55 protein-coding genes and 1 pseudogene (2 of these 56 cut by a window edge) are annotated in these 55427 nt (G+C 71.2%); 27 read left to right on the forward strand and 29 right to left on the reverse strand.

The window, feature by feature from the left end; all coding sequences use genetic code 11:
* Positions 1–276: the 5' portion of an SMI1/KNR4 family protein gene (locus ACZ52R_RS22420; protein ID WP_465624143.1), read on the reverse strand. It extends 210 nt beyond the left edge of the window; 276 of the gene's 486 nt are visible here — the first part of the coding sequence; it begins with the start codon at positions 274–276; its stop codon lies off the left edge, out of view.
* 715 nt (positions 277–991) lie between these two features.
* Between ACZ52R_RS22420 and ACZ52R_RS22425 the strand changes: the two genes are divergently transcribed.
* Entirely contained in the window at positions 992–1363 is a 372-nt protein-coding gene (locus ACZ52R_RS22425) for a hypothetical protein (RefSeq protein WP_465662998.1), read from the forward strand.
* Positions 1364–1424: 61 nt separating this feature from the next.
* Here ACZ52R_RS22425 and ACZ52R_RS22430 read toward each other — a convergent pair whose 3' ends face one another.
* The 7 genes from ACZ52R_RS22430 to ACZ52R_RS22460 form a co-directional block, all read right to left on the reverse strand.
* Positions 1425–1829 (reverse strand): DUF6009 family protein, encoded by a 405-nt coding sequence (locus tag ACZ52R_RS22430; protein WP_030240262.1) that lies wholly within the window; start codon positions 1827–1829, stop codon positions 1425–1427.
* Positions 1826–3268 carry a DNA primase family protein gene (locus tag ACZ52R_RS22435; RefSeq protein ID WP_465624218.1) on the reverse strand — a complete coding sequence of 481 codons (1443 nt, stop codon included), beginning with the start codon at positions 3266–3268 and terminating at the stop codon, positions 1826–1828. The genes ACZ52R_RS22430 and ACZ52R_RS22435 overlap by 4 nt, the downstream gene beginning before the upstream one ends.
* Positions 3269–3528: 260 nt before the next feature.
* The gene (locus tag ACZ52R_RS22440; protein ID WP_360503766.1) at positions 3529–4635 is read right to left on the reverse strand and encodes a bifunctional DNA primase/polymerase; all 1107 of its coding nucleotides are present in this window, start codon (positions 4633–4635) and stop codon (positions 3529–3531) included.
* Positions 4636–6667: 2032 nt separating this feature from the next.
* Positions 6668–7141: a GNAT family N-acetyltransferase gene (locus tag ACZ52R_RS22445; RefSeq protein WP_465663111.1), complete on the reverse strand. Its 474-nt coding sequence runs from the start codon at positions 7139–7141 to the stop codon at positions 6668–6670.
* A gap of 29 nt (positions 7142–7170) precedes the next feature.
* Positions 7171–7590, reverse strand: coding sequence for an arsenate reductase ArsC (locus tag ACZ52R_RS22450; RefSeq protein ID WP_360503769.1), 420 nt, complete (start codon positions 7588–7590; stop codon positions 7171–7173).
* 82 nt (positions 7591–7672) lie between these two features.
* Positions 7673–8419: an aquaporin gene (locus tag ACZ52R_RS22455; protein WP_465624139.1), complete on the reverse strand. Its 747-nt coding sequence runs from the start codon at positions 8417–8419 to the stop codon at positions 7673–7675.
* Positions 8416–8784, reverse strand: coding sequence for an ArsR/SmtB family transcription factor (locus ACZ52R_RS22460; RefSeq protein WP_360503774.1), 369 nt, complete (start codon positions 8782–8784; stop codon positions 8416–8418). The genes ACZ52R_RS22455 and ACZ52R_RS22460 overlap by 4 nt, the downstream gene beginning before the upstream one ends.
* A gap of 90 nt (positions 8785–8874) precedes the next feature.
* Between ACZ52R_RS22460 and ACZ52R_RS22465 the strand changes: the two genes are divergently transcribed.
* From ACZ52R_RS22465 to ACZ52R_RS22480, 4 genes are all read left to right on the forward strand, one after another.
* On the forward strand, positions 8875–9378 hold the full coding sequence (locus ACZ52R_RS22465; protein ID WP_465662996.1) for an ArsI/CadI family heavy metal resistance metalloenzyme: 504 nt from the start codon (positions 8875–8877) through the stop codon (positions 9376–9378).
* A 272-nt stretch (positions 9379–9650) separates the two neighbouring features.
* A complete protein-coding gene (locus ACZ52R_RS22470; protein ID WP_465662994.1) occupies positions 9651–10673 on the forward strand; it encodes a hypothetical protein in 1023 nt (340 codons plus the stop codon).
* Between the two features lie 248 nt (positions 10674–10921).
* Positions 10922–11314, forward strand: coding sequence for a nuclear transport factor 2 family protein (locus ACZ52R_RS22475; protein ID WP_465624134.1), 393 nt, complete (start codon positions 10922–10924; stop codon positions 11312–11314).
* 361 nt (positions 11315–11675) lie between these two features.
* On the forward strand, positions 11676–12140 hold the full coding sequence (locus ACZ52R_RS22480) for a S24/S26 family peptidase (protein WP_465624132.1): 465 nt from the start codon (positions 11676–11678) through the stop codon (positions 12138–12140).
* A gap of 129 nt (positions 12141–12269) precedes the next feature.
* Here ACZ52R_RS22480 and ACZ52R_RS22485 read toward each other — a convergent pair whose 3' ends face one another.
* The 3 genes from ACZ52R_RS22485 to ACZ52R_RS22495 form a co-directional block, all read right to left on the reverse strand.
* Positions 12270–12770 carry a GNAT family N-acetyltransferase gene (locus tag ACZ52R_RS22485; protein ID WP_465624130.1) on the reverse strand — a complete coding sequence of 167 codons (501 nt, stop codon included), beginning with the start codon at positions 12768–12770 and terminating at the stop codon, positions 12270–12272.
* Between the two features lie 60 nt (positions 12771–12830).
* Positions 12831–13025: a hypothetical protein gene (locus ACZ52R_RS22490; RefSeq protein WP_465753963.1), complete on the reverse strand. Its 195-nt coding sequence runs from the start codon at positions 13023–13025 to the stop codon at positions 12831–12833.
* A 66-nt stretch (positions 13026–13091) separates the two neighbouring features.
* Complete coding sequence (locus ACZ52R_RS22495) at positions 13092–13583, reverse strand: hypothetical protein (RefSeq protein WP_465753964.1); 492 nt, start codon at positions 13581–13583, stop codon at positions 13092–13094.
* Positions 13584–14323: 740 nt separating this feature from the next.
* Between ACZ52R_RS22495 and ACZ52R_RS22500 the strand changes: the two genes are divergently transcribed.
* Both ACZ52R_RS22500 and ACZ52R_RS22505 read left to right on the forward strand, forming a co-directional pair.
* Positions 14324–14449 (forward strand): hypothetical protein, encoded by a 126-nt coding sequence (locus tag ACZ52R_RS22500; protein WP_465624126.1) that lies wholly within the window; start codon positions 14324–14326, stop codon positions 14447–14449.
* A gap of 320 nt (positions 14450–14769) precedes the next feature.
* A complete protein-coding gene (locus tag ACZ52R_RS22505; protein WP_465753965.1) occupies positions 14770–17889 on the forward strand; it encodes an ATP-binding protein in 3120 nt (1039 codons plus the stop codon).
* Between the two features lie 182 nt (positions 17890–18071).
* On the opposite strand, the gene ACZ52R_RS22510 is transcribed toward ACZ52R_RS22505, so the two are convergent.
* Positions 18072–18743, reverse strand: coding sequence for a class I SAM-dependent methyltransferase (locus ACZ52R_RS22510; RefSeq protein ID WP_465624123.1), 672 nt, complete (start codon positions 18741–18743; stop codon positions 18072–18074).
* On the reverse strand, positions 18740–19327 hold the full coding sequence (locus ACZ52R_RS22515) for a hypothetical protein (protein WP_465624121.1): 588 nt from the start codon (positions 19325–19327) through the stop codon (positions 18740–18742). The genes ACZ52R_RS22510 and ACZ52R_RS22515 overlap by 4 nt, the downstream gene beginning before the upstream one ends.
* A 416-nt stretch (positions 19328–19743) precedes the next feature.
* Between ACZ52R_RS22515 and ACZ52R_RS22520 the strand changes: the two genes are divergently transcribed.
* The gene (locus ACZ52R_RS22520) at positions 19744–20958 is read left to right on the forward strand and encodes a sensor histidine kinase (protein WP_465753966.1); all 1215 of its coding nucleotides are present in this window, start codon (positions 19744–19746) and stop codon (positions 20956–20958) included.
* Positions 20955–21641, forward strand: a complete 687-nt coding sequence (locus tag ACZ52R_RS22525) for a response regulator (RefSeq protein WP_465624117.1) — start codon at positions 20955–20957, stop codon at positions 21639–21641. Before ACZ52R_RS22520 ends, ACZ52R_RS22525 begins: the two co-directional genes overlap by 4 nt.
* 266 nt (positions 21642–21907) lie before the next feature.
* On the opposite strand, the gene ACZ52R_RS22530 is transcribed toward ACZ52R_RS22525, so the two are convergent.
* Positions 21908–22687: a class I SAM-dependent methyltransferase gene (locus tag ACZ52R_RS22530; RefSeq protein ID WP_465753967.1), complete on the reverse strand. Its 780-nt coding sequence runs from the start codon at positions 22685–22687 to the stop codon at positions 21908–21910.
* A gap of 553 nt (positions 22688–23240) precedes the next feature.
* On the opposite strand from ACZ52R_RS22530, the gene ACZ52R_RS22535 reads away from it, so the two are divergent.
* The 6 genes and pseudogenes from ACZ52R_RS22535 to ACZ52R_RS22560 all read left to right on the forward strand — a co-directional run bounded on the left by ACZ52R_RS22535 (position 23241) and on the right by ACZ52R_RS22560 (position 27627).
* The gene (locus ACZ52R_RS22535) at positions 23241–23543 is read left to right on the forward strand and encodes a hypothetical protein (protein ID WP_465753968.1); all 303 of its coding nucleotides are present in this window, start codon (positions 23241–23243) and stop codon (positions 23541–23543) included.
* A gap of 176 nt (positions 23544–23719) precedes the next feature.
* Positions 23720–24157: a hypothetical protein gene (locus tag ACZ52R_RS22540; RefSeq protein WP_465753969.1), complete on the forward strand. Its 438-nt coding sequence runs from the start codon at positions 23720–23722 to the stop codon at positions 24155–24157.
* Positions 24147–24371: pseudogene (locus ACZ52R_RS22545) on the forward strand (IS630 family transposase); the annotation flags it as partial. The gene ACZ52R_RS22540 and the pseudogene ACZ52R_RS22545, both read left to right, overlap by 11 nt.
* Positions 24372–24644: 273 nt before the next feature.
* A complete protein-coding gene (locus ACZ52R_RS22550) occupies positions 24645–25469 on the forward strand; it encodes a polysaccharide deacetylase family protein (RefSeq protein WP_465753970.1) in 825 nt (274 codons plus the stop codon).
* A gap of 101 nt (positions 25470–25570) precedes the next feature.
* Positions 25571–26299: a hypothetical protein gene (locus tag ACZ52R_RS22555; RefSeq protein WP_465753971.1), complete on the forward strand. Its 729-nt coding sequence runs from the start codon at positions 25571–25573 to the stop codon at positions 26297–26299.
* Positions 26296–27627 (forward strand): nucleotidyl transferase AbiEii/AbiGii toxin family protein, encoded by a 1332-nt coding sequence (locus tag ACZ52R_RS22560; RefSeq protein ID WP_465753972.1) that lies wholly within the window; start codon positions 26296–26298, stop codon positions 27625–27627. Before ACZ52R_RS22555 ends, ACZ52R_RS22560 begins: the two co-directional genes overlap by 4 nt.
* Before the next feature lie 337 nt (positions 27628–27964).
* On the opposite strand, the gene ACZ52R_RS22565 is transcribed toward ACZ52R_RS22560, so the two are convergent.
* Together ACZ52R_RS22565 and ACZ52R_RS22570 are read right to left on the reverse strand one after the other, a co-directional pair.
* On the reverse strand, positions 27965–28669 hold the full coding sequence (locus ACZ52R_RS22565) for a DUF4232 domain-containing protein (RefSeq protein ID WP_465753973.1): 705 nt from the start codon (positions 28667–28669) through the stop codon (positions 27965–27967).
* A gap of 221 nt (positions 28670–28890) precedes the next feature.
* A complete protein-coding gene (locus ACZ52R_RS22570; RefSeq protein ID WP_465753974.1) occupies positions 28891–30054 on the reverse strand; it encodes a serine hydrolase domain-containing protein in 1164 nt (387 codons plus the stop codon).
* Here ACZ52R_RS22570 and ACZ52R_RS22575 point away from each other — a divergent pair.
* Positions 29965–30702 (forward strand): GbsR/MarR family transcriptional regulator, encoded by a 738-nt coding sequence (locus ACZ52R_RS22575; RefSeq protein ID WP_465624106.1) that lies wholly within the window; start codon positions 29965–29967, stop codon positions 30700–30702. The two genes, ACZ52R_RS22570 and ACZ52R_RS22575, sit on opposite strands and share 90 nt — an antisense overlap.
* A 156-nt stretch (positions 30703–30858) precedes the next feature.
* Here ACZ52R_RS22575 and ACZ52R_RS22580 read toward each other — a convergent pair whose 3' ends face one another.
* The gene (locus tag ACZ52R_RS22580) at positions 30859–31812 is read right to left on the reverse strand and encodes an NADP-dependent oxidoreductase (protein WP_465624104.1); all 954 of its coding nucleotides are present in this window, start codon (positions 31810–31812) and stop codon (positions 30859–30861) included.
* 215 nt (positions 31813–32027) lie between these two features.
* On the opposite strand from ACZ52R_RS22580, the gene ACZ52R_RS22585 reads away from it, so the two are divergent.
* Positions 32028–33002 carry a GlxA family transcriptional regulator gene (locus ACZ52R_RS22585; RefSeq protein ID WP_465753975.1) on the forward strand — a complete coding sequence of 325 codons (975 nt, stop codon included), beginning with the start codon at positions 32028–32030 and terminating at the stop codon, positions 33000–33002.
* A gap of 90 nt (positions 33003–33092) precedes the next feature.
* Here the strand turns inward: ACZ52R_RS22585 and ACZ52R_RS22590 are convergent, their stop codons facing one another.
* A complete protein-coding gene (locus tag ACZ52R_RS22590; RefSeq protein WP_465753976.1) occupies positions 33093–33287 on the reverse strand; it encodes a hypothetical protein in 195 nt (64 codons plus the stop codon).
* Positions 33288–33729: 442 nt separating this feature from the next.
* Here ACZ52R_RS22590 and ACZ52R_RS22595 point away from each other — a divergent pair, with 442 nt between their 5' ends.
* Positions 33730–34482: a phosphotransferase family protein gene (locus ACZ52R_RS22595; RefSeq protein WP_465753977.1), complete on the forward strand. Its 753-nt coding sequence runs from the start codon at positions 33730–33732 to the stop codon at positions 34480–34482.
* A gap of 387 nt (positions 34483–34869) precedes the next feature.
* On the opposite strand, the gene ACZ52R_RS22600 is transcribed toward ACZ52R_RS22595, so the two are convergent.
* Positions 34870–35742 carry an NmrA family NAD(P)-binding protein gene (locus ACZ52R_RS22600; RefSeq protein ID WP_465662962.1) on the reverse strand — a complete coding sequence of 291 codons (873 nt, stop codon included), beginning with the start codon at positions 35740–35742 and terminating at the stop codon, positions 34870–34872.
* Between the two features lie 203 nt (positions 35743–35945).
* Here ACZ52R_RS22600 and ACZ52R_RS22605 point away from each other — a divergent pair, with 203 nt between their 5' ends.
* Positions 35946–36632, forward strand: coding sequence for a TetR/AcrR family transcriptional regulator (locus tag ACZ52R_RS22605; RefSeq protein WP_465624094.1), 687 nt, complete (start codon positions 35946–35948; stop codon positions 36630–36632).
* Positions 36633–36809: 177 nt separating this feature from the next.
* Entirely contained in the window at positions 36810–37580 is a 771-nt protein-coding gene (locus ACZ52R_RS22610; RefSeq protein ID WP_465624093.1) for a hypothetical protein, read from the forward strand.
* A gap of 67 nt (positions 37581–37647) precedes the next feature.
* Here the strand turns inward: ACZ52R_RS22610 and ACZ52R_RS22615 are convergent, their stop codons facing one another.
* From ACZ52R_RS22615 to ACZ52R_RS22645, 7 genes are all read right to left on the reverse strand, one after another.
* Positions 37648–38013, reverse strand: a complete 366-nt coding sequence (locus ACZ52R_RS22615; protein WP_465624091.1) for a hypothetical protein — start codon at positions 38011–38013, stop codon at positions 37648–37650.
* Between the two features lie 148 nt (positions 38014–38161).
* A complete protein-coding gene (locus ACZ52R_RS22620) occupies positions 38162–38917 on the reverse strand; it encodes a YcnI family protein (protein ID WP_465624090.1) in 756 nt (251 codons plus the stop codon).
* A 145-nt stretch (positions 38918–39062) separates the two neighbouring features.
* Positions 39063–39770, reverse strand: coding sequence for a hypothetical protein (locus tag ACZ52R_RS22625; RefSeq protein WP_465753978.1), 708 nt, complete (start codon positions 39768–39770; stop codon positions 39063–39065).
* A gap of 458 nt (positions 39771–40228) precedes the next feature.
* Positions 40229–40846 carry a hypothetical protein gene (locus ACZ52R_RS22630; protein WP_465624086.1) on the reverse strand — a complete coding sequence of 206 codons (618 nt, stop codon included), beginning with the start codon at positions 40844–40846 and terminating at the stop codon, positions 40229–40231.
* A gap of 346 nt (positions 40847–41192) precedes the next feature.
* Complete coding sequence (locus tag ACZ52R_RS22635) at positions 41193–43229, reverse strand: S8 family serine peptidase (protein ID WP_465624084.1); 2037 nt, start codon at positions 43227–43229, stop codon at positions 41193–41195.
* Positions 43230–43497: 268 nt separating this feature from the next.
* Positions 43498–43701: a hypothetical protein gene (locus tag ACZ52R_RS22640; protein ID WP_360509708.1), complete on the reverse strand. Its 204-nt coding sequence runs from the start codon at positions 43699–43701 to the stop codon at positions 43498–43500.
* Positions 43698–44114: a carboxymuconolactone decarboxylase family protein gene (locus ACZ52R_RS22645; protein ID WP_465753979.1), complete on the reverse strand. Its 417-nt coding sequence runs from the start codon at positions 44112–44114 to the stop codon at positions 43698–43700. Before ACZ52R_RS22645 ends, ACZ52R_RS22640 begins: the two co-directional genes overlap by 4 nt.
* A gap of 56 nt (positions 44115–44170) precedes the next feature.
* Between ACZ52R_RS22645 and ACZ52R_RS22650 the strand changes: the two genes are divergently transcribed.
* The 5 genes from ACZ52R_RS22650 to ACZ52R_RS22670 all read left to right on the forward strand — a co-directional run bounded on the left by ACZ52R_RS22650 (position 44171) and on the right by ACZ52R_RS22670 (position 49256).
* The gene (locus ACZ52R_RS22650) at positions 44171–44803 is read left to right on the forward strand and encodes an RNA polymerase sigma factor (protein WP_465663109.1); all 633 of its coding nucleotides are present in this window, start codon (positions 44171–44173) and stop codon (positions 44801–44803) included.
* Entirely contained in the window at positions 44800–45603 is an 804-nt protein-coding gene (locus ACZ52R_RS22655; protein WP_465624080.1) for a hypothetical protein, read from the forward strand. Before ACZ52R_RS22650 ends, ACZ52R_RS22655 begins: the two co-directional genes overlap by 4 nt.
* A 343-nt stretch (positions 45604–45946) precedes the next feature.
* Positions 45947–47113, forward strand: a complete 1167-nt coding sequence (locus ACZ52R_RS22660) for an alpha/beta hydrolase (protein ID WP_465662952.1) — start codon at positions 45947–45949, stop codon at positions 47111–47113.
* A gap of 304 nt (positions 47114–47417) precedes the next feature.
* Complete coding sequence (locus ACZ52R_RS22665; protein ID WP_465662950.1) at positions 47418–48458, forward strand: alpha/beta hydrolase; 1041 nt, start codon at positions 47418–47420, stop codon at positions 48456–48458.
* A 315-nt stretch (positions 48459–48773) separates the two neighbouring features.
* The gene (locus ACZ52R_RS22670; protein WP_465624075.1) at positions 48774–49256 is read left to right on the forward strand and encodes a nitroreductase family deazaflavin-dependent oxidoreductase; all 483 of its coding nucleotides are present in this window, start codon (positions 48774–48776) and stop codon (positions 49254–49256) included.
* A gap of 109 nt (positions 49257–49365) precedes the next feature.
* On the opposite strand, the gene ACZ52R_RS22675 is transcribed toward ACZ52R_RS22670, so the two are convergent.
* A complete protein-coding gene (locus tag ACZ52R_RS22675; RefSeq protein WP_465624073.1) occupies positions 49366–50622 on the reverse strand; it encodes an alpha/beta hydrolase fold domain-containing protein in 1257 nt (418 codons plus the stop codon).
* A 144-nt stretch (positions 50623–50766) separates the two neighbouring features.
* Between ACZ52R_RS22675 and ACZ52R_RS22680 the strand changes: the two genes are divergently transcribed.
* Positions 50767–51804: an SMP-30/gluconolactonase/LRE family protein gene (locus ACZ52R_RS22680; protein WP_465624072.1), complete on the forward strand. Its 1038-nt coding sequence runs from the start codon at positions 50767–50769 to the stop codon at positions 51802–51804.
* 113 nt (positions 51805–51917) lie between these two features.
* Positions 51918–52973 carry an aldo/keto reductase gene (locus ACZ52R_RS22685; RefSeq protein WP_465624070.1) on the forward strand — a complete coding sequence of 352 codons (1056 nt, stop codon included), beginning with the start codon at positions 51918–51920 and terminating at the stop codon, positions 52971–52973.
* Positions 52974–53102: 129 nt separating this feature from the next.
* On the opposite strand, the gene ACZ52R_RS22690 is transcribed toward ACZ52R_RS22685, so the two are convergent.
* A complete protein-coding gene (locus ACZ52R_RS22690) occupies positions 53103–54695 on the reverse strand; it encodes an alpha/beta fold hydrolase (RefSeq protein WP_465624938.1) in 1593 nt (530 codons plus the stop codon).
* A protein-coding gene (locus ACZ52R_RS22695) for an alpha/beta fold hydrolase (RefSeq protein WP_465624940.1) crosses the window boundary here: on the reverse strand, positions 54692–55427 show its 3' portion. Its footprint extends 623 nt past the window's final position; 736 of the gene's 1359 nt are visible here — the last part of the coding sequence; its start codon lies off the right edge, out of view — the gene reads right to left on this strand; the stop codon is at positions 54692–54694. Before ACZ52R_RS22695 ends, ACZ52R_RS22690 begins: the two co-directional genes overlap by 4 nt.

A 55427-nucleotide genomic window follows, 5' to 3' on the forward strand; every position in this document is an offset into this window, starting at 1 on the left:
CACCACTCCGGCAGGCACTCCACCGGTGGGGTCCGGTCCGTGCTCATAGGACTCCGCAATGTGCTCGTCCCGCTGCCCCACGTCGACCGGCAGTACCCCGTCCAGGGGGCCGAAGCCGCCGTTGGACACCTCGGTGTACAGGCGCCGCAGAAGCGGGGGACAGACGAATCCGATGACACGTTCCGCCTCGGCAACCGCCTCGTGCGGGGCGGGCGGGGGAGCCTGCCGGTCTCGTGCGATCCTCCGGCAGGCTTCGACGATCTCGTCATCGGTCACCGGGGGATCGTAGTGGCCGGATCGGACAGCCGGGGCCCGTCACTCCGCGACGGAATCCCGGGGGCAGGGTTGGCCGCCGCGCTGTCGCAGATGCCCAGCAACGGAACCTCGGTGCCGGCCCTTCACAGGCTCTGCTTCTCCCACCTGACCGGCAACCTGATTCAGCCACCGCAGGCCCTCCGAGGCGGTAGTCCCAGCGCATCGACGAGGGTGACGTCTGTTGCTTCCAGCGATGCACGTCGAGTCGCTTGAAGCCTGGGTCGTCGAGCTGAGCAAGGCGCTCCCAGCCCCGCGTCGTGGGCCGGGACGGGGCACGAGGGCGCCGTCATGCGGGGGGTGGTCGTGGTCGTCGCCGTCGCGCACGACCCGGACGTGGAGAAGCCGCCGTACGTCTTGGTTGGCCCGGACCAGGGGCGCCGGTCTCGCCGATGTGGCGGTTCGTCGCGCGTGGCGCCGAGCAGGTGGACGCCCTCGGGCGCGGGCAGTCCCCCGGCTAGGCTAAAGCCGCACGTCAATGGCCGTGAGCGGCGGCCGGGGGAGGTTATGGGCAGTGGAGACGATGGGCGAGCTGGAGGAGCTGCGGGCGCGGGTGGCGGCGCTGGAGGCGGAGGTCGGGCGTCTGCGCGAGGAGTCTGCGGCAACGCACACGAAGACGAGGCCTGCGAAGACGAGGCGCGCGACGACGACAACGTCGCCGGCAGAGACAGCGACGACAGTGACGACCGCGACACCAACGGCGACAGCGGCGCCCGGCCAGGACGGTACGGAGGCCCGCTCCACTGCGGCTGACGGCTCCTCCGCGAACGACCGCACCCGGGTGCCGGACGTCGTCTCCACGGACCGGATCGAGCCGCGCCAGTCGATGACCTGCCTCGCCGACGCCGTCGGCGTCATGGTCTCCGACCAGGCCGAGCAGACCCGCGAGCAAAAACCCGAGCAAGACCCCGAGCAGACCCGGGTGCTGCGGGCCCACGCCCGGACTCCGGAAAGCCGGAGCAGCACGCTCGTCCAGCACAGCCGGTTCCTGGAGAGCCTCCTGGCAGGCCAGGCGGTCCTCCAGGAGGAACGGCGCCCGGAGGGCCGCTGAGCACTACGGCGGTGGGGGCTACCCGAAAACACGGGCAGCCCCCACCGCCGCTCGGCAGGACTCAGGCCTTCGGAAGCGTTATCCCCAACTCGAGCATCGCCGGGGAGGCCGGGCCGCCCTCGGAGCGCTCGGTCTTGTAGCCCTTGACGCCCGGGGCGACGGTACGCGGGTCGACGGCCTCGGAGGGGGCGCCGGTGGAGTACAGGCCGTCCGGGTCCTGGTCGCGGTCGTGGGGGAGGAGCCAGAAGACGCGCCGGCGGAAGGTGCCGGAGGCGCGGGAGGACTTCGCGTCGGGGCCGAGGATGGCGTAGCCGACCATGCGGCCGTCGCGGTGGTACGCGGGGCGGCCGCGGCGGGTCGTGAGGCGGTCCAGCGACTGACGGACGTAGTCGAGGTCGGAGGTGTCCTCCAGCCAGACGAGGTCGGTTTCGTGGGCGAGCTCGGCCGGGTCGATCAGCGCGCTCACGCGTTCTGCTCCTCTGTGTCGTCGGTGATCAGGCCGATGCCCGGGTAGTACTTGCGGCTGTTGGACAGGACCATCTCCTTGGGAGAGGTCATACCCAGTGTCTCGCGGACTCGTGCGGCGAAGGCACGCCCGGATACGGGATTGGCGCCCTCGAACCCGCACCAACGGGTGTAGGCGCCGAAGAGCTGGGATTGTTCGGCGCGCATGCCCTCGCCGGTGACGCACGCCTCCTTGAGGAAGCGGCCGACGTGGTCCTCGGTCTCCGCGTAGGCGGTGGTGGCGACCTGGACGCGTTGGGGGCCGGCGAGGTCCTTCTCACCGGCGAAGTAGCGGCGGGCGCCGTCGATGAGCCAGGCGAGGATGCCGGGGCCCTCCTCGGCGACGAGGACGTGCGCCAGGTTGTCGATCTTGCGTTCCTCGGGGACGACCCGTTCGAACGGGATCAGGCGCATGCGCCGCCAGAAGGCGAAGCCGCCGGTACCGACCTCGGGGCGGTGGTTGCCGAGCAGCCAGAGCTTGTGGGTGGGCTCGAAGGAGAAGAAGTCCTGGCGCATCCGGCGGGCCTTGATCTTGTCGCCGCCGGTGAGGAGCTTGACCCGGGCCTCGTCGAAGCGGTCGCCGGGCTTGAGCTCGGAGCAGACGATGATGCGGCGGCCGTGGAGCTCGGCAAGGTCGGTGGGGTGGCCGTCGAAGGTCTTGGCCATGAGGAAGCCGGGCGGGGCCGCGTCCGCGTAGTCGCCGAGGAGCTGGATCATGACGTCGAGGAGGACGGACTTGCCGTTCTTGCCCTGGCCGTAGAGGAAGGGCATGACCTGGGCGCCGACGTCGCCGCTGATGGAGTAGCCGAGCAGCAGGTGGAGGAAGTCGCGGGTCTGGCGGCCTTCCTGGTCGTCACCGAAGGTGTCGGTGAGGAAGCGGTTCCAGCGCGGGGTGGGCATCCGGGCGGGGGCGAGGGTGGTGGAGCGGGAGTGGTGGTGGACCTGCGGGTCGGGCGGCGCGATGGCACCGGTGCGCAGGTCGACCACGCCGCCGGGGGTGCACAGGGCGTAGGCGTCGGCGTCGAGGAGGGCGGCGTTGAGGACCATGCCGGGGGCGGACTTGGCCTGGGCGAGCATGGCGTTCATGCCGGAGGTGGACAGGGCGCGGCGGCGGTGCCGGCGCAGGTCGGTGTTGGTGTAGACGCCGCGCGGGTCGTGGGTCGCGACGCTCTCCGCCATCTCGCCGGCGGCCCACAGGACGGTGTCGTCCTCGTCGAGCTGCCAGCGGTGGGTGGACCAGCGGTACCAGCCGATGCCGGGGACGTGACGGTAGTCGCGCCCGTAGAGGTGGACGAAGAGCTTGGCGTTGCCGCGGTCGGAAAGCGAGTCGGGCAGCAGGCCGTGGGCACTCGCCTGCGGTCCCGCATGGGGGCCCGTCTGGGAGCCCGCTTGGGGGCCCATGAGGGCCTCGGCGGGCTGGACGGGCTGGACGGGCTGGGCTACCGCTGCGCTCTGTGTGGTGTGTGTGGTGTGTGTGGTGTGGAAGGGCTGGGTCGGCTGGGCGGGCGCCTGGGAGGCCTCGGCGGGGGCGTCCAGGAGGCTTTCCTGGACGGCGGCGCCGTGCCAGGGGGCCTGCGAGGGGCCGGGGACCGGCGGGTATTCCAGGATCTGCTGGGCTGCGGCCACGGGGTCGAAGACCGTCCTCTTGCGGGTGCTGTCGGTCATCCGCGGGCCTTCCCGATGTGCAGGGGCTGCCGGGCGCCGGCGGCGAGGCCGGAACGGATGACGGCGGAGCTTTGCCGGTCCTGGGTGGGACGGGCGGTGCGGGCGGCGTCGAGGAGGAGCCGCTCGGCGGTGGTGTGCGTCAGGTGCCCGGCGGAGACGAGGCCTCCGACGGTGTAGGCGGCGCGGTTGAGCTTGCCGGTGAAGCCTGCGCCCTCGGGGGTGGTGGCGCAGTCGGTGACGTCCTGCAGAACGGTGTCGAGGACGCGTTCGGCTCCGCGCTTACCGCCGCCGGCGGCCACGACGGCCTGGCGGGCACGGTCGGGTACGGGGGCCGGGACGGCCGCCGGCTTGGGCTCCTGCTTGTCCTTGAGGTGCCCGGTGCGGACTAGTTCCTCGCCGAGCCACCGGGGGAGCGGGGCGGGGGTTCTGGCTCCGGGCAGGACCGTGTAGGTGCCGGCGCTCGTCGTGGTGCCGGGAGCGACGATGTAGCCGCCGTGGGCACGGACGTCGACCTGCCAGGCCAGGGCCCGCCCGGTGGAGGAGCCGGTTGAGCAGGTGAAGCGGTGGTTGGCGTCATCCAGGTACCAGATGTGCAGGCCGCCGGAGGGCGTGCGCACACGCAGCGTGGACGTGTCCTCGGCGGGGGCGGGGGAGCGACGGAGGGCCGCGAGCAGCGCGAGCGTGTGGTAGCCGTTCTCCAGGCCCTCCAGGTCGACGTGCTCGTGGATCGGGATCCCCGGCAGGATCCGGTCCCGGGCAGGCACGGCACCGGGGTGACTGTCGACGTCGATGACGACCAGGCCCGCAGGGCCACAGGCGACACCGATGCCGAAGTCGGGGTTGGTCTGCCACCAGGCGGTGATGACGTCCTGGTCGAGGGTGGCGGCATGGAAGCCGTGGCACCAGCGACCGAACCGGGAACAGGCGCACTCGGCGGGAGAGTGCGGGGATTCCTGGCACGGCTGACAGTTGGCGGGCGGCGTTTTGCGCCCCGGAGCCAGCGGATGGACCGGCCAGCCCTGGGAAGCGCACCACCGGGCAACGGCCAGCGCATCCGGCTGGCGGCCCGTTCGGTCGCTCCCCACGGCCTGCGGCGCCGTCACGCTGGTCCCTCCCCCTTGGTTCAGTAGCTGCTTCAGCTGCTTCAGTCGCTCGGTAGCTGCCCGACTTTCGGTCGCTCGTTCAGTAGCTGAGGGCAAAAAGCCAGGTCAGGGCACTGGCAAACGCCGGATCAGCGACTGAAGCGACCGAAGTCCAGAAGATAGCTCACACAGACTATCGGAGCGAGGACGTACGCACCCGGAGTGGCGGACCTTACGCGGAAACTCAGCGACCGAACCCTGGGGCAGCGACCGAGTCGCTTTGGTCGCTGTTTTCGGTCCGCCGACGTTTTCGCAGGTCAAAACCGGTTTTCAAGCCAAACAGCGACTGAAGCGACTGTAGCTCGGGTCTATAACGCGCACACGCACACGGGAATGTCTTCATATACCCAACCTTGAGTCGCTTCAGTCGCTTCTTGGGTGGGTACAACGCCTCTGACCTGGGATTTTGTCCAGCGACTGAAGCCCAGCGACCGTAGCTACCGAGTCTCTCGCGCCCGGTCGCTCGGCGTGTCGCGCGTGTCAGGACTGTCTGAAGGTCCGGAGTTCGGTCGCTTGAGTCGCTTCGGTAGCTCCCGGTCAATGGGGGAGTGGCGGAGCCCTGTCGTGGAGTCCTCTCGACCCTCCCGCGCTTGCTGCGCGGAGAAGTCCCTTCCTTGAGTCGCTTGAGTCGCTTCGGTAGCTCCCCCCAAGCCGGGCGGGGAGATCGGCTGGAACGCGCGTGGCGCCAGGCTTCCACCGTCTCGGCGCCGGGCACCTGACGCCGGCAGCGACCGAAGCGACTCTGCCCCGGGGTTGGACTGCTGCCCCACTGCAGGAGCGCTTTTGCCCTGCAGGGGGACAGGCCGCGTAGCGGCCCTAGGCGTCTGACCCGGGGAAACGTGCCCCTCACCGTGCCGAGGAAAGAAGCGACCGAACTCAGTGAGCCCGGATCCGTTGCCCTTCGGTCGCTCTTGGTCGCTCTCGGTCGCTCTCGGTCGCTGGCATCCGGAGAGCGACCGAAGCCCGCCCCAGGACAGGCGTGACCTTTCCGTTCCACAGTCGTTGTTCACGCGGATCTGCTGGGCATGGATCGTCTCCCCGACCGACCGGGGCGACGGCAAACGCTTTCCTCGGTGGTAAGGGCTTTGCGGATGGGCGTCATGCTGGGCGTGGTGGTGCTGACGACGGGCGATCGAAAACGGGAGCTGTCCCGCGCTCCTGGACTCGGTGACCCCCGGGAGAGCGATGCTGTGACGGCTTACTGCCCCGCACCGACATCTTCCGTTTGGTCCGGGAAGCCTGCGAGCAGGGTCCCGCCTCGGTGTGGTCGGCTTCCGGGGCGGCGCCGAGGACGACACACTCGGCGCCGGTACGTCCCACGTCTGGGCACGAGCGCCCCACTAAAGCCCGGGGAGGTCACCACCTGCCTTGGTGGCCACGACCAGCCAGAGCTGCATTACCCGGCCCAGGGCTGAACGCCTACTACATCCACGCGACCCGGCCCTACCTTGTGTCCCCGCTGCCCGGCTCCTGATCAGAGCTGGGCACCACAGCCGGGCGGTACCGACAGCGGGCTGACAGACCGGGGGAGTGGCGACCGCAGGCGGATGCCCGAATCCTGTAAGCCCACTCTCTGTCTCGGGGAGGCGCTCGGATTTTCCGCCGAAAATCCGGTGCACGGGCGGCGACACCGGCGGCCTCACCCGGCCGTTCCGGCACCCCAAAGGCAGCCCGTGCGGGCTGCGGCTTCGCCCGGTGCGGGCCGGGCGAAGCGGTCGAACGGTGGCAGCGTGCGAGACACCATGGGACGTCGCTCTACTCCTGACGTCTGTCCGGCACCGTCGACGCCCTCGAAGCCGCCGCACCCACACCCTGACCCACACCCTGACCCACGGTCGGCCCCTGGCTGGCAGCCGGCTGGCACCCGGTCGACGCCCGTTTGCCAGGCCCCGTTGGCGACGCGCACCTCGCGCACCCGCGTATCCCGCGCGCATCCCGCTTGCGCCGCCAACATCGGCCCCGACCCGGTCGGCTCGTGGTCGGACTGCAGCGATCAGCGCACGATCGGGCTGCGGCGCTCGACGAGGACGACGTCGCGCCAGAGGCCGTGGTGTCGGCCGAGTCGCTCGCGGGTCCCGATGACCCGGAACCCGGCCTTGGCGTGCAGGACGAGGCTGGCGGTGTTCTCCGGGAAGATCCCGGATTGGAGGGTCCAGATCCCCGCCTGCTCGGTCGAGGCGATCAGTGCCTGAAGGAGGGCGGCGCCGACGCCTCGGCCGCGGGCGTCGGGATGGACATAGACGGAGTGCTCGACCACGCCGGCATACGCGCATCGGTCGGAGACCGGCGCGACCGCCGCCCAACCCAGTACCCCGCCGTCCTGGTCGAGGGCGACCAGGCGGTGGTCGGGCAGGCGGGCGCTGTCGAACGTCTCCCAGGTGGGGGCGGTGGTCTCGAACGTCGCGTCGCCGCCGTCGATGCCGAGCTGGTAGATCGCCAGGACCTGGTCGGCGTGCTCGGGCAGCATGCCGGTGATCCGCACCGGCCCGGCGGCCGTCACGGCTGGGCCTGGATGCCGAGGTCGCTGAGCAGGCCGCGGATGCGGCGCTCGATCTCGTCGCGGATCGGGCGGACGGCCTCGACGCCCTGGCCGGCCGGATCCTCCAGCTTCCAGTCCAGGTACTTCTTGCCGGGGAAGTACGGGCAGGCGTCGCCGCAGCCCATGGTGATCACCACGTCGGAGGCCTGCACCGCCTCGGTGGTGAGGATCTTCGGGGTCTCGGCGGAGATGTCGATGCCGACCTCGCGCAGGGCCTCGACCACGGCCGGGTTCACGGTTCCGGCGGGGGCGGAGCCGGCCGAGCGGACCTCGACCCGCTCGCCGCCGAGGCGGGTGAGGAAGGCGGCGGCCATCTGGGAGCGGCCGGCGTTGTGCACGCAGACGAACAACACGGAGGGGACGGCGGGATCACTCACAGGATGTCCTTGATCGGGAACGTCGGGAACAGCGGGAACAGCGGGGATGTCGGAACGACGGGAACGTCGGGGCGGGCAGTGCTCAGCGGCCGGAGGCGGCCGGGTGATGGTCGCCATGCGGGACGACGACGTCCTCGGCGGCCGGGGTCGGGCGGCCGAACAGCAGCGCGACCAGTGTGATGCCGGCCACCAGGCCGACCAGCTGGGCGGCGATGAACGGCAGCACCGAGGCGGGGGCGATCCCGGCGAAGGTGTCGGTGAAGGCCCGGCCGATCGTCACCGCCGGGTTGGCGAAGCTGGTCGAGGACGTGAACCAGTACGCCGAGCCGATGAACGCGGCGACCGCGACCGGGGCGAAGTGCGCGCGACCGGCCCGGGCCAGGCCGAAGATCAGCAGGACCAGACCGGCGGTCGCCACGACCTCGCCCAGCCACAGGTGCGGTGCCCACCGGGCATGGGTCGACCAGTGCACGAGCGGCTCGGCGAACATCGCGTCCGCGAGCACCGCCCCGCCGATCGCGCCGGAGACCTGGGCCAGGGCGTAGGCCGCGACCTCGCGCAGGCCGGGCCCTTCCCCGCTGCGGCGGCCGGTCCACCAGGCGGCCAGGGTGACCACAGGGTTGAAGTGGGCGCCGGAGACCGGGCCGAGCAGGGCGATCAGTACGCCGAGGCCGAACACGGTCGCGAGGGAGTTGGCCAGCAGCTGCACGCCGACGTCCTGGGACAGTTTGGTGGCCTGGATGCCGGAGCCGACCACGATCGCGACCAGCGCGCCGGTCCCGACGAACTCGACGGCCGTCCGGCGGCCCAGCGGGGCGAGCTCGGTCATCTCGCGCCTGCCGGAGCCTCGAGGAGCGAGGAGAGACGGGCCAGGGCTGCGGGCAGCACCCAGTAGTAGACCCAGGTCCCCCGGCGCTCGGAACCGACCAGCCCGGCTTCACGCAGCACCTTCAGGTGGTGGGAGATCGTCGGCTGGGACACGTCGAACGGGCCGGTCAGGTCGCAGACGCAGGCCTCGCCGCCCTCGTGCGAGGCGATCAGTGACAGCAGCCGCAGCCGCACCGGGTCGGAGAGGGCCTTGAACATCCTGGCCAGATCAACAGCGGCTTCCTCGCCCAGCGGCTCGCGGACCATCGGCGAGCAGCACGCGGCCGCGTCGTCCTGGCCGAGCACCGGCAGTTCCAGATTCGACATGTGTCTATGTTGACAGTCATCTAATCCAGTGGCAACGTCATCCATATCGATAACCGTCGAATCAAGGACCCGGATCGGGGAGAACCGCCCATGTCCCGCGTTCAGCTCGCCCTGCGCGTCGCCGACCTCGAAGGCTCCATCGCCTTCTACTCCAAACTGTTCGGCACCGAGCCGGCCAAGCGCCGCCCCGGCTACGCCAACTTCGCCATCACCGAGCCCCCGCTCAAGCTCGTCCTCATCGAGGGCGAGGCCGGCGAGGACACCCGCCTGGACCACCTCGGCATCGAGGTCGAGAACACCGAGCAGGTCACCGCCGCCACCGCCCGACTGCAGGACGCCGGCCTGGCCACCTTCGAGGAGAACGACACGTCCTGCTGCTACGCCCTCCAGGACAAGACCTGGGTGCACGGCCCCGGCAAGGAGCCCTGGGAGGTCTACGTCGTTAAAGCCGACGCCGGCACCCTCGGCAAGAGCGCCACCACCGGCGGCCACGCCTGCTGCACCAGCAGCGGGCAGGATGCCGAGCCGGCCGCCGCCGCGGTGGCCGCCGCCGAGTCGGCCACTGCCGCGGCAGCATGCGCCTGCGGCAGCTGAGCAGGCGTCAGATCGCCGGCGGGAATCCCGCGAACCCGTTGGTCCCTGGCCCCATACGGTCACCAGAGACCGGCGGATTCGTGCTGTCAGCCCTCCCGGACTCCGTGAACGGATCGCCGAGCTTCAGGCGCTCATGCTGGAACAGCAGCCGCCTGCATCCGTCCGCCATCTCCGCCCTCTTCAGGGGGCCACTCCGTCGTAGCGAAGGCTCCTGAGGAGGCTGTCAGTGCCCTGTGCTTGGATACGGCACCGGCGTCGGAAAAGGGGAAGACATGACGCGTACGACACCGCCGCGGCCGCTGGATGTCGAGATGGCGTTTCCGGAGCTGGCCAGCCTGGCAAAGACGGCCACCCGTCTGCACCCAAGCCCGGGTGCACCAACCGTCCATGACAGTTCGGTGGGCGGGCCGCTGCTGTGGCCGGCGGACGAGCCCTGGCCGGAGTACGGGTCGGAGTACCCGCCCTACCGGCCGATGACGACGCTTGCGGATGTTCGCGCGCTGCGGGCCCTGCTCACCCAGGCATGGTCCCGACCTCGGGGGCCCCGGGAGAACCTCCTGGCTGCGCAGGAGAAGGAAGCGGTGGACCGGATCCATGCCAAGCATGCCCCGGAGATGCTGCCTCCGGGGCCGCTGCCGCTGATTCCGCTCGTGCAGCTCTACGCCCGGGACGTGCCCGGATTGCCGTTCCCGGAGGGGACTGACCTGCTGCAGGTGTTGTGGGAGCCGTCCGCGGAGATTGAAGGGTGCTCCGAAGCCGTGCAGCTGAGGTGGCGGCTGGCTTCGGGGGTCCGGGAAGTCCTGACCAGTCCTCCTGAGCCCGCCTATGTCGAGTGCAGTGACCACGTGCCGGAGCCATGCCGACTCCACCCGGAGCCGGTGCGTGAGTTCCCTCCCCATCAGAACCTTGACGAGAAACTCGCGGAGCGCTTGGACCACTGGTGCGCGCAGCAGTCGGTGAGTTACCGAAGCGACCTGTCCGTCGCTCCCGGATGGAAGGCAGGTGGGTGGCCGGCGAACTTCACCTTCCGCGATCCGGCGGACTCCGACGAACTGCCGTGCGGCGAGTGCGGCGGGCCGGTGGAGGCGCTGCTCACCATCGACGGCACCGAGTGGGACGGAGCCACTGGCAGCTGGCGTCCGATCGAGACGGGCGAGGACGCGGAGAAGCCGGCTGGGCATCCGTACCGGACCCTGCGGGAACCAACGATGGTGACCATCGGACGCGGCTACACCCTGCAGTTCTACAACTGCGTCAGCACGCCGTCCCACCTACCGCGCACGATCATGCAGTAGCGCAGACCCAGCTAAGGCTGTCCCGTAGGCCGTGCTTCGGCTGACGGTGACAGGGCACAGGTCGACAAATTGGTGGCAGGCTGACCGTCGGTACGAGACGATCACGACGTGCATGGCCCTGCTCTTGCCGGACGCGCCTGGATGCGTTGCGCGGTGGTGGTGCCGTGCTGACATCGGATCGATGCTCGGTCTGGCGCTTTCCGCGCCGGCCGGAGAGGACGCGTGTGTCGCTCGCTCTTGAAGATCGCTTGGCCATCACCGAACTGGTCTCGTTGCACGGCCACCTCGTTGACGACGGAAGCCTTGACCGGTTGGAGGAGTTGTTCACCACCGATGTGGTCTACGACCTCACCGACTTCGGCCAGGAGCCACTGTCCGGGGTGGCAGCTATCCGAGAAGCGGCATGGGCACTGGGAGCGGCCAACCCTGTCGCACATCACGTCACCAACGTCGTCGTCACGGCGTCGGCGGATGGCCGGGTGCAGGTCCGTTCCAAAGGGCTTGGCATCAAAGCGGACGGCTCCTGCGGTTCCGTCTCCTACGACGACACCGTCGTGCGCACCGCTGACGGCTGGCGGATCAGCCATCGCAAGGTGTCGCCACGCCGAACTCCCTTGGGCGGGATGATAAAGCTGGGCTGACCAGGTACATCCCGCCTGGTCCCAACCGGTGAGGACGAGATTGTGCAGGCGGCCGATGCCGAGCATGGCGTGGTGGACACGTGGTGAACTACTCGGCTGGCTCGCCACCAAGGCCGGCGATTGTCACCGTCGCTTCGACGGCAGCGTCGACCTGGGATGGATCCGATTCCATGAATCACGCCAGGCCGAGCCGCTGGTGGTACGTGACGGTGTAGTCATCTGGCGACCGTAGCCTGCTGCGATCCGCTGCCACAGCGACGAGCTGAGGGCCGGTCTTCCTGATGGGCTACTCCAACCCCGGTCACGGACGCGGGGCAGGAAATCGGTGGGGCGGCCCAGCGGGATCTGCCACGATCGCCGGATGGGAGCATTGGATGCGGTGTCGGCCGGGGTCGCCGGAGGGGCCACCGTTGAGTTCCGGCCCAGCGGTTCGTCGATGGTCCCACTGATACGCAGTCGGCAGTCGGTGGTCGTCGCCCCGGTCGACCCGTCAAGGCTCGAGCCCGGGGACATCGTCCTCGCCCGTGTCGCCGGAACCGTGTACCTGCATCTGGTGTCGTCCATCGATCCGGCCAGGAAACGAGTGCAGATCAGCAACAACCGGGGCCGCATCAACGGCTGGACCCATCACGACCGCGTCTTCGGTATCTGCGTCGCCGTCGACGGGGTCCCCCGGGCCGGTGCCGCGGACAAGACCCTGGCCGCCGACCCTGACAACCGGCCCGGAACAGTAAGGGGAACAGCAAAGGGAACAGGCATCGGCCGCCCTGCCGAGATCCGACGCTGCAGCAGTAGCCAAGCGCCGAACAAGACACGTGACTGCTGACCCCCGGAGTTCCGGGTTTGCAGAACACGAGGCGGGCCGGCCGCGAGGTCGACGCAGGGCATCCCTGGCCCAACCTCGCTCCAGCCGGCGCCAGGGTGGACGGCTACTGCTAGGCCCGTACTTCGCGGGTCACCGTTTCAGGTCTGTGGCCAGTGGCTTGACGCCTCCGGTTGCCGGGCCGGTCGGAACTGCCGAAGGGGCCGGCGCGGTGATCAACATCAGCTTCTCCGGTTCGGACACGGCCGAGAAGCCGACACGTGCGTAGACCTCGTGCGCGTCCGCGGTGGAGAGCATCAACCGCTTCAGCCGGTAGGGAGCCAGCGCCGCGACGACCGACTCCGCCAGCCAGGTGCCGATGCCCCGGCCGCGTGACTCGCGGGCGACGTAGACGTCGCAGAGCCAGCCGAAGGTGGCGTAGTCCGTGACGATTCGGGCGAATGCGACTTGCTCGGCGGTGTCCGGGGTGTAGACACCGAAGACGAGTGAGTGCTCGATCGATCGCGCCACGGTCTCTCGGCTGCGGCCCAGGGCCCAGAAGGCGTCAGTGGAAAGCCAGTGGTGCACGCGGTCGAGATCGATGCGCGCGGGGTCGGTATCGAGGGTGAGGCCGTCTGCCCTGGTCGTGATCACGGCATCTGATCGTACGGGGCCGGCCCCGAGGGCCGGGCCTGCACTGCAGGGGTCACGGTTTCAGGTCTGTGGCCAGCGGGTTTGGGTGACGTCGACGCCGAGGAGTTCGAGGAGGTGAAGTTGGTCGCCGCGGGCGATCTGCACTGTCGGCCGGTCGGCGATGCTGCCGACGCGCAGGGTGAGTTCGCCGAGGTGGTAGAGGATCATGCGGCCGGTGGGTCGGACGCGGCGGTTGTCGGGATACAGGCCGACCATGGTCCGTTCCGGGCCGAGCGAGCGTCCGGCCTGGCGTTCGATCAGGCAGAAGACGAGCAGGGCCAGTCAGATCACCTGGATCAGAGCGGCGACGCGGCGGTTGTGCTGGACGAACACCGGGGCGACCGCGAGCGGGCCCTTGAAGTCCGCATAGCGGCGCTCCACCGAGCCTTGGCCCTTGTACCGGATCAGGACCTGCCCGGGGTCGGCCTGCTCGGCGGTCAAGGGGGTGATCAGTGCGTACCAACCATCCGCCACCAGGATCCGGCGCAGCCTCAGCACGGGGTCGCTCTTGCGAGGGTTGTTGAGGGTGTGGACGTCTTCGAGTACCCGGTAGACGTCTCGCTCGGCGGGCTGCTTGCCCGCATCCCGCTGTGGCACCCAGTCCACGACCTGCGCCTGCTGGAGGTCGAGGGCGGCGTAGACCTCGTCCTTGACCTGGGCGGCCGGGACCGGCGCGATGAACGGCACCTCGGCCTTCAGCAAGGCGGACACGTTCGGGTAGGACACCAGCTTGGAGTCCGCGACCATCACGAACCGCGGGGACCGGGAAGTCATCGACACACCCACTCAATGCCCACGCCGGGGACACCACCACGAGCCACGATCCATCCGAATCAACGACCTGCGAAGCACGGGACTAGGACCAGGCCGGCAAGGTCGCCGGGCCGGTCAAGCCGCATTGGCGAGGGGACGTCCGCCCCAACGGATGCCCTTCTCGCTGCGGGAGCGCGCGGCGCCGTGGGTGGGAGTGCGACGCGGATTTTCCGCAGAAAATCGAGTCTCTTCCGTGGCCGCTGCCAACGGCCACGGCACGCCTCGTTCATCGACACCCACAACGCCGAGGCACAGACCGTCATTTACCGCGATGTCCACCGAGTCCCTCGGCTTCAGGAAGAGGTGGAACACGAGGACAACGCCGAGGCGTGGCAGGAGTTGGGCTTCCGGCTGTCTCCTCGCGAGCGACCTCGTCTTCCTCGCGAGCTTCGCCGCGTTCCCTCGGCCGGCGCCCAGCGAGGAACTCGCCGGCACGGGGCGGTGGATGTACGAGACCGCTGTCCGCGACGAGCAGGAGCGACTCGCCGACGGGATCTCCCATCTCTTCGGCAAGGCCGAATGCCCGTGCTGCGCCGCCGTGTTCACCGTCGCGCTCGTGGCAGTGCGGACCGGTCGAATTCGCCGACGGCGAGACGGACGGCGCCGACTGGCTGTTCGAACTCCTCACCGAAGCCGACGGCGCGCGAGCGTTCGCCGGCTTCGCCGAGGACGACCACCAGCGCTCCGTCGACGGGGAAGCGGTGGCGGCCGTGCTGAAGGGCGCCCCGCTCGACCGCCGTACGGTTGCCGCGCTGTCGGCCACCGCGAACTTCGACACCGTCGCCACGCAGGCCCGTGTGCTGGGCTACCAGGTGCAGAGCAGCTGAGGCCGCGACAACCGCGCCGGCCGCCACTTCGGTCGAGCCAAAGTGATCGACACATCCACCTCGACACATCCCCATCAACACATCCACCTCGACGCGGTCCGCCGCGACGCGATCCGAACGTGCCGGCGGCATCCGGGGAGTCGCTCCGGGAGACGATCCTGAGAGCCCACAGCGCCGACGGGACGACACCGTGCAGGGCCGGTGGCCGTCGTCGCTCAGTGCCCGTACTAGTGTCATGGTCGTGCCGCGGCCGCGGTCCCCACCCGACCGGGCGGCACAGCCGGGACCGGCGCGGACGTGACTTCTGGGGGCTGAAGCGGATGACGATGACGTTCGGCGTGCTGGGCCCTCTGACGGTCGCCGTGGACTCCGAGCCCCAGCCGCTGCCGAGGGCCACCGTCCTGCGCGGGTTGCTGGGGGCCCTGCTGCTCGCGGAGGGGGAGTGGCTGCCGGTCGGGCGGCTGCTGGAACTCGTGTGGGCGGAGCAGGCGGACCGGATCGGCCGGGGCTCGGTGCACACCGGGATGTCGCGGCTGCGCACCTGGCTCGGGCGGTTCGGGGACGAGGCGGTGGCGTTGGAGTCCGACGCGCAGGGGTACCGGCTGGTGACCGGGCCGGACGCGGTCGACCTCGGACGGTTCCGCGGGCTTGCCGCCGACGGGGACCCGGCAGCGGCGATCGATCTGCGGCGCGGCCCGGTGCTGGCCGGGCTGGAGCGCGTGAACAGGGACGACCTGCTGGTGACGTCCGTGGAGGGCGCGGTGCGCGCCACGGTCCTGGCCCTGGCCCGGGCCGCCTTGGCCGCCGGAACGTCCGGAGCAGCGGGAGCCGCCGGAGCCGCCGGAGCGGCCCGGGCCGCCGTTCCCGCCGTGACGGCGCTCGCCGAGGAGTATCCGTACGACGAGCCCGTGCACGCGGCCCTGCTGGAGCTCCTGGCGGCGGACGGACGGGCGGCCGAGGCGCTGCGCCGCTTCCAGTCGCTGCGCCGACGCCTGTCCGAGGAACTCGGGATCGAGCCGGGCGAGCAGGTGCAGAACGTCTTCCTGGCGCTGCTGGCCCACGACCGCGACGGCGCTCGTACGGACCCCGAGCGGTCCCGCGTGGTGCCCTCCCAACTACCGCGAGACGTAACCGACTTCACCGGCCGCGACGATCAGGTGCGGCTCGTCCTGGACGCCCTGGCGGCCGGCCGGGTGCCGGTGATCGCCGGCATGGGCGGCATCGGCAAGACGGCGCTGGCCGTCCGCGCCGCCCACCGCGCCGCCGCCGACTACCCGGACGGCCGGCTGTACGCGGACCTGCGCGGGGTGGACGAGTCGCCCGCCGACCCCGCCCGCGTCCTGGCCGCCTTCCTGCGCGCCCTCGGCGCCGACCCCCGCGAGATCCCGGCCTCCCTCGACGAGCGCTCCGCGCTCTACCGCACCCTGCTCGCCGACCGGCGCACGCTCGTCCTCCTCGACAATGCCGCCGACGAGCAGCAGATCGGCCCGCTGCTCCCGGGCACACCGGCGCACCCGGCCGACCACCCTGCCGACAACGCTGCCGACCTCCCGGCCGGCCACCCTGCCCACCGTTCACTCAGGCATCCCGCTGCCCGCCCCGCCGTCCTCGTCACCAGCCGCACCCCGCTCACGGCGCTGCCCGGCACCCAGCTCATCGACCTCCACGAACTCGACGCCCCCCACGCGCAGACCCTGCTGCGCCGCATCCTCGGAGACCACCGCGTCGCCGCCGAACCGGTGGCCGCCGCCCAGATCGTCGAGCTGTGCGGCGGCATGCCGCTCGCGGTCCGCATCGCCGGGGCCCGCCTGGCCGCCCGGCCCCGCTGGACCCTGGCCCGGCTCGCCCACCTGCTGCGCGACGAACGGCGACGCCTCGACGAACTGGAGGCCGGAAACCTTGCCGTCCGGGCCGGTTTCGCCGTCGGCTACGCGCGGCTGTCGGAGCCGACCCGCCGCACGTTCCGGCTGCTCGGCCTGCTCGACGCCCCCGACTTCGCACCGTGGGCCGCGGCCGCGATGGCCGACATCCCGCTGCAGCAGGCCGAGCGGCAACTGGAAGAGCTGATCGACGCCCAACTCCTGCAGGAGACCGGCACGGAACCGCACCCGCGCTACCGTTTCCACGACCTCGTCCGGCTGTACGCGCGCGAACACGCCGAGGCCGCGGACGAACCCGCCGCACGCACCGCCGCGCTCCGACGGGCCTTCGGCGCCTGGCTCTGGCTCGCCGAGCAGGCCGCCGACCAGGTGCCCGGGCCGTGCTTCGCCCCGATCCACGGCGACGCGCCCCGTCACCCGCTGCCGTCCGCCCTCGCGGCAGCACTGCTGGACGACCCGACGGCCTGGTTCGACGCCGAACAGCCGGCCCTGAACGCGAGCGCCCGGCAGGCCGCCGCGCTGCGCATGGTGCCCCTGGCCTGGGACCTCGCCGCCTGCCAGGAGAAGTACTGCGACGTGCGCGGCCTGTACGACGATTGGCGCACCACGCACCTGGCCGCCCTCCAGGCCTGCCGGGCGGCCGGCGACACCCTGGGCACGGCCGTGCTCACCCGCGGCCTCATCGAGGTGACCACCTGGACCACCCCGGCCGACGGCACCCACACCACGGCCGACCTGCCGGACGGCGCCCAGACGATGGTCGCCCTGGAGGACCGCGCGCGGCACCTGCAGCGTCTCTTCGAGCAGGTACGGGAACCCGGCGGGACGGCCGACGCCCTGGTCCTGGCCGCCTGGAGCCTGGTGGCCCAAGGCCGCGAACAGGAAGCCCTGGACGCGGCCCGCCGTGCCCTGGACCTCGCCACCACCCACGACCACCCGGGCGTCCAGGCCCGGGCCCACCAGATCATTGCGATCGCCTACGGGGAGACCGACCTCGACCGCACGATCGACCACCTGACCGAGACACTCCGGCTCGCCCGCCTGATCGGCAACACCCGCTTCGAGGCGACCGCGATCCAGTTCCTGGGAGCCGCCCACGGCCGCGCCGGGCAGCCGGAACGAGCCGGCGAACTGCTCACCCGCTCGCTCGCCATGGCCCGCTCCCTCGACGACCGCTACGTCGAGGTGTTCTCCCTGCTCTACCTGGCCACCCTGTACGCGGCCACCGGCGATGCCCGCGCCCGCGAGACGGCCGAGGCCGGACTGGCCATCGCCAGGCGCTTCGACCTCGGACACCACCTCGCCCAGGCCCTCGGCATCCTCGGCGAACTGGACCTGGCGGCCGGAGAGCACGCCTCGGCCATCGCCCACCTGGAGGAGTCCGTCCTGGTGTGGCGCGCCCGGGGCTGGCGCTCCTTCCTCGCCGGAGCGCTCCGCGCCCTCGGCCGTGCCTACGACGCGGCCGGCCTGCCCGACTCGGCCGCACGCGTGCTCGCCGAGGCCTGCGACCTGAGCGACACGCCTGTCACCGGCCCCGACGCCCCGACCCGCGAGAACTGACGGCCGCCACCCGGGCTCGACCAGCGGGGACGCCCTTACGACCTCGGGAGAAAATCCGACGGGCTCTGAAACTCCTCGACCAGCACGTCAACCACGCCATCGCCCTGGCCAGACTCCCACGAACAGCCTGACCAGGAACGGAAATCGTGCCTCAAGAACAAGGAACGCAGCGACCAGGTGTTCTAGCCTCTGGTGGCCGTGCGTCCGCACGGGCGGAATCGGGCCATATACGCCAAGCTGGGCCCACGACGCGCAGTGAAGTGCAGGCCGTTTTGGTCGGCCATCCGGTGTAGGCGGCCGAACGAAATCCAGTGCCGGTCGAAGAACTCGCCCACCACCAATCGCCCGCTGGGCCTCAGTACGCGTGTCGCCGCGCTCAGCACTCGCTCCGGTTCAGGGATCTCGCCAAGAGCTGTAACCACGTAGACCGCGTCAAAGCTGTGGTCCTCGAAGGGCAGTTCACGAGCGTCCGCGCGGTGTGGGTGGATCGTGGAGATTTCACCCCGCCCTGCCTGTGTCATTACGTGGTCCAGCATTTCCTGTTGGATGTCCACGATGTCCAGGCGTCCGTTCGGGCCCAACTGTGGTGCGACGTGCAACGCTTGCAGGCCGGTGCCAGGGCCCAGTTCCAGGATGCGTTCTCCTGCTCGCGGCTGGAGCATCGAGTCCAAATCTGTCTTGGTCAGGAATGGAAGCTGAATGTCGAGTAGTCGACGTTGTGCGTATGGGTAGGGTGCCTGATCGGTGAACCACAAGGCTCCCGCCGTCAAAGCAGCGACACCGGCCGCCGCCGCGATCTTGGTGTGGCGTGTCGGGTAGGTACGGTTCGGCATCCGACTGATATTGGCGTTCATAGTGATTCCTGTTCAGTGGTTTCGGACTGTGGGAATGGGTGGCGGATCAGTCGCAAGGCCAAGACGGTGCACACGATGGCGATTGGAATTTCCGCGCATACTGCCATCACGACCGCGATAGCCAGCGCGCCCCCGGATGTCGCCGCGGTAACGTCGAACCAGGCGTCTGTCAGGAAAAGCGCAGCGGCCGCTGTGGCGGTCAGCGTGGAGCGGTTATCCGCCCGCTTCAGGAATCGACCGGTGGTGAATAAGGCCAGTGCCTCGCAACTGTCCAGACCCACCCAGTCCAGGGCCCAGTGACTATCCATCGCCTTCTTCGGCAAAGACATCGACAGATAGAGAACCCACGGGATCATCATCAGGCCCGCGGTGGCGAAGGCCCTGCCGAGACGTCGCGGGCTTCGGGTACCGGGTCTGTCCGGCACCGCCGACCAGCGCACGTGGTCAGCGCTTCTGAGCGCTTCGATCGTGTTGGTGGTCCGACATTCCGGGCCCTGCTTCATGCCCGGGGAGAACCCGCCAATATGGCGGCGCACGATGCCGGACACGCCGGAAGCGGTCAGCACCTCGCTGGTCCAGAGCACAGTGATGCCAGGCTACTTACGGCCAGGACGTGAGGTGCGGGGCGCTCGAGCGACGGGTTCGTTGCGGTGGCATCCGCTGGCGCCCAGACCTGCTTGACCGGGTCGCAGAGCCTGGTTTGGGGGCGTCCATCGGCGAAAGGGGCGCCGGAATCGGGCGCGCCCGGGCCCAGGATCATCCGCATCGTCGTGGACAAGGTCACACCGGCCAGTGCGGGCGGCCGCCGTCGCACTTCTTCGTCGTGTCGCGAAGATCGATCATCGGTGCGTTCGTCATGGTCACGAACCTACGAACAGAGCGTGATCCGTCGCGTCGGCTGGTGGATGTCACCGTTCCCCAGGCCGTCGGCTCGGGGGTGTACCCCGCGTACATCCCCGGGGCGACGCGCGGAGCCGAAGCCGCTGAATACGATCTCCGTATGGAAGAGCTTCTCCAGCGTCTCCCGACATCGAAGCGCGTGACCTGGCTGAGGTCACAGGCCGTGGTGTTGGCCACCGCCTGCTTTTACGCGCTGATGCTCCGCTTTACGATGCCGGTCCCTGAGGCTAGGCACTTCGACGGCCTGTTCTGGTTTCCCGGCCTCGGGCCCTTCCAGACGATCGGTCTGTGCGTCGTGCTCGCCCTTCCGGTTCTGCTGGTGCACCGTCTGCCGGCGGCAGTCTTCGCGGCGATCCTGGGCGAAGCAGCCCTCAGCGACATCTTCGGCGCGCGGCCTTTGACCGTGTTCGTCCTGCTCGTCGCCTTGGGCGGGTACCTCGCCGTCCGGCGGCCGAAGGCTGCCGCAGTCGGCTCCGTCGCGGCCGTCGCGACCGCGTTCGTCAACTTCACCCACGTCAACCCCGAGGGCTCCGTCGGCGACGCGGCCGGGTGGGCCGGGCATTACGCGTTGTGGCTCGCGGTCGCGTGGGTTATCGGGGGGGTGTATCGCAAACGCCGTGAATACCTCGGAGCCTTGCACGAGCAGAGGGCGGCCCGCGCCGTCATGGCCGAGCGGCTGCGGATCGCCCGCGAACTGCACGACAGCGTCGCGCACAGCATCGGGATCATCACGGTGCTGTCGGGAGCGGCGGCGCGGGTCGTGGACACCAAGCCCGAGCAGACGCGGCAGGCGCTGACCGGCATCGAGTCCACCAGCCGCCAGACGCTGCTCGAGCTGCAGCGCATGCTCGGGGCGCTGCGCCGCGCCGAGCCGGACGACGCCATGCCGGGGGCCGCTCCGCTGGCGCCGGCCGGCAGCCTGGCCGACGTCCCGCGGCTCGCCGAACGCACGGCCGACGCCGGGGTGCGGGTCCACGTGGCCTGGCGGGGCGAGCGGCGTCCGCTGCCGCCGGAGATCGAACTGTCGGCGTTCCGGATCATCCAGGAGTCGGTGACGAACGTGCTGCGGCATTCCGGTGCGCGGACGTGCCGGGTCTCGGTCGGATACGAGCCGGAAGGAGTGACGATCGAGGTGGTGGACGACGGAGACGACGGTCCCGGCGGGCCCGGCCGTCCCAGGCCCTCGACGGCGGCCGGCGGGAGCGGCTTCGGCCTGCTCGGCATGCGCGAGCGAGTGACGTTGCTGTCCGGCCAGTTCAGCGCCGGCCGGCGTCCGGAGGGCGGATTCCGGGTAACGGCTAGGCTCCCGGCATGAGCGTGCGAGTACTGCTGGTCGATGACCAGCCGCTGATGCTGGTCGGGCTCGGGATCCTGATCGGCGGCACCGCCGACCTGGAGGTGGTCGGCGAGGCCGGCGACGGCCGCGAGGCGGTGCGCCTGGTACGTGAGCTGCGGCCGGACGTCGTGGTGATGGACATCCGGATGCCGGGCATGGACGGGATCGAGGCGACCAGGCAGGCGACCGCCGAGCCGGACCCGCCCAAGGTGCTGGTGCTGACGACCTTCGACGACGACGAGTACGTCTACGGCGCGCTGCGCGCCGGCGCCAGCGGATTCCTGCTCAAGAGCATGGCCCTGGACGCGATCCTGGACGCGATCCGCGTGGTGGCGGCCGGCGACGCGTTGATCGCGCCGAGCGTCACCCGACGGCTGATCGCCGACTTCGCCGGAACCTCCGCCACCCCCGCGGCCCCCGCACCGGCCACCGAGCCCGCCGCGGACTCACGTCTCATCGCGGGGATCACCGACCGGGAGCGCGAGGTGCTGGCACTGGTCGGACAGGGACTGTCGAACGGTGAGATAGCCGAGCGGTTGGTGATCAGCGCGGCGACGGCGAAGACCCATGTCGCGCGTCTGTTCGCCAAGCTCGAGGCCCGGGACCGCGTCCACCTGGCGATCATCGCCTACGAGAACGGACTCACGCCGGGTAGACGGTAGGGCAGGGTGAGAAGAACGATCGCCGACCCCGAGTTCGCCGCGTTCGCCAGATGCGCGCGCTCACCCACCTGGCCGCGGCGGGATTCGGGGCGAGGTTGTTCAGGAAGTCACGGACCCTCAACGAACCGACCTGAGAAACGCGCCGCGCGGTTCGTGGCGAAGCCCCGGGCTGCGAGTAGGGGACGGAGCCGGCGGATCGCGCCATAGACGCCGGAGCGGTCCACGTCGAAGAACTCGGCCAGGACCGAGAGCGCTGTGAGCAGGAATCAGGCCGGAACGGACCGGATCACAACCAACGAACCTTCGTAAAAAGGTTGCTGCCGCAGAGTGCCGAACCGGGCGTTCCAAGCTCCGCTGTCCAGGTCACCCCGCAAATCCGCGGCGAACCGTTCGCGCGCCCGCTCGTCGACGAAGCTCCACGCCGAGCACGCCTGCCGGGCACCGGGGTCGAGCAGCATCTCGGGGCGCGCGTAGTACGCCTCGTTGAAGCCGTCGGTGCAGTCGACGGGTATCGGCACCAGGGTCACCGTCGTATGTCCACCGAGGGCCTCGGTCAAATCCGCGATCGCCGGATAGCGGCGCGCCTCGGTGTCCAACACCTCCGGCGCGTACTCGTACAGCCAGAAGTCCCGCACGAGATCGGGGTCGCAGGTCAGCACGACCGCAGGGCCCCGCGCCACTCGGCGCATCTCGCGCATCCCGGCCTTGTAGTCGCTCCACTGGTGCACGCTGAAGGTGGTCATCGCAGCGTCGAACGAATCGTCGCCGAACGGCAGGTGCTCGGCGACGCCATCGACGGCGGGCGACAGGTGCGCGGGCCGCTGGGCGCGCATCGTCGCCGACGGCTCGACTGCCGTCACCTCCAGCGTTGGGGACTCGTATGACCCTGCCCCGGCCCCGACGTTGACCACCGTGCGCGCCCCACCCAAGGCGGCGGTGATCACCTGCTCGATCCTTGCGTCCGGCTGCCGGTAGGTGGCGTAGCCGCCGCCTATCCTGCCGTAGTCCGCATCCCCTGCGCTGCCGTCCGCCCCGCGTTCGCTCATGATCCAAACCTAGCCACGCTGTCAACACGTCCATCCCGGTTACCGCGCCCAGGGGCGCCGACCTGGAAACAGCGTGCGCAGGTTCTCCACTGATCAACCACCAGGTCAATGCCAGCACACCCGAACTCAATTCCTCCCGCGGTCGTTACCGAAGCCTCACCGCCCGCAGGCAATCGGTAAGCCATCGGTAAGACGCCCCTCCCTAGGCTCGACCCCCACGGCACAGGACAGGTGCACACCGGGCCCAAACCCGGTCGACGCGCCCGTCCCGCACCCGCCCCATGGGCTACCGGCCGGGTCCGCGCAGGGGACGGACCCGGCCGGAGGCACGTCCACCGGGCTCCTGGCCGGAAGCAACGTCCACCAGCTCCCGGCCCGGCGAGCTCCGCACCCTCGATCAGCTGCCGCCGACCCCCGTTCGCCCCGGACCGGATCACGACCCGACCGGGCGTCGCATGTTGCCCGGCATCCTCCGCAGTCCGCCCACGGCGGGGGAGGAGTTGGGACGGCAGGGACGGCATGCACGGAGGTGGGCGTGTACGTCGGAGGATGCATGTCCTCGCCCGGTCCCGACGATCCTCTCCCCGTCAAGGCCCGCCAGGATGCCCAGGACTGGGCCCAAAACATGACCGCGTCCATGGCACAGACCGCCGGAGCCAATCTCGACGTCGGCAGCGCCGAGCCGATCTTCAGCAACTGTGTCGGCAAACACGAGACGGGTCTCGTGGACCCATCCACGGGAGAATGTCATACGGGGGTAACCGACCGGCCCGCACACGACGCGGCTGCGGAACCCAAGGCAGGCGTCGGCGGCCGCGTCGTCCATGGGGGCTTCCCTTCCGCCGGGGCGGGCTGATGATCCGTCTGGGACAGCCGATCGGTACCAGGCCCTGTACGGCGTCCTCTGAATCCAGTTCATGGGGCGCAGCACACAGATCGGTACACAAGGAGCACTCGAGGTGTCCTCCTTGTCTCTGGCATGTTTGCTGTGGTTATTTGTGTTCAGGCCTCTGAGGTGCAAGGGTGTCCGCCATGAAGATCACGATCACGGTGGAGAATCCGACCCCCGAGGCGCTCGAGAAGCTGCTCGCCCTCGCTGCCATGCCGGCCGCCGTCGTGACTGCGGTGCCCGACGACCGTTGGACCCCGGAGCGGGCCCGGTCGTACTACGACCGCCTGCCGCCCCGTGCGCAGCAGATCCTGCTCCAGGTCGTCGAAGGCGAAGGCGAGTGCGCCGCCGGCGAGTTGAAAGCGAACGGCCGAAGTCTTCGGGGATCCACCGGCGCGTTCCGCCGGGTGCTCTCGGAGGGCAGGAGGACCGGACTCTGGCCGGAGGGCTTGCCCGTGCCGCTGGTTTCCCACATCGTCGGCGGACAGCTCAAGAAGCTCGAGATGCCGGGGCGTGGCACAGAGCAGTACGTCCTCCCGGCTTTCGAGGAGGGCCTGAGTGACCTGCGGAGTGGTGACTGACCGGGAGGGCCACCGGTTACAGAGGATCGTGCGGCGGGGCAGTACCGGCTCGGTTCGCTATCGGCGGGCGATGCTGCGGTTGGCCTCCGCCGGCGGGAACCGGGTCCCGATGATTGCCCAGCTTGTGCCGGCGGACGAGGAGACGTGCGGAATGTCATTCATCGGGTTCGATGAGATCGGCCTGGCCTGCCCGCCACTTCGAGCTCCTGGCCGGGCTTCGGCGGCTCCGTGTCACTCCTGAGGGGTAGCCGCGGGAGCTGATCGCACCACCAGCCTGTATTTGTCCGGTGCCGTGACCGGACCTACGCCGTTGAGGCGATTCTCCGCAGGGACCGGAGAAGCCCTGGTGTGTGGTGCAAAGACGCTGAGATCGAAACATCAAGTTGTCACTGTCCTGCTACGGGCGCCGGGCCGGGGAACCCGCTCCGATCCGGCTGACGTCATAAACCTCAGAAGCGGGCAGGTGCGTTCGGGGGAGTGGTCGTTGATGGATTTCAAGGCGCGCATGGGGAGGCTGGGCAACCGGTCGCGGGCGGCCGTCGCCGTCGCGGTTGTCGTTGTGGCGGCGAGCGCCTGGGTTGTTCCGACGGTCACCGGGTCGGTCCCCGCCCCCAACCGGAGCGTCACGCACGGCCATGACGGCCAGGACGGCGGCGCCCCGAGCAGCGGCGGCGGTGCACAGCAGGGATCCGGGGCCGTACCGGAGGGCATAGCCCACGCGTCCGAGGCCGGTGGCAACGCCGTCAACATCACCATCGATGACGGTCCCGACCCCGCTTGGACCCCGAAGGTCCTCGACGTGCTCAAGCGGTACGGGGTGAGGGCGACCTTCTGCATGATCGGACCGCAGGCCAAGGCCCACCCCGAGCTGGTCAAGCAGGTCGTCGCGGGCGGTCACCGGCTCTGCGACCACACCGTGGATCATGACACCTCCATGGACAAGAAGCCCGTCGCGTACCAGGAGAAGGAGATCCTGGACGCGAAGAAGATGATCGAGCAGGCCGCGGGCGGCAGCGCCCAAGTGCTGTACTACCGGGCTCCCGGCGGCTCGTTCACCCCCGACAGCCGGCGCATCGCTGCGGCGAACGGCATGCGTCCGCTCGGTTGGAACGTCGACTCGAAGGACTTCGAGAAGCCCGGTACGGCCGCCATCGTCGACACGGTCAGGAAGGAGATCGGCAACGGCCCGACCATCCTGTTCCACGACGGGGGCGGCGACCGCCAGCAGACCGTCGAGGCCCTCGACCAGGTGCTCGGCTGGCTGAAGGCCCAGGGCCGCCCCACAGGATTCCCGGTCCAGAGCACCCCGTGACACCTCGCCGCCAGGGCGACGCAGGGAGGCGATGACCCGGAGCGGCCCTTGCAGACCAGGGCGTGCGATCCGATGTCAGAGGGGCTTGGCAGGATGCTCCCATGCTCGCCATCCGCCCTGACCAGCGCCGTGACGACCGGCCCGTCCTGCCCGCTCCTCCCGACGTCCGGGGTGACTTCGAGGTGCACTTGACCGTGCGGCCCGGTGCCGCTGAGGCGCTGGCCGCGTGGGCCGACGGTCATGGCCTGAAGTTCACCCACATTCTGCTGGCGCGTGGCGCGGTGCCCTCACAGCCGATGCTGACCTTGCGCGCCGGCGGCACGCTGGAGGAGGTCGCCTCGGTGGCCTCCCGGACCACGGACCGGTTGGTCCGGGCCGGGTTCACCGTCCTGCGGGCGAAGATCGAGGCCACGCCGTGGGCGGAGGGCGTTCCGGCCTCGGACGAGGACGCCGTGCCGCACGGAGCCCACCGGTACTTCGAGCACCACGTCAAACTGCTGCTTCCGAGGCCGGTTTCCGCAGCCGCCGACCCGGCCCGCCTCGCCGAGCTCGTCGCGTCGCACGGTGCGCACCTGTCGCGCAATCCGCGCCGGGTGCGCGAGGACGGCCGGTGCGAGTGGTTCGTGACCCAGCGGTGCCGCCTGGTCGGCCTGGGCACCGCGGGCCGTCGGCTGGAGGCGCTGCTGGGGGAGCTTGCCGCCGACGGTCGCGAGGTGGTGTCGGTGGAACGCGAGTTCGTCGTCGTGGACAGTGACGAGACCCTGGACGCGGGGTGGATAACCGAGCACGGGCACAGTGCCGGGCCGTACGGAGAGGGAGACCCGAGATGACCGAGGACCAGTCCCAGTCCCAACCGCAGCCCCAGCCGCAGTCGCCGCTGGCGTGGGAGGAACTGAAGTACGGCCCGTGGCAGGGCGTCGTGTTGCCCAGGCAGCCGCCGGCGGAGGACGTCCGCGAGGACCGGGACCTGCCCAGGAGCATCCGGCCGATCGACGACGAGGCGGTGAACCAGCAGCCGGTCTTCGATCCCGCGCTCGCCGGGTACAGCCGGGCCCTTCGGCCCAGCGAGCCCGCTTTCGCCGACCCGCAGCTCGCCGAACGCTGGCTCGCGGCGCGGCGCGAGGCGCTGAACACCGCGTTGTCCGCCGTCGCCGGGTCACCGTGGGCCGAGCACCTGGTGCTGCGCGGCAGCGTCCTGCTGAGGGCCTGGTACGGCGAGGAGGCGCGGGAGCCCGGCGACCTGGACTTCGTGGTCAGCCCGGTGGAGTGGGAACTGGAGGACGAGCGCACGGACCGCATGCTCGATGAGCTCGCCGCCGGTGCCGAACGGCTCTCGGGTACGGTCCGGCTGCACGCCGACCAGGCGGTCAGCGACGAGATCTGGACGTACAGCAGGGTTCCCGGGCGCAGGCTCGTCCTGCCGTGGACGGCACCGGGCGTCCCGGGCGGGACCGTCCAGCTGGACTTCGTCTTCACCGAGCACCTGCCCGTCCCGCCGCAGCCCTACCGGCTGCCGGGCGTCGCCGGCCCGCTGCTCGGAGCCACGCCGCAGCTCTCGCTGGCGTGGAAGGTCCTGTGGCTGGTCTCGGACAACCACCCGCAGGGCAAGGACCTGTACGACGCGATCCTGCTCTCGCGCACCGCCGAGGTGCCGTACGACCTGTTGCGCCAGGTCTTCACCCAGTCCGACGAGAACTGGTCACGCCGGCCGGTCCTCCCGCAGCAGATCAGCGGGCTCGAGGTGGACTGGGACGAATTCGCCAAGGACTACCCGCGGTTCGCCGAGCCCGTCGAGGAGTACCCGGCGCAACTGCTCGCCGGGCTCCACGCCACCTTCGCCGACCTCGGCGAGTACGCGCTGCGCGCCCGGTGGCTGGCCCCGCTGACCGAGGAACTGCGGGAGGTGTTGGCGCGCGAGGGAATGGACGAGGTCCAGCAGCGGATGCGCCAGCACTACCTGCCGGTGGACAACTCCCTCGTGGTCACCAGCGAACTGCTCGGCGGTGACCTCGACGGAGCCGGCCGCACCATCACCGACCATCTCGCCGCCCACCTCGGCGGCGCATCGGAGCGGACGACCCGCAAGCTGGCGGAGGCCGCCGCCCGCTATGCCTCGGATGTCGAAGGCGACCGCCCTGCCGGCGGTGCGGCCGGCTGACACCGCGCTCGGCATCCGATGGCCGACGCGCCTGATGGCCGAGGCCGCCGGATGGCCGACGCGCCGAGTTGCTCGGCCTCGCACCGGGCCCGTCCCACCCGGGGATCGTCCGGGTGGGACTGCTCTCGGCCCGCGCCCACGAACACTCCGGAGCTGCCCCGGTGACGAGCAACACCGCACGGCACGATCACCTGCCTGGGCGGCATCCTGGTCTGCCACCTCTGACCGGGGACCGGTCCGCTCCACCGGTTGCGAGACCGCCCGCGCCGACGGTGGCTTGCCACCGGCGCGGCCGCGCCGAAGCGCGCCCGCCCGTCGGCTGTGGCAGGAGCGTTCGTCAGGACGGGCTGGCGGCCAGCAGCGCGGTGGTGGTCACCTTGTTGTCGCACTCGGCGAAGAGGCCGTCGTCCAGGGCTACTTGGTGTGCTCCGGCACCCGGCAGGCCCAGGACGAGGGTGGGGTAGGCGACCGGCGTCGCACCGGAGACGCAGTAGCCGTCGGCCTCGCCCTGGACCTGGACGAAGGTGAGCTTCACCCAGGCCTTTCCGCCCGGGGCCACTCGGACCGGGGCGGTCGGGCCGGTGTGCGTCACGGTGAGTGGGGCGTTGCGGTCCGGGGAGCCGTTGGCCGCCCCGGCGACCGTCGGAAAGCCCTGCAGCGTGCACGGGTGCGCGGAGGTGTTGGTGAACGCGACGATCGCCGCTCCCACGCCCGTGCCCTCGGGGCGCTGCTTCGCCTGGTGGGCGTCCGCCTTCAGATCGCCGACCGCGCAAGCCGGCGCCGCTGCACCGGCAGACGCCGCTCCACTGGACGACGCGCCTCCCGTGGCCGGTCCCGTGGCCGGCGCCGACGACGGTGTGCTGCCCTTGGTGGGGGACGGGGACGTGGGGCTCGGTACGGACGAGGCGGTGGCCGCCACCGACGGTGCCCCGGCGGTCGAAGGCTCGTCGCTCCCGGGCCCGCACGCCGTGATCAGCAGGGTGGCGGTGGCGGCTGAGACCACCGCGACCGCGGCTCTGCGGGCCTTCTGTCTGTCCCGCATGTCCTGTCCGTGCTGCATGTCCTGCATGGCGTCCCCCGAGGGATGGAGTGGTGCCGACCCAGCGCAGGCACCTGCCCGGTACACACCGCCGCCCCGGCGCCGGTTCCCCGAGCGGTCAGGTGTGACAGGACGGTGACGAGACCCGGAAGGCTCCCGGACAACGGCGGCGACCGGGCAGGTCGCGGCCCAGGTCGCGGCCCATGTCCGTTCAGGAGGGCGTCTCAGGAGGGCGTCCCGCCCTTGCAGAACTCGGCCTCCAGCTCGGCGGTGAACACGCCGATCGGCCACTTCAGGTCGCCGTAGGCCCAGTCGCCGTTCACTTCGGTGGAGAGCATGTGGCGGCCGTCGCGGGTGCCGAAGGTGTAGGACCAGGAGCCGTTGATCGCGCCGCCCATGCCCCAGACGTCACCGCAGGAGAGGGTGACCTGGCCGATGCCCAGGCCGTAGTGGGAGTCCGGGACCCACCCGTTGTTCGGGTCCTCCATGGTGAACATCTCGTTCATCTGGGCGGGCGGCAGTACCCGGCCCTGCATCAGGGCGCGGAAGAAGGTGTTGAGGTCGCCGAGGGTGGAGATCAGGTCGCCCGATCCGTAGCCCCAGGAGGGGTTGAGGTCGGTGACGTCGTAGATGCCGTAGGTCGGGGTGTCGGGCTTGTCGGAGTCTGCCAGCCGGGAGTAGAAGCGGCTGTGCGGGCCGTGGATGCCGGTGTCGTCCCCGGTCGGCTCGTAGGTGCTCTTCAGGTGCAGCGGCTTGGTGATCCGCTCGGCCAGTTCCTGGGCCAGGCTGTGCCCGGTGGCCCGTTCCACGATCAGGCCGGCCAGCACGTAGTTGGTGTCGGAGTACGTCCAGCCGGTGCCGGGTGCGAAGAGCGGCTTGTCGGTGAGGGCGAGCTGGACCAGCTGGAGCGGCGTGAAGCTGTCGAACCGGTGCTGCAGGAAGGCCGTTCCGGAGAAGTCCTTGCTGACCTGATCCGACATGGCGAAGTTGGCGATCCCGCTGGTGTGGTTGAGCAGCTGACGGATGGTGATCTTCGCTCCGTCGTAGCCGTTGCCGTCCACCACCCCGGGCAACCACTGCTCGACGGTGTCGTCCACGCCGAGCCGGTGCTCGGCCTCCAGTTGGAGGACCAGGGAGGCGACGAAGGTCTTGGTGGTGCTGCCGATCCGGAACCGGTCCTGTGGGCCGAGCTTGCGACCGGTGGTCAGGTCGGCTGCGCCGGCCTGACCGAACCAGGTCGAGCCGCCGTCCTGGACCTCGGCCATCGCCCCCGGCACCCGCAAAGAGAGGAGCCGCCCGTGCCCGGCGCCAGGCTGACTCAGGAAGACCGCCGCACGATCGCCGCCGGGCTCGTCGCCGGGCTCGACTACGCCGAGATCGCCCGCCAACTCGCCCGCCCCACCTCCACGGTGGCCCGGGAGATCGCCCGCAACGGCGGTCCCTCCGGCTACCGCGCGGCCAGCGCCCACCGCGCCACCGTCCAGCGCTCCCGTCGCCGCCAGTCGAGCCCTGCCCGGCTCCCCGGTGACGCCGCGACGGCCGCCGACGTTCACGACTCCGCCGTGGACGGACGCGACGCCGCCGCCATCACCGAGTTCACCGGACAGTTCGCCGACCTGCTGGTGCACCTCGGCCTGCCGCCCATGGCGGCCCGCGTGCTCAGCTGTCTCTACGTCACCGACACCGGCCGCCTGAGCGCCGCCGAACTGGTGCAGCGGCTCGGCGTGAGCGCGGCCTCGGTCTCCAAGGCCGTTGCCTACCTGGAGAGCCAGGAACTGATCCGCCGCGAACGCGACGAGCACAGCCGCCGCGAACGCTACGTGATCGACGACGACGTCTGGTACCGCTCGATGCTCGCCAGCGCCCGACGCAACGCCACGCTGGCCCAGTTCACCCGCAACGGCGCCGGCCTGCTCGGCGCGGCCTCCCCCGCCGGGGCGCGGCTCACAACGGCGGCGGTCTTCCTGGAGCACATCGGCATCGACCTCGTCCGCTCAGTGGAGCAGCGGTTCGCCGAGGGCGAGTTGCTCCCGTAGCTCCTCGGCTCCTCGGCTCCTCGGCTCCTCCGCTCCTCGGCTCCTCCGCCGTGCCGGGCAAGGCCGCCGACTTCCTCCGCGCAACCGAGCCGGACGGCGCCGAGTCCGCCGAACCACCTCGGCCTGTCACAGGATCGCAGGATCAACCAGACCGCCTCACCCCGCGACCGACAGGACGATCTTCCCCGTGGTGCGCCCCTGCTCGCCCAGGCGGTGGGCCTCGGCGGCCTCCTCCAGCGGGAACACCGCGTCGGCGATCACCCGCAGGCGGCCGTCCTCGACCAGGCGGGTGAGCTCGCGCAGGCCCTGTTGGTCGGGCTCGACGAGCATGAACGCCGCCCGGACGTCGGCCGCCTCGGCCTCGGCGTGGGGGAAGGTCTCGTCCGGCGGGATGATCGAGACGAGGGTGCCGCCCGGGCGCAGGGTGCGCAGGGAGCGCGGCAGGTTGGCGCCGCCGATGGTGTCCAGCACGACGTCCATGTCGCGGACTGCCTCGACGAAGTCCTCGGTGCGGTAGTCGACGACCTCGTCCGCGCCGAGCTCGCGCAGCAGCCCGTGCTTGGCGGCGCTCGCGGTGCCGGTCACGTGGGCGCCGCGGGCCTTGGCGATCTGGACGGCCAGGTGGCCGACCCCGCCGGCCGCGGCGTGGACCAGCACGCGCTGTCCGGGCCGCACGTCGGCGGTGTCCACCAGGGCCTGCCAGGCGGTCAGCCCGGCCAGCGGAAGGGCGCCCGACTCGAGGTGGGTCAGGCTCCGGGGGCGGGGCGCGAAGTGGCGGGCAGGTGCGGTGACGTACTCGGCGTAGGCGCCGGCCGGGTACGGGAAGCGCGGCATCCCGTACACCTCGTCGCCGGGCCGGAAGACCGTCACGCCGGCGCCGACGGCCTCGACCACGCCGGAGACGTCGAACCCGAGGACGAACGGCGGTGTGGCGCCGGTGGCGAACTCGCCGCGGGCGCGGGTCTTCCAGTCGGCCGGATTGACCCCGGCCGCGTACACCCGGACCAGGACCTCGCCCCGTACGGGCTCCGGGCGCCGCGTCTCGACGACCTTGAGGACGTCGGGCGCCCCGGCGGTGTCCTGGGAGACGGCACGCATGGTGATGGGCATGAAGGTTCTCTTCTCCTGGATTCGTCGGTTCCGTCGGTTCCAACGGATTCCGCGGGGGTTCCGTCGGATCCAGCGGGGTTCCGTCGGGCTCCGTCGGGCTCCGCCGAGTCCCGTCGGGTTCCGTGTGCGCCGGTTGTTCGGGCACGTCGTCAGACTGCCGGTACGGGAGGGTCCCTGGTGGTGGCGCGACGGCCACGGAGTGAAAGGATCCGGCCATGCACCATGTCGGCGTACTGGCCCTGGACGGCGTCGTCCCCTTCGAGCTCGGCATCCCCGCGCGGATCTTCGGCGCCGCCCGCGACGAGGCGGGCCGCCCGCTCTACACCGTCACCACGTGCAGCCTCGACGGCGGCCCGGTCCACACCGCCGCCGACTACGCCCTCGCCGTCTCCCACGACGCCGCGCTCCTCGGCGCGGTCGACACCGTGGTCCTCCCGCCCTCGCACGGGCTCGGCCCGATCCGCGAGGAGGGCCGTCTGCCGGACGCGCTGCGCGAGGCACTGGCCGGCATCCGCCCCGGCACCCGCATCGTCGGCATCTGCACCGGCGCCTACGTGCTGGCGGCCGCCGGGCTCCTCGACCACCGGCCCGCCACCACGCACTGGGGCGAGGCCGACCGTCTGCAGCGGATGTTCACCACGACCCGCGTCGACCCCGACGTCCTGTTCGTCGACGACGGCGACATCCTCACCTCCGCCGGGGTCGCCGCCGGCATCGACCTGTGCCTGCACCTGGTCCGCCGCGACCACGGCAGCCGCATCGCGAACGACGTGGCGCGCTCCTGCATCGTCCCGCCGTGGCGCGAGGGCGGGCAGGCCCAGTACATCCGACGCCCCGTCCCCGAACCGAACGCCGCCGGCAACTCCGGCACCGCCGCCACCCGGGCCTGGGCGATGGAACGCCTCGCCGAACCCCTGACGGTCGCCGACCTCGCCGCGCACGCCCACACCAGCGTCCGCACCTTCTCCCGCCACTTCCGCGAGGAGACCGGCATCACCCCCGGCCAGTGGCTCACCCGCCAGCGCGTCGACCTCGCCCGCCACCACCTGGAAACCACCGACTGGCCCGTCGACCTGGTCGCCCGCCGCTCCGGCCTCGGCACCGGCGCCTCCCTGCGCCGGCACCTCCAGACGGCGATCGGCGTCAGCCCCCAGGCCTACCGCCGCACCTTCCGCCCGGCGGCTTACTGAGACCGGTAACTACCTCGGGTTCCGGTGGAACTTCACCAGCGAGCAGGAACGCGAGGCGTGGACCAACGCCCGCAAGGCGACCGGCACCGCCTACGGGACGCCGGTGACCAGCACGGTCGCCATCGCCACCAAGGGCGTCTTCGCCGAGGCCGTCCTCGGCCGGGCCAACTCGGCCGAGAAGATCGACCTCACCCGGTTCTGGAACTGGAAGGACTCGCCCATCCAGATCACCCCGGCCGACATCGCCCCCGTCTCCACCGCCTCGCGAGCGCAGAACCTGGACACCAAGGTGGCCCCCCTGGGCGCCTCCGAGACGCGGTTCACACCCCTGATGGCGATGCCCGACCCGGCCGGCCTCCAGACCGCGCAGGCCATCGCCACCGCCAACCTGTTCCGCCAGCAACCTCAGCGCCCTCGGCGGCATGCTCAACCAGAACGGCAAGGACGGGGCGGACAAGAAGTGGTCCAGCCGCACCACCCGTCGGTGGGGCTGCGGCGACCCCCTGACCATCCCGCCCCAGCACCCGAAGAGCTACACCCGACACCCGTGCACGGCGCACCCGCGACCCGCCCCGACCGATTCGGGCGCGGGCCGCGGGTGCGGGGCAGGGACGGTCAGCGGTCGGCGTCGTGCGCGAGGCCGCGGACTGCGGGACGCGGTCAGCCGCGTAGTCGCACGTGAGAAACCCGGCGACGTCGGCGAACATCCCCGGGATACTGATCGCCCATGGATGAGGTCGAAGTCGTCGTCGCCCATTCCGAGCGTGCGACTCTGCGCGTCGGCGATGTGTTCCTGAAGGTGGACGCCGATCAGGCGCGCATCGATGTCGAGGTCGAGGCGATGTCCCTGGCGCCGGTCCCGACCCCGGAGGTCCTGTGGCGCAAGCCGCCCGTGCTCGCGATCGCCGCACTTCCGGGGAGGACGCTTGGGCGCCTCGGTGGGCCGTCGACCGGGTCGCCGACGGCGTGGGCAGCGGCGGGCGCCGCCATCCGGAAGCTGCACGACGCGCTGCTGCCGCCTCGGCCGGGCCGGGCCGGCCGGAGCGTCGTCGCGCTGGCGGCGGAACTCGACGACGAGTGCGGGTTGCTCGTGACGAACGGCGTCCTGCCCGCCGACCTGGTCACCCGCAACCGCCGGGTCGCCGAGGCGGCACTCCGACCGTGGACTCCGGCGTTCACGCACGGCGACCTGCAGATCGCGCACGTCTTCGTCGACGGCGACGAGGTCACGGGCATCATCGACTGGTCCGAGGCGGGCCAGGGTGATGCCCTGTACGACCTCGCCACCTTCACGCTCGGACACGAGGAGCACCTCGACGACGTCATGGCCGGCTATGGCACCGACATCGACCTCGACCTCGACGTGATCCACGCGTGGTGGTCGTTGCGAAGCCTGCTGGCGGTTCGCTGGCTGATCGAGCACGGCTTCGACCCCTTCGCACCGGGCTGTGAGGTCGACGTGCTGAGATCCCGGATGTGAGGCTGCGCGCGCCTGACTGGCTCTCAGCGCCTGACTGGCTCTCAGGGAGTACCGGAGCGCGGTTCCGGCGTCCGCGGTAGGCGAGAACGAGCGGCGGGGTTCCGGGCGGCGTGGGTGTGGTCGTCGCTGGAGGGCCGCGGGCGCTGGGAGTCCTGCCCCGTTCGATTTGCGGCATCGAGCCGGGAGGCCGCCGGGTGCACGAGGCGGACCCGCCCTCAAGGCCGTCGCCGCGGTCGCCGGCCCTCGGATCAGGCACGCAGTCGCGAAGAACCTCGACGTCCTGAAGGACACCCTCGAACCCCGATGACCCCCTGCACTCCTGACTGTCCGTTCACAGACGTCCGGCAGCGGAGGGGATGGTGTCGAAAAACGACTATCCGTCTACCGTCACCGGGAGCGTACGGCGGCCTCCAGGGCCTCGTGGACGGTCCTCGAGGGGTGGCCGATGGTGGCTTCCAGGGTGGGGTCGGTGACGTCGAACTCGCCGTTGCGTGATGCGCCGAACATCGTCAAGGCGAACTCCGCGGCCGGCCGCGGCATCCCGCCGGCGACTGCCGCGGACGTCCACTCGTCGTCGTCCAGGACGACTCGGGTGATGGTCCGACCGGTGATGCGGCTGAGGACGTCGGCGATGTCGGCGAAGTCCAGCGTGCGGGGGGCGGTCAGCGGCGGGGTGATCCCTTCGAGTGCTCCCTTGCCGGTCTCTTCGGTCAGGGCGGCGGCCGCGGCTTCGGCCAGGTCCTCGTGGGCCGTCCAGGACACCCGGCCGTCCTGCGGCACGGCGAGCGTGCCCGTCTCCAGCGCCGCGCCGATGTAGGGGCCCAGGGCGGAGGCGTAGAAGCCGTTGCGCAGGGCGGTGTAGGGCACTCCTTGCTGCTTGAGGTGCTCCTCGGTGGCCGCGTGGACCTTCTGCGGGGGGAAGCGCGATGTGGGGGAGGCGGCCTGGTGGCTGGTGTACAGGATGCGCCGGGCGCCGGCTTCCCGCGCCGCGTCGATGGCGGCGGTGTTGGCGGTCAGCGCGCCGACGCCCCGGATGGCCGCGGAGACGACCAGGACGCGCTCGGCGCCGTCGAAGGCGTGCTGCAGGCTGTCGGGTTCGGTGAAGTCTCCCGCCCGGACTCGGACGCCGCGCTCGGCAAGGTGGGCGGCCTTGTTCACGTCGCGCACACTGACGCCGATCCGGTCGGCCGGTACCCGTTCCAGCAGGCGGTCGACGATCAGCGCTCCGAGGTGGCCGGTGGCTCCCGTGACGATCAGCATCGGTGGCTCCCATCTGATGTTTCCAACGGAACGGAAGTTACGATAACACTGGTACTACCGTTGGATGCAAGCACGGGCGTTCATCCGGCGGGCGATCCCATGATCCGTTGGTGTCATGGGGTGGGTCGTACAGCCGAGCGTGCCGATACCGGTGATATCGGCGATAACATCGCCGGTCATGCGTGCGCGATACCATCGCCCCCATGGCACAGAACACGCAGCGGCGAGACATCACCCGGGACCGCATCGTGAAGGCCGCGGCCGGCCTGCTGCGCGACCAGGGGCCGGCCGCGGTGACCACGCGCCGGGTGGCCCAGGAGGCCGGGCTGCAGCCCCCGGCCCTCTACCGCCTCTTCCAGGACAAGGACGAGCTGCTCGACGCCGCCGCGGACCACGTTTTCGCCGAACACGTCGCCGGCAAGCAGGCCACCGCGCCCTCGGACGACCCGGTGGAAGACCTCCGCGCCGGCTGGAACACGCAGATCGGCTTCGGCCTGGCCAACCCGTACGTCTACGGCCTGCTGCTCGACCCGGCCCGCGCACGCGACACCCCGGCCCAGGCCGAGGGCGTGCGGATCCTCGCCGAGCGTGTGCACAGAATCGCCGCCGCCGGACGGCTCCGGGTGAGCGAGGAACGCGCCGTCAACCTCATCCGCTCGGCGGGCATCGGCACCGTCCACACCCTGCTGACCCTGCCACCAGGGCAGAGCGACCCGCACCTGGCCGACGCCGCCTTCGACGCGATCGCCCGCGCCATTCTCGTGGACCGGCCCGCCGTCCCCACCCAGGACCCGGCGGCCGTCGTCGCGGCCTTCCGCACCCTCCTGCCCGAACTGCCCACCCTCAGCACAGCCGAAGCCGCGCTGCTCGACGAGTGGCTGCAACGCTGACCCGGCACCGCGCCACGGGCCCGGCCGCGACGACGAGCGGCCACGACGGTCGACGGCACTCGTGATCACGGCCGAGCGGGAGAAGGAACCGTTCACCCCGTCCGCCCGTCATCTCCACGGGGACTGCACGTATTTGACGCCCCGAGAGCTCGTCACCGCCGAGGTCCGAGGAGATCCATGGTCGACACCGTCAACTCACTGGCCACCCGTCTTCACGACGTGCTGGTGGAACTCCTGACCAAGGGAGCCGCCGTGGCGGGCACCAGGGGCCTCCACGACGTCATCGCCCGTGCCACGGCACTCGGCCCCAGCGGTGCGTGGCTCGCCGCCGCAGGCCACGCGAGCCTCGGCGGGCTGGCGTGCGCGCAGGGGCAGGCGGAACCGGCCATCCTCCACCTCGAGGCCGCGGTGTCGGGCGGCTTCAACGACTGCGTGGTGCTGCACATGGCCCCCATGCTCCCGCTGCACCGGGACCCCCGCTTCCAGGCCCTGTACCAGCGGATGCGCATCACCCCGGCCGACCTCGACGAGTTGTTCTGGCTGCACCGGGAAGCGCAGATCATGATGAGGGACGCGCAGCGGGCCGGCGTCGACAACATAGGCCGCCTCGACACCGGGGTGTCCCTGCTCCCGCAGGCCCCCATGCCGACCCGCGAACCGAACACCCTCGGCGTCCTGATCACCCGCATCGACGTCGCCGCGACCCAGACCGCACTCCAGCAGGCCGCCGTGAAGGCGGACCTCCAGCGCAGCTCCGGCAATGTCAGCCTCAGCCTCATCGACGACACGTGGGACTACTCCCGCGCCAGGCGCGACGCCTGGCACGCCGACGACCTGGAATCCCACCGCCTGCAGGCCGGCGCGGCCCGGGCCTTCGTCGAACGTCCCGGCGTCGGCACTTTTCTCATCCCCTGCCCGCCGCTGGGCTCGATCACCTACCCGGGCTGAGGACGGCCGCACGCATTGGGCGAGACCGCGACGCCCCCGCCGGCCGGGCGGGGGCGTCGGCGGATACTCAGGCCTTGGTCAGCCAGTCCTCTTCCAGACCGTCGAGGACGAACCCGTTCTCGAAGCGCACCCGGTATCTGATCCGAGCGCCGACTGCGCCGTCGAACGCTCCGTGCCGGATGACCTGCTGACGGAGGTCCTCGACCAGGTGGGCCGCGAAGCCGTCGAGCCGGGTGCCGCGGATCTGCTGATCGAAGCTCGCGAGGTGGTCCTGGGCCACGCCGCCGGCTTCCTTCGTCACGCCCGTGACGACGCCCCCCAAGCCCTCGGCCAGGAACAGCGGACCGGGGACGCCGATCCTGGCCGCTGGGTCGCCTGAGGTGACCTGCGTGTCCCTGGTCAGCTTCACCTTCGCGCCGGTCTCGTACGGCATGGGTGTACCCCCCTCGTTCGATCTTGGCCATGACGACGGTGAGCGTAGTCGAGATGCCTTGGAGGGAAAGGGTGTTCGGCAGGACCAGGAGCCCCACGGCTTGTTTTGCCCGGGCGGGCGCCCGGTTCGGCGCCCGCCCGGGGTGGTGTCAGGACTGCTTGCTGCTGCGGCGGCGCAGGCTCAGCACGCCGAAGGCGGTCCCGGCCACGCCGACGACGATGCCCACGATGCCCAGTGTCCGGGCGGTGCTGTCGGACGAGGACGAGGACGAGGACGAGGACGAGGACGAGGACCCGCCCGCCGCCGGCGCCGCCTGCGAACCGGCCGCCGCCGCGTGGTCGCCGTCGCCGCCCGCGGCGGCCTTGGTGAGCGCCAGGACCGGGGCCGGGTGCTGCGGCTCGGCCTGGCCCGGGGTGCTCTCGTCGATCCACCGCACGACGTTGCCGTCGTCGTAGGTCTGCAGGGCCTTGAAGACCAGCTTGTCGGTGTCCGTGGGCAACGGGCCGAGCGAGATCCGGAAGTCCTGGAACTGGCCGGGGGCGATCTTCGTCCCGGCGCCCGCGGTCCAGGTGATCTTGGAGACGGCTTCGGTGATCTCGTCGCCGTCGTCGGTCTTGATCGGGCTGGCGAGCTTGGTCTTCTCCGTCGTGGCCGTCCAGCCGGGGATCGGCTCGGTGGCGACCGAGGCCACCGGGTGATCGGTCGGCAGCGCGACTTCGAGCTTGGTCGTGGAGGCGGTGTCGCTCTCGTCGGGCACGCGGAAGGCTACCGCCGGGTAACCGCCCTGGGGCGCCGAGCCGGGTTGCACGGTCACGTGCGCGAACGCGGGGGCCGCGGCGGCGAGCACGGCGGTCGTGGCCAGTGCGGCCGCGGCGACGGCGCGGCGAGAGGTGGTGAAACGCATGAAGGGGGTTCTCCGTCCGGGAGATCGGCACGTCGCGGCCCGGTGTGGCGGCGCAGGGCCGCCCCGGGCGCTCGTGCAGTGTTCGGGGGTGTGGTCGACAGGCACGTCGAACCGGCGGCGCGGGCCCGGAAGGCCCGGTCGTCGGCTACGCACCCACCCCCTGCGGAGGCCCCCGCCTCACCAGGCTGTGCATCAGGACGACCGCCCCGAACACCGGTCTGCGGGCGGTAGGGACCGGGCCGACCCGACAGTCCGGCCAGGGCGCGGCCGGACCGGAGTCGCCGAGCAGGCGGGCGAGTGCGTCGGTGAACCGCCGACGCCAGTGACGCGCCAGTGCGGACAGGGTCCGCGCCAGATCCATCAGACGCCACAACGCCACCTCGACCCGGTGCAGCAGCCACCCGGTCAGGACGGCAGCGGCGAGGTGGGCGACCGCCATGGCCGGCGAGTGCCCGAGCAGCCCGCCATGGGTGACGGCGTGCGCGGCATGGCTCGGGGGCGCGGGGTGATGGGTGTGCACGTGCCCGCCGGGCATGGCCTCCGGCCGCTTCGGCGGGGCGGGCAGCCACAGGCCGGGGCTGGACTGGAACAAGAGGTGCAGACCCAGTTGGCCGACCGTGAACCCGCACGTGATGGCGGGCAACGACCGCTTCCGCCCTGCCCCGGCGACGCCGACGAGCACGACGAGAAACCAGCCGACCACCAGCAGCCCGGCCCCGACCCGACCGCCCGCGACGGTGTGAGCGGCCGCCGCCAGCGCGACACTCACCGTGGCAAGCAGCCCCGCCCGCACCACCCGCACGTCGGCGGCGGCACGAGGCCCAGGGGGATCGGGATCGGGGAGCGCGAGCATGGCCGCCCCATCATGACAGCCACGCCGGACCCGGTGAACCCGCCCTCGGAATCCGGCCGGGGAACCCGCCCGGCGTTCCGGTCCCGTCCTGGCAGTCCGGCACGGGCGGTGACAACACCCAGGTCTGGCCCCGGCCCGGCGGCTGGCCGATCTCGAAGGTGAAGTACCTGATGGTGAGACCACTGGCCTGCTGCGAGCCGTCGAGGCAGATGCGCTCCACGAAGGCACCCCCGAAGATGTACCGCAGATGTACCGCTTGACGATGTTGCCGGCGTAGTCGGTCAGTCCGGTGGTCAGGGTCTTGAGGCGTCCCTCGCGTCCCGCGATCGCGTCGTCGGTCCAGCGGTCGCGGGATGGGCGTCGTCAGCGCCGTCCTACCCGGCGCAGGGAGGGCAATGAGCCGGAACCGGCCATCCCGCCCCACAGCCGCGGCCATCACCACCCGCCCCGACGGGCCGTCATGCCGGGTCGAGCGCCGCCTCGATCTTGCGGGGGACCTCCGCGGCGGCGGACTCGGCAGCGCGGCGACGGCGGTAGTAGTGCACGGTGAGGATGCCGAGCAGCGGCCCCCAGGCGGCCAGCGGCCAGTACGACGCGTAGAAGACGAAGGCCTGCCAGCCGTGTGAGCCCACCCCGGGGTCGACGCCCCCGTCGATCCTGCGACCGAAGGAGATCATGGTCATCGCGTACGGCCAGAGCAGGGTGTTGAACGTCGCGCCGAGGCCGGCCGGGATGACCGCGGCGAGGATCGGCACCCGGCGGCCGCCCAGCCAGGGGATCCACCGGGGCCACACCTCGCCCCACCCGCTCACCAGACCGACCGCCAGGAACGCCAGCGCCTCACTGACCGCGCTCAGCCCGATGACGTACCACCATTCGAAGCCGAACCAGTCCGGCGGCGGGCGGCCGTCGCTCGGGGCATCCATCAGCGGGATCCGGAGGTCGACGCTCAGGACCCGCCAGAGCCCGGCGGGCAGTACGGTCAGCGTGATCGCGTAGGCGACCCGCACCGCCCAACGGGGCACTCCAGCCGCTGTCCGGCCGTGCAGCCCTGCCAGAAACGAGCGAGCGGTCATGAGGGGTCCTCCCGGTCCGGACGCCCGGTCGGCGCGGACGGTCTCTTCGTCCGCCGATCCCGTCAGCGCACCTTGCTGAATCGAAGATCGCAGCGAGAGGAAGGACGGCACATCCGCCCTGAGCACGGAGCGGCTCACCCTCGCGGGGGAGGCCGACCCCTGAGGAGTAGGACGAGTTCACCCGACCGCCGCGGCCGACATCGGTGGGCTCGCCGCTGCTCCGCCCGGCTCCGTCCGGATCCGCCCGGCTCCGTCCGGATCCGCCCGGCTCAGGCTCCGTCCGGCTAAGGCTCCGGCTCCGGCGCGGGCCGGAGCCGGAGAACGGCCGAGGAGGCGTCAGCCGGCGTCAGTCGATGCGCCAGGCCACGGCGTAGGGCTGGGCGAACTTGGTGATGCGGTGGGCGCGGACGACGATCTCGGCGTCGCCGGCCGGGATGCCGTCCCAGTGGACCTGTTCGACGTTGTTCGCGCGGTCGAAGCCGGGGTCGGTGCCCATGTTTCCGTGGCGTTCCGTGCCGCCGGCGCGGACGATCAGGTCGAGGTCGTTCTGCAGGGCGGCGCCGGGCGGGTCGGTCCAGACCAGGGTGATCTTCAGGGTGTGGCCGGCGTCGGGGACGGGGACGCGGAAACTGCGTTCCTTGTCCTGCTCCAGCTCCGCCTCGTCGACGAAGCCCGCCCGGCTGCCCGCCGGGTTGCCCGCCTGGCCGCCGGCCCCGTCGCCGTTGCCCGGGAGGACGACCGAGCGGGTGAGGTTGACGCGCCCGAACCCGGAGTTGTTGTTCGGGGACGCGCCGGCCTCGGTGGGCAGGTACTGGCCCGGCAGGTCCTCCGCGCCGTTGATCAGCATGGCTTTCAGCAGCGCGGCGCTCGGCTCGGGCGTCCCGTTCTTCACCAGCGTCTCGCGCAGCACCGCGACACAGCCCGCGACCAGCGGGGTGGCCATGCTGGTGCCGCTGTCGAAGAAGAAGGCGGGGTCGGAGGAGACGCCGAAGAGGGTGCTCGGCGCGGCGGCGCGCGAGTGCGTGGAGAGGATCGAGGTACCGGGCGCCACGACGTCCGGGCAGATCCGGCCTTCCTGGGTGGGACCCCGGCTGCTGAAGGCCGCCATCCCCTTCGGATCGGTCGCCTGCGGGTCGTCGTGGATCGGGCTCACGGGGAAGGACATCGAGTTCAACTGGCCGTAGGTGAGGGGGATGTGGGGGCGGCTGCTCTCGCTGGCGCCGACGGTGATGCAGTTCTTGGCCCCCGCCTGGCCGCTGACCGACGCCTGGTTGATGCGGCCGCTGCGGTCGCGGTCCTGGCCGCTGTTGCCGGCCGAGAAGCAGATGACGAAGTCCTTGTGGTCCCAGACCATCTGGTCGGCTTCGAAGGCGCTGCTGTCGTACGGCAGGCTCGGCTGGACCGGACCCCAGGAGTTGCTGTGGACCCGTGCCCCGTCCTCGTTGAAGGGCGGTCCGAACAGGTCGGCGAGGTCGGTGGGGATTCCGCCGAGCCCGCCCTGGTCGTCCAGGAGCGACTGCAGGACCAGGGTGGCCTCGGGGGCCGTGCCCTGGACGGCCTCTCCCATGGGGGCGGACGAGCCGTCGCCGAGAATGGAGCCCGCCACGTGGGTGCCGTGGCCCTTCGGGTCGTCCGTCCGGTCGGGGCCGGTCCGGCCGAGGGCGGTCAGGCGCTTCACCCGTCCTTTGAAGGCGGGATGCACGTCGGTCGTGGAGCCGAGGTCGAGGCCGGTGTCGGCGATGGCCACGACCTGGCCCTCGCCGCGGAACCGCGTCCCGTCGAGCGAGATCCGGGCGTTCATCAGCCCTGCGGCGACGCTGTTGTGCAGTCCCATCACGGGGACCTCCTCGACCTGCTGCACCTCGTCGAGGGCCGCCAGTGCGGGCAGGTCCCTCTCCCGGACCTCCATCCGTACCTTCCGCCGCTCCGGCCGGATGGCGCCGGCGTCGGCCCCGGTGGCCGCGGCGATCCGCTGCCGGACGGCGTCCGCGCCCGCGTCGACGTCCTCGTGCAGGACGATGTCGACGGTACGGGTGCGCGAGCCGGCCGCCTCGAGGGGATCGGCCAGCACGGCGAGGGCCGGCCGCATCCGCCCCGACCGCAGCGAGGGCGCGATCTTGAAACCCTTGAGGTACACATCCGCCCAGGCCACGAACGGCAGCGCCCGGACGGCCGCCAGATCGGAGGGCCGGTAGCCGCACAGATAGGTGCTCTCCGGCACGTACTCATGGATCATCACACCGAGCCGCGCCAACTGCTCCTTCTCCTCGGCGGTGGGCACATGGGTGGTCTGGACGAGCAGGTAGTCGGACGCGGAGGCGTCCTCGGAGACCAGCGACGCGTGGGCCATCTCGATGGACTGGGCCAGCGGATCGACGGTCACGCCGTTGATGGTGATTCGGGCCAAAGCGGACTCCCGGGTCTCGCGATGCGGAGGGGCGGTCGCATCGTGTCACCGATCGGGTACGGCGTGTGGCAGGCGAGGCCGCATCGGTTCGTGTACGGCGCCGGGGGAGGTGCGGTGGTTCGGGTGTCGGCACCGGGATCCCGGCCCGGGCCGTCCCGGCTTGGACGGCCGTGCAGCCGCAGGTATCCGGCGACGGCCGGATTCAGGCCGCCGGGGTCAGGCCGCCGGCGTCGGACCGGCGGGTTCAGGCGGAGTGCAGGGTGATCAGGCGGACGGCCGGGGCCGAGACCACCTGCACCGTTTCGGTGCCCGGCAGGCGCAGCTTGGCGAAGCCGCCCTGGAGGGAGACCAGTGCCTGCGGTACCGAGGAGGTCGGCTTGCCGTCCGCGTTCACCACCGTGTAGCCGGCGACCAGTTCGACGGACGCCTCGTTCCAGTCGTCACTCATGCCTTCACCTCGGGGAAGTCCAGTTCCGGACGCGCCAGGTGGTTGTAGTAGTCGGAGAGCGTGTTGAGCGCCACGTGCGCGACCACCTCGCCGGCTTCCGCGTCCGTGACGCCGGCCGCCCTGATCAGGGCGCGGGTCTCGTCGCTGATCTGTCCGTGGGTGCGGATGAGTTCGTGGGCGAGCGTCAGCAGGGCCCGGGTGTGCGGGTCGGTGTCCGTGGCGTCGCGGGTGGCGAGCAGTTCCTCGTCGCTCAGCCCCAGCTTGCTGCCGCGCAGGGAGTGCGCGCTGACGCAGTAGGTGCAGTCGTTCTCCTGGGCGACCAGGAGGGCGAGCCGCTCGCGGACCCTGGCCCGCAGCACGCCGCGGGTGAGCCGGCCGACGGTGAGCGCCAGAGCCCATGTGATGTGCGTCATGGGAACGGCTTGAACTGTCGCACCAGATAGTGGGCGTGGACTATTCGGATCCAGAGATACGGACTCGGGTGCGTGCCGGTGACCGGGACGCGTTCGGGCAGCTCTTCGACGCGTACGCGCGCTCGGTGTACAACCACGCGTTCCGGCTGGCCGGGGAATGGTCGGCGGCGGAGGACGTGATGTCGCTGACCTTCCTGGAAGCATGGCGTCAGCACGGCCGGGTCAGCGCCGAGGGCGGGTCCCTGCGGCCCTGGCTGCTGGGCATCGCCACCAAGCTGGTCAGCAACCAGCGCCGGGCCGCCCGGCGGCACTGGCAAGTGATGGCCCAATTGCCGCCCGTGCCCGAGGGCCTCCCCGACTTCGCGGAGGAGGTGGCTGGGCGGATCGACGACGCGGCGCGGATCGCCGCCCTGCAGGAAGCGTTTGCGCGGCTGCGGCGGCCGGACCGTGAGGTGCTGGCCCTGTGCGTGTGGGCGGGCCTGGACTATCAGGAGGCCGCCGAGGCCCTCGGCGTACCGGTGGGCACGGTCCGTTCCCGGCTCTCCCGTGCCCGGGCCAAGCTGCACCGCCTCACCGAGGCGGCCGCCCGCAAGACTCCGCGGAAAAAGAGGGAACCCGACTTCGCCCCGCACCAGATGAAGAGTGGGCCCGCGACCGCGGGTCTGTCCCCCAAGGAGGCACACCAGTGAACGCCGACCAGCGGCCGGATCCGGTCGAGCGCGCCGAACTGCTCGGGCGACTGCCCGTGCCGGCCGAGCGCGACCTCCCGCCAGGACGCCACGCCCTACATCGGGAGCGCCTGATGAGCCGGATCGAACTCGACACCCCCGCCACCTCGCCCACCAGGCAGCCCGCCAGGCCGCGCTTGCGACGACGGCTGGCCTTCACGCTCGCCGGTGCCCTCGCCGTGGGCACGGCTGTGGTGGGCGTGACGCTGTACGACCGGGCGAACAGCGGGCCGCTGAGCTCCGTCGAGCTCTCCAGCTGGACCAGCACCCCGACCCCCGTGGACACCTCCACCGGCCGGGGCGCCTCCACCCTGAAGTGGTGCCTGGAGGGGATGCCGGGCGCCGGCGAGCCCGTCACGATCACCAACGCGGACCTCCGCGGCAAGGTCACCTCCATGGTGGTCGCCCGCGGCGGCACCGTGATGCTCTGCTACGTCGCCTCGAAGAACAGTGGGCTGTCGATGGCGGTCGGTGCCGTGAAGCCCGTTGCGCGCGATGTGATCACCTATGACACGGGCGGCTCCCACGGCAGCGGTTCGGCGACGTTCAACTACGCAGAGGGTTTCGTCGGAGCCGACGTCAAGGCGGTAACCATGAAGGACGCCGGGCGAACCTTCGAGGTCACCGTGCAGGACGGCCGCTGGACCGCATGGTGGCCCGGCTCCGACCACAACAACGGTGGCGTGCCGGAGTCGGTGACCCTCACCCTCGCTGACGGCACCACCCGCACGGTCACCGGGGACTCGCTGTTCCCCAAGTAGGCCAGGTCGGCCAGGTCGGCCGGCGGCTCACCGCGCGAGGCCAAGCAGGGCGGTGGTAGTCGCTCGGCAACGGTGATCACGTGGCAGGGCTGTCCGGGGCCCCGGCCCCGCAGTGGCGGCCTCGATGACGAAGACCTCGGACGACCTGGCCGGGCGGTCGAGGGCGTGCTCCGCTTCGTCGTTTACCGCGTCGCCCGCGCCGTGGTCGACGTCCACCAGGGGGCAGGCCCTCGGCAGCTCCCAGGAAACTCCCAGAAAACAGCAACCGAACGGCCGTTCCAAGCTGTCTCCCATGCGACCGGGCACACGGGCCCGGGCGGCACAGAAACCGGGCACGAACGCGATGAACCTGACTGGCAGTCCCTTCCTCGTCCTCACCGTCGTGCTGTTCGCGGCCTCCATAGCGCTGGCCATGGCGCAATGGCTGGGCAGAGGACCCCTCTTGGGGGCGGGACGTACGGCGCAACGACGGCGCACGCCGCTGCGCGCGCTCTCCTACCTCGGCACCGTGCTGCTCTGCCAGTTCACCGCCGTGGCCATGGTCTTCGTGATCGTCAACGACGAGAACCAGCTCTACGACAGCTGGGGCGACCTGCTGGGCACCGCCAGCCACGTCCGGGCCGTGCCCGTGCCTCCGAAGGACGAGGGCCTGGCCGGCGAGGGTGCCGCCGGCGGCCCGTCCGGCTCCCACGCGCCGAAGGTGGCGCAGGCCTTCCACGCGCCCGACTCGGACGCGGTACCCCGCAACGTGAAGCAGGCCGACCTCAAGGGCAGGCTCTCCGGCGTCGACGGCGAGGTACTCGTCTGGACGCCGCCGCAGTACGACGACCCCGCCTACAAGGACAAGACCTTCCCGGTGGTCGAACTGCTCGCCGGATACCCCGGATCCTCCAGCGCCTGGTTCGGCGAGGCCATGGAGGCGACCAAGCAACTCGAACCACTGATGAAATCGGGCCAGGTGACGCCGTTCATCCTGGTCGCACCGCGCGTCACCCTCCTCGGCACGACCGACACCGGCTGCGCCGACATCCCGGGCAAGGTCAACGCCGACACCTGGCTCTCGCGCGACGTCCCGCAGATGATCGCGGACAACTTCCGCGCCGACACCACCCCGGACCGCTGGGCCCTGTCCGGCTACTCCGCCGGCGCCCACTGCGCCCTGCGCCTCGCGCTCGCCCACCCCAACCGCTACCGCGCCGCGATCAGCATGTCCGGCTACAACGACCCGGCCGGCGAACCGAGCTCACTGACCGCCAAGGACCCGAAGCTGCGCGAGAGCGCCAACCCGCTCCACATCCTCACTCATGCCGCGACCCCGCCGAACGTCGCGCTCTACGTGACCGGCAAGCGGGGCGACGGCCTGGAGGACGCGACCGCCCTCCAGCAGGCGGCGAAGAGCCCGACCACCGTCACCCCGTTCGAGACCACCGGCGCGCACCTGACATCGACCTGGAAGCCGCTGGTCGTCCCGACCTTCAAGTGGCTGACCGGGATCATCCCGCCCCGCTGACGACGGCCCGGCCGCGGGGCGCGCTCGCTTGCGCGCGCTCGGTGCACCCCACTGGAGCGGACAGCCCTCAAGGCCGGCAACCGGCTTCCCGCCGCGCGCGGCGGACCGCGACGCCTGGGTGCGGGGTGAGCCCGCCCGCCAGGATGTCGGCGGACCGCGGCGGGCGGGACGTCTTCGCCGTTGGGCTCCTGGCCTTGGACCGCGGACGCCCGTGCCCGCACCCAATCGTCCTGAGGTCGGGGACCCAGGACCACTGCTCGGTACCGGCAAGGCCGGGCCTGATATCGATCGGAGAGCTTTCACCATGCAGCAGCCGCAGTCACACCCCACCCGCGCCCGTGCGGTCCTGGCCGGTATCACCGCGCTCGCACTGTGCTCCGCCCTGGCGGCCTGCAGCGGTGGCGGCAAGCAGGCTGCCGATCCCAGGGCGGGTGACAACGCGGCGGCGGGCACCCCGTCCACGCCCTCCGCCGCGGCGAGCAGCACGCCGCCGAAGGACTCCAAGGTCATGATGCCGACCGGCCCGGCCACCGACCTGAAGAAGGCCCGCGACACCAAGGCCGGCCCGATCATGATGACCACCCTGGCGGGCAAGAAGTCCGGCGTCTCCGCCCAGGTCTGGGTCTGGCTGCCGCCGCAGTACAGCGACCCGGGGTATGCCAAGTTCGGCTTCCCCGTGCTCACCCTCTACGCGGGCGGTCAGAGCAACGGCTACAACACCTGGACGGACAACCAGCTGCCGATCCAGGAGATCGACGCCCAGCTCGTCCAGGAGCAGAAGGCGCACCCCTTCATCATGATCATGCCGGTGCAGAACCTGACGGCTGACGAGCACCGGTCCCTGGACTGCTCCGACATACCCGGCCAGCCCAAGATGGGCACCTGGCTGTCCCAGGACATCCCGGACTTCGTTCGCGCCAACTTCCGTACCCTCAAAGGCCCTGACAGCTGGGGCCTGATGGGCGCCTCCAGCGGCGCGGACTGCAGCGCCAAGCTGGCCCTGCAGCACCCCGACCTCTACAAGGCCGCCGTACCGATCGACGGCGACTTCAAGGCGGACTCCTTGCTCTGGAAGGGCCACGAGGCCGAGCAGGCCGCCAACGGTCCCGACAAGCTGATCGCCACCAGCAAAGCCGCCGTCAAGATGCTCGCCACCGCCGGCGGCGGTACCCCCTACGAGGTCAACCTGGTCAAGGCCTGGGTCGCCAAGGCTGTCCCCCCGACCACCGTCGAGTACTACGAGCAGCCCGGCGGCAACCACAAAACCACGGACTTCGAGAAGCTGGTCCCGATGTCCCTGGAATGGCTCACCAAGAACCTCACCGGTCCACAGAGCGACAGTTGACGACTCGCGAGAGTGCCGGTCGAGGTTGTTGCGCCTGAGACTGTGGGGCCCGCTTCACCTCCCAGGGCGGCATGCCCGGCCTACGACGGGCTGTGGCGAAGCTCTACAGCTGTCCTGTCTCCTTCGACCTTGCTGCCGGAGGATGTCCTGACCTGCGCAGACACAACCTGCGCAGACACAAGGCCAGGTGTGACACCGGAACCTTGCCGTCGCACGTGAAGTCGTCGGCAGGGCGGGAGCGGCGGTCTCCCTGTGGCGCGAGGCTTGTGTTGGAATGTCCCGACATGATCCGTGCACGACGATGGGGTGAATGCGATGCCTCTTGAGGGCGAGTACGAGCCGAGTCCGGCGCAGTGGGTGCGCGAACAGGTCGAGCTGTACGAGAGTTCGGGTGGCGCACAGGGCGCAACGCTCTGGGACACGGGCCTGCCGGTCGTCATCGTCACGATGCGCGGCGCGAGGAGCGGCAGGATCCGCAAGATTCCGCTGATGCGCGTGGAGCACGAGGGGCGGTACGCGGCGGTGGCCTCGAAGGGCGGCTTCCCACGCCACCCGGCCTGGTACTTCAACCTCAAGGCCGATCCGCAGGTGGATCTCCAGGACGGCCCCGAACGCCGGGGCATGAGGGCCCGTGAGCTCACCGGGGACGAGAGGGCCCAGTGGTGGCAGCGCGCGGTCGCCGCGTATCCGCCGTACGCCGAGTACCAGGAGAGGACCCACCGCGTGATCCCGGTCTTCGTACTCGAACCCGAGCCCCTCGCCGGGCCGGCGAAGGACCCGGCGCCGACGGGGAACTGAGCTTCGGCCCAGCCCGGCCCAGCCCCGCTCGGCCCCGCTCGGCCCCGCTCGGCTCCGCTCGGCCCCGCTTGCTCGGCACGGCTCGTCGATGCGTGCTCGGGCGCCGAGTTCAGCTGGCGGGAGTCGTCCCGGTCGCCGTCGGGCGGGAGAGCCTGTGGGTGGTGTTCCGGATGAAGCGGCCCGCGTGGTGGAGGGCGTCGGCGGCTTCGGGCAGGAACGACCAGAAGATGTGGAAGTCATGGGTGGCCACCGGGTACAGCTCCAGGCGGACATCGACACCGTCTTCGCGTGCACGGTCCACCAGTTGGCGCGCGTCCGCGAGAAGGGGGTCGCCGGTGCCCGCCTGGACGAGCATCGGCGGCAGGCCGCTCAGGTCGGCCGTCAGCGGGCGGACGACGGGATCGTCCGTCGGGTGGCCGGCAAGGTAGTCGGTGATGAATCGTCGCCGCAGCGCTTCCGCCGTCAGGGCCGCCGGCTGGGGTTCCTGCGGTTCGTCGTCCAGGACGCGGCCTGCGAGGTCGACGCCCGGGCAGAGCAGCACCACGCGGCCGGGCAGCGGCAGTTGCCGCTGCCTGAGGGTGAGGAGGACGGACAGGGTCAGGTGCGCGCCGGCGGAGTCCCCGACAACGGTGACCTCCCCTGGCGTAGTCCCGCTGTCCACGAGCCAGAGATAGGCACTCAGCGCGTCCTCGACCGCCGCCGGATACGGATGCTCGGGCGCAAGACGGTAGTCGGGCAGCAGGATGCCGACCTGGCACTCGGTGGCGAGGGCACCGGCCAACGGCCGGTAGCCGAAGGCGGATCCGCTGACGTACGCGCCGCCGTGCAGGAACAGAACCGTGGCGCTCGCCTCGTTCGGCGGCGTCAGCAGGAGGGACGGGACGCCGTCGGCGTTGACGGGCCGCACGGTCACCTCGGGCGGCGGCGCGAACTGTGCGTGCAGCGCCTCGTACGCGGTGCGCAGCGCCAGCAGCTCCCGGTCCGTCGCGTCACCGACCGGCTCCCAGTACTGGGCCATGCGGGCGGCGAGTTCACCGCCGATCCGCCTGGTTGCCGAGACCGCCTCGTCGACATCGTCGAGGACCCGGCGGGCGCGGTCGAGCAGCGCCGCTCCGGCCAGGGTGAGCTCCACCTGGTGGGTGGAACGGCGCAGCAGATCGCAGCCGACGAGTCGTTCGAGTGAGCGGATCTGCCGGCTCAGTGCGGGCTGCGACACGTACAGCTGTGCGGCGGCCCGGCCGAAGTGCAGTTCGGTGGCGACCGCGACGAACGCCCGCAGATGACGCAGTTCGATCGCGTCGGGTGCCTGGGGGAGCTGTACCAGCCTCCCCGGCGGTCGTTCCTGGTCCGCGTTCGCCGTGGTCATGAGGGCGAGTATCTCCCGGACGTGCGGCACGTGGTGATGCGATCCGTGCATCACCGCATTGCGCATTCGGCCTTTCCCCCGGCGGATCCGGGAGTGCGAGCGTAAGCGTCGGTCCGCAGCACTCCGACGAACCGAAAGCACACCATGCGTACATCTCGCACCATGCTCCGCGCCTTCGCCCTCGCCACCGTCATCGGCGCTGTCGCCACGGCCGCCGCGCCCCTCGCCGCGGCGGCACCGGAGGCACCGGAGGATTGGCGTCCCCCTGCCGCCCATCGCCCGACGGTGTGGGCCATCCCGGGAACCGACGCGGGTCCGGAGGGGATCGCCCGGGACCCGTACCAGCCGTACTTCTACACCGGGAGCACCGGTGACGGTGCCGTCTACCGGGGCGACCTGCGCACCGGGGCCGTCGAGCCGTTCCTGGCGCCGGGCGCCGACGGGCGTGCCACCGCGGTCGGGATGAAGGTCGACGCGCACGGACGCCTGATCATCGCGGGCGGCTCCACCGGGAAGGTGTGGGTGTACGACACGCACACCCGCAAGATGCTGCACACCTTCGACACCGGCCTGACCTCCGACGCCGGCCCGACCGCGGGCTTCCTCAACGATCTGACCGTCGCCGACGACGGCGACGTCTACGTCACCGACTCGGTGCAGCCGCGCCTGTACCGGATCGCCGCCGACCAACTCGGCGGTCACGCCCCGGCCACCTCCCGGCTGCCGGTGCTCGAGGAGTTCGCCGGCACCCCGATCGTCTTCCGCGACGGCTTCAACCTCAACGGCATCGTGGTCACGCCGGACCAGCGGTACGTCATCGTCGCGCATGACAACGACAGCGCCCTGTACCGCATCGACCGCCGCACCAAGGACATCCGCAGGATCGACCTCGGTGGCGCGGGCGTCACCGGCGACGGCCTGTTGATGCGCGGGCACACGCTGTACGCGCTCAGCAGCGTCGACCACATCGGCGACAACCACAGCATCGTCGACGTCGTCCGGCTCGACGCCGGGTACGCCTCCGGCACCCTCGAACGGCGCGCGACGAACCCACTGCTCGACCGGCCCTCCACCGGGGCCTTCGACGGCGACGCGATCCTCGCCGTCAACTTCCAGTGGGCCGTCACCGATCCGCACCTGCCCTACTCCGTCGTCCGCGTCCCGCTGCGCGATCTGACGTGACGTCCGACCAGGCACGTTCCCGTTCGGCAGCAGCAGCAGCCGCAGCAGCAGCGGCGAGGACCACGAGCAGAACACCGAATGCAAGGACCAAAAGGACCGAGGAGCACACCGGCATGACGCATGACAGCCTGCCCACCCGACGCCTGGGCACCACGGACATGGACATCACCCGGCTCGGCTTCGGGTCGTGGGCGGTGTCCGGCTCCGGCTGGGCGTTCGGCTGGGGCGCGAGCGACGACGCCGAGTCCGTCGCCGCGATCCGCCACGCCCTGAAGCGGGGAGTCAACTGGATCGACACCGCCGCGGTCTACGGCCTCGGGCACTCCGAGGAGCTCGTCGGCAAGGCCATCGCCGATCTCCCCGAAGCGGACCGGCCCTTCGTGTTCACCAAGGCCGGGCTGGTCTGGGACCCGGCCGACCCCACCGCGTCCCCGCGCCGGATCATGAAGGCCGCCAGCGTACGCCGCGAGGTCGAGGACTCCCTGCGCCGCCTGGGCGTCGAGCGGATCGACCTGTACCAGGTGCACTACCCCGACACCGGCGAGTCCCTCGAGTACACCGGCCACGGCACGGGGGCGGTGTCCCCGAACGCGACGCCGTTGGCCGAGTACTGGCAGACCATGGCCGACCTGAAAGCCGAGGGCAAGGTCCGCGCGATCGGCCTGTCCAATCACGCCGTCGCGGAACTCGACGCCGCCGAAGGCATCGCGCACGTGGACGCCATCCAGCCGCCGTTCTCCGCGATCAACCGCACCGCCGCCCTCGACATCGCCTGGGCCGAAACCCACGGCGCCGGCGTCATCGCCTACTCCCCGCTCCAATCCGGGCTCCTGACCGGCGCGTTCACCGCCGGGCGCGCCGCGAACCTGCCCGCCGACGACTGGCGCTCCGCGCACGCGGACTTCACCACCGGACTCACCGCGAACCTCCGGCTCGCCGACGCGCTGCGCCCGATCGCCGAGCGCCACGACGTCACCGTCGCCGAGACCGCCGTCGCCTGGGCCCTGGCCTGGCCCGGCATCACCGGCGCCATCGTGGGTGCCCGCACCCCCGCCCAGGTCGACGGCTGGATCGGGGCAGCCCACGTCAACCTCACCCCGGCCGACCTCGACGAGATCGCCGCGGCCATCACGACCACCGGGGCAGGAGCGGGCCCCTCCCGGGCCTGACCGAACCTGACCGGGCCTGACCGGGGGCAGGACGGCGTCGGCGCGGACCTGCCACAGCAGGTCCGCGCCGCCCGCCCGAACGGCGGGATCGATGGGTCGGGCTGCCCCGACGCCCCGATGACGCCCCGACTACGCCCCGATCTCGAACGCGGGCGGCTGGAGGCCTGCGAGGCATCCCGTGTCGGGGGCGGTCGGGGTGTCGAAGAACGAACGGGTGATCGACTGTGCGCACGGCGAGTCGGCGAAGACCACGTGGGCGACGTAGGGGACCGTGACCTCGGTGGACCGGCTCAGCGTGCTTGCGGCGTACGGCCCGCTGCTCGGTGCGGTCTGGGCGTCGAACCCGCCGGACAGGACGAGCGACGGAATGTCACTGTGCGTCACGTCCCGGATCGAGGCCGGTGCCGCGGGAACGTCCCAGGCGCGGCAGTCCGCGTGGAGGAAGGCGAGCAGCGGCGCGTTGGCCAGCACCGATTCGGGGAACGACGGGAACTCGCGCCGCCCGCCCTCGATCAACTCGGCCTGGCTCTCGAACGGCGTCCACTCGCTGCAGAAGATGCCGTACGCGAGCCCGTGGGAGGTCCTGCCGATGGCCTGCGGGCTGAGCTTGCCCCCGGCCCACTGTTCGGCGATCCGCTGCGGGTTGCCGTGGGCCAGCTCGTCGATGGAGCGGGGCACTCCGGCCGCCACGTGGGTGGCGGAGACCAGCCAGTTCACCAGGACTCCGCCGTCCAGCACGACCTCCACCGGGCCGGGTTGGCCCGGGACGGTGACGGTGGTGGTGACCGGCTGCGCTTCGAGTTCGCCGACGAGGCGCTCGAAGGTGGCCTTCAGGCCCGGGTAGCGGTCGTTGCAGGCGGCCTGTTGCTCGCAGGCCTTGAACAGGCCGTCGGTGCCCTCCCGGGCGGCTTTCCAGGTGACGGCCCCGCCCGCCAGGGACGGCGGCAGGACGCCGTCGATGCCGACCGACCGGATGCCTTCCGGGTGCAGGCGCATGTAGAGCAGGGCCAGGTCGGTGCCGTAGGAGATGCCGAACACGTTCCACTGGTCGATGCACAGCGCTTCGCGCAGGTCGGCGTAGTCGGCGGCGCTCTCGGTGCCGTTGTAGGCGCTGAGGTCGGCCCCGCGGCCCACCAGTTCGTCGCGGCAGGCCTGTGTCGCCTCGACGTGCAGGCGCCCGGTGGACGGCGCGCCGTAGACGAGGTTGAGGGCGCGCGCGTTGAACTCGTCGATGTTCGGGCAGGTGAGCTGCGGGTCGGCGGAGTAGGTTCCCCGCTGGGACATGAAGATCACGTCCCGGTCGCGGTTCAGGTTGCCGTTGAGCGCCAGCTGGATCTCGGAGACCGCGTCGTCGCCGGGCCCGCCGGCGAGCCACACGATCGGGTCGGGCGCCGGTCTCTTCGTGGCCGCGGGCACGATCTCGACGGCGAGGGTGATCGTCCGCCCGTCGTGCCGGGAGCGGTTCTCGGGCACCGTGAGCGTTCCGCAGCGGGGCCGCTTGACCGGGGGAGCCGGGTCCGCCGTCCGTGGGCAGGGGCCCGGCTGGAAGTGGGCGTGGCCCACCGTCCGGGCCACCGTGCCGAGGCGCTCCGTGGCGCCGGTGTCGGCCTGGGCGGGCACGACGGCGAGGCCGGTGACGAGGACGCCGGCCGTGGCGCCGGCCAGCGTGGCCAGGAGCCGTCGCGCGGTGCGCCGGTGGTGAGGTGGGCGGATGGACATCATGCGGTCTCCGGGTCCGGGGTGATGGTGAACGGTTTGGGGGAGAGCCCGGCCACGCAGCCGGTGTCGGGCGCGGTCGGATGCGTGAGGAAGGAGGCCAGGACGCTCTGCGCGCAGGGCGATTGGGGGACCACCCAGTGGCCGATGCCGGGGATCCGTACGGTGGTCGAGCGGGACAGCGTCCGAGCCGTGAACGGCCCCCAGCTCGCGCCGGTCTTCGAGTCGAAGGTTCCGGAGACGACGAGCGTCGGCACGTCGCTGACGGTGGCCACCCGCTGGATCGCGGTGCGGTCCGGGACGTCCCAGGCGCGGCACAGGTGGTGTTCGAAGGGAAGCTGCGGTGCCTGGGCCAGCACCCGGTCCGGCCACCCGGGGAAGGCCTGGCGCCCGGCCTCCAGCAGGTCGGACTCCGAAAAGCGCGGGACCCACTCGCTGCAGGCCACCGACTGCGTCAGGCCGTGGCCGAACTCGCCGATGGCGCCCACCGCGTCGGCGGCGCGGGCCCGCGCGAACCGCTCCGGGTTGCCGCGGGCGAGTTCGTCGAGCGCGGCGGGGGCGTCGACGGCCTTGACGGTGTTGGCGACCAGCAGGTTCACCATCGCGCCGCCGTCGAGGACGACCTCCACCGGGTCGCCCCCGCTCGGCGGCTGGGCCGTCAGTTTCAGGGGGTGCGCCTCCAGCCGCCGGACCTGCTCCGTCAGGGTGTCCGGGAGGTTCGGGTAGCGGCGCTCGCAG

The sequence above is a fragment of the Kitasatospora sp. NPDC034023 genome, assembly GCF_055575795.1.

Bases quoted from the DNA above. Each gene is read 5' to 3' on its own strand.
- ACZ52R_RS22435 (WP_465624218.1), bottom strand. From the start codon at position 3,268: ATGGGCCCCCAAGCGGGCTCCCAGACGGGCCCCCATGCGGGACCGCAG.
- ACZ52R_RS22445 (WP_465663111.1), bottom strand. From the start codon at position 7,141: ATGCTGCCCGAGCACGCCGACCAGGTCCTGGCGATCTACCAGCTCGGC.
- ACZ52R_RS22455 (WP_465624139.1), bottom strand. From the start codon at position 8,419: ATGACCGAGCTCGCCCCGCTGGGCCGCCGGACGGCCGTCGAGTTCGTC.
- ACZ52R_RS22460 (WP_360503774.1), bottom strand. From the start codon at position 8,784: ATGTCGAATCTGGAACTGCCGGTGCTCGGCCAGGACGACGCGGCCGCG.
- ACZ52R_RS22465 (WP_465662996.1), top strand. From the start codon at position 8,875: ATGTCCCGCGTTCAGCTCGCCCTGCGCGTCGCCGACCTCGAAGGCTCC.
- ACZ52R_RS22470 (WP_465662994.1), top strand. From the start codon at position 9,651: ATGACGCGTACGACACCGCCGCGGCCGCTGGATGTCGAGATGGCGTTT.
- ACZ52R_RS22480 (WP_465624132.1), top strand. From the start codon at position 11,676: ATGGGAGCATTGGATGCGGTGTCGGCCGGGGTCGCCGGAGGGGCCACC.
- ACZ52R_RS22490 (WP_465753963.1), bottom strand. From the start codon at position 13,025: ATGGTCGGCCTGTATCCCGACAACCGCCGCGTCCGACCCACCGGCCGC.
- ACZ52R_RS22495 (WP_465753964.1), bottom strand. From the start codon at position 13,583: ATGACTTCCCGGTCCCCGCGGTTCGTGATGGTCGCGGACTCCAAGCTG.
- ACZ52R_RS22505 (WP_465753965.1), top strand. From the start codon at position 14,770: ATGACGATGACGTTCGGCGTGCTGGGCCCTCTGACGGTCGCCGTGGAC.
- ACZ52R_RS22510 (WP_465624123.1), bottom strand. From the start codon at position 18,743: ATGAACGCCAATATCAGTCGGATGCCGAACCGTACCTACCCGACACGC.
- ACZ52R_RS22520 (WP_465753966.1), top strand. From the start codon at position 19,744: ATGGAAGAGCTTCTCCAGCGTCTCCCGACATCGAAGCGCGTGACCTGG.
- ACZ52R_RS22525 (WP_465624117.1), top strand. From the start codon at position 20,955: ATGAGCGTGCGAGTACTGCTGGTCGATGACCAGCCGCTGATGCTGGTC.
- ACZ52R_RS22530 (WP_465753967.1), bottom strand. From the start codon at position 22,687: ATGAGCGAACGCGGGGCGGACGGCAGCGCAGGGGATGCGGACTACGGC.
- ACZ52R_RS22535 (WP_465753968.1), top strand. From the start codon at position 23,241: ATGTCCTCGCCCGGTCCCGACGATCCTCTCCCCGTCAAGGCCCGCCAG.
- ACZ52R_RS22540 (WP_465753969.1), top strand. From the start codon at position 23,720: ATGAAGATCACGATCACGGTGGAGAATCCGACCCCCGAGGCGCTCGAG.
- ACZ52R_RS22550 (WP_465753970.1), top strand. From the start codon at position 24,645: ATGGATTTCAAGGCGCGCATGGGGAGGCTGGGCAACCGGTCGCGGGCG.
- ACZ52R_RS22555 (WP_465753971.1), top strand. From the start codon at position 25,571: ATGCTCGCCATCCGCCCTGACCAGCGCCGTGACGACCGGCCCGTCCTG.
- ACZ52R_RS22560 (WP_465753972.1), top strand. From the start codon at position 26,296: ATGACCGAGGACCAGTCCCAGTCCCAACCGCAGCCCCAGCCGCAGTCG.
- ACZ52R_RS22565 (WP_465753973.1), bottom strand. From the start codon at position 28,669: ATGCGGGACAGACAGAAGGCCCGCAGAGCCGCGGTCGCGGTGGTCTCA.
- ACZ52R_RS22580 (WP_465624104.1), bottom strand. From the start codon at position 31,812: ATGCCCATCACCATGCGTGCCGTCTCCCAGGACACCGCCGGGGCGCCC.
- ACZ52R_RS22585 (WP_465753975.1), top strand. From the start codon at position 32,028: ATGCACCATGTCGGCGTACTGGCCCTGGACGGCGTCGTCCCCTTCGAG.
- ACZ52R_RS22595 (WP_465753977.1), top strand. From the start codon at position 33,730: ATGGATGAGGTCGAAGTCGTCGTCGCCCATTCCGAGCGTGCGACTCTG.
- ACZ52R_RS22600 (WP_465662962.1), bottom strand. From the start codon at position 35,742: ATGCTGATCGTCACGGGAGCCACCGGCCACCTCGGAGCGCTGATCGTC.
- ACZ52R_RS22605 (WP_465624094.1), top strand. From the start codon at position 35,946: ATGGCACAGAACACGCAGCGGCGAGACATCACCCGGGACCGCATCGTG.
- ACZ52R_RS22610 (WP_465624093.1), top strand. From the start codon at position 36,810: ATGGTCGACACCGTCAACTCACTGGCCACCCGTCTTCACGACGTGCTG.
- ACZ52R_RS22615 (WP_465624091.1), bottom strand. From the start codon at position 38,013: ATGCCGTACGAGACCGGCGCGAAGGTGAAGCTGACCAGGGACACGCAG.
- ACZ52R_RS22620 (WP_465624090.1), bottom strand. From the start codon at position 38,917: ATGCGTTTCACCACCTCTCGCCGCGCCGTCGCCGCGGCCGCACTGGCC.
- ACZ52R_RS22625 (WP_465753978.1), bottom strand. From the start codon at position 39,770: ATGCTCGCGCTCCCCGATCCCGATCCCCCTGGGCCTCGTGCCGCCGCC.
- ACZ52R_RS22630 (WP_465624086.1), bottom strand. From the start codon at position 40,846: ATGACCGCTCGCTCGTTTCTGGCAGGGCTGCACGGCCGGACAGCGGCT.
- ACZ52R_RS22640 (WP_360509708.1), bottom strand. From the start codon at position 43,701: ATGAGTGACGACTGGAACGAGGCGTCCGTCGAACTGGTCGCCGGCTAC.
- ACZ52R_RS22645 (WP_465753979.1), bottom strand. From the start codon at position 44,114: ATGACGCACATCACATGGGCTCTGGCGCTCACCGTCGGCCGGCTCACC.
- ACZ52R_RS22660 (WP_465662952.1), top strand. From the start codon at position 45,947: ATGAACCTGACTGGCAGTCCCTTCCTCGTCCTCACCGTCGTGCTGTTC.
- ACZ52R_RS22665 (WP_465662950.1), top strand. From the start codon at position 47,418: ATGCAGCAGCCGCAGTCACACCCCACCCGCGCCCGTGCGGTCCTGGCC.
- ACZ52R_RS22670 (WP_465624075.1), top strand. From the start codon at position 48,774: ATGCCTCTTGAGGGCGAGTACGAGCCGAGTCCGGCGCAGTGGGTGCGC.
- ACZ52R_RS22675 (WP_465624073.1), bottom strand. From the start codon at position 50,622: ATGACCACGGCGAACGCGGACCAGGAACGACCGCCGGGGAGGCTGGTA.
- ACZ52R_RS22680 (WP_465624072.1), top strand. From the start codon at position 50,767: ATGCGTACATCTCGCACCATGCTCCGCGCCTTCGCCCTCGCCACCGTC.
- ACZ52R_RS22685 (WP_465624070.1), top strand. From the start codon at position 51,918: ATGACGCATGACAGCCTGCCCACCCGACGCCTGGGCACCACGGACATG.
- ACZ52R_RS22690 (WP_465624938.1), bottom strand. From the start codon at position 54,695: ATGATGTCCATCCGCCCACCTCACCACCGGCGCACCGCGCGACGGCTC.